Here is a 57,671-nt window from a genome sequence, read left to right on the forward strand (position 1 = left end):
CGGCTACGGCCACGCCGTGCTGACCCCGAGTGGCGTCGCCGCCTCGGGCCGCGCCAGCGAGCTCGCCATCCGCCCACTGACCGAGCCCGCCCCGACCAGCGTGCTGTGCTTCGTCACCTCGGCGCACAAGCGCCCGACGCCGCTGGCGCAGCAGACCATCAAGCTGGCGACCGCGCTGATCCGGAAGCTGCCGCGGTGAATCGCGGGTGATCTCGGCTCGGGCAGTGCCACCCTCCCCTGGAGGGGGAGGGTCGCTCGCACGCGAAGCGGGCGAGCGGGGTGGGGTGAAGCCATGGGCACCGGTGCATCTGGAGAGATCACCCCACCCCGCCTCACGGCTCGCTTCGCTCCCCGTGAGCCGACCCTCCCCCTCCAGGGGAGGGTGGAGCCCGCGGTGTCTGAGTCGTGCGAAAGCCAACAGCGGAGTTGTTCAGACCCATTCTAAAATCAGCATGGCTCATCTGATATCTTATGCCGTTTCAGAATAGCTGATAGAAGCCCCCGGGCGCTGGCGCGGGCCGGCGCGCTCGGTCACATACCCGGTCAAGCCGCCGAAGCAGCAGGGCCGATCCCGTCAGGGATGGCGCGCCCTGCGGACCTCGGCCAACGCGCCAGAACAGCACCCAAGGAAGCAGAAGCGATGCCAACGACCGCCCGCGTCGACGTCCAGGCCTTTCTCGACGACCACAAGTTCTCCGCCTTCCAATGGCTGATCTTCGCGCTCGGCTTCGTCATCGTGCTGCTCGACGGCTTCGACACCGCGGCGATCGGCTTCATCGCGCCGTCGCTCCTGAAGGAGTGGGGCATCGAGAAATCGGCGCTTGGACCGGTGCTGAGCGCGGCGCTGTTCGGTCTTGCCGGCGGGGCGCTGTTCGCGGGGCCGATCGCCGATCGTCTCGGCCGCAAGCTGGTGCTGGTCGGCTCCGTGCTGATCTTCGGCATCGCCTGTCTGGCCTCGGCGTTCGCGACCAACCTGACCGAGCTCACCGTGCTCCGCTGCGTCACCGGCATCGGCCTCGGTGCCGCCATGCCGAATGCCGTGACCCTGCTCAGCGAGTACTGTCCGGGCCGGCTGCGTGCGACCATGACCAACCTGATGTTCTGCGGCTTTCCGCTCGGCGCGGCCTGCGGCGGCTTCCTCGCGGCGTGGATGATCCCGCAATGGGGCTGGCGCAGCGTGCTGGTGCTCGGCGGCGTCACGCCGCTGGTGCTGACCGTGCTGCTGATCGCGATCCTGCCCGAGTCGGTGCACTACCTGCTGTCGCGCGGCGCGAGCGTCGAGCGCGTCCGCAAGGTGATGCGCCGGATATCGGCTGCAGCCTCCGATGTCGGCCAGTTCGTGATGCTGGAGCCGGAGCACGCCGAGACCACCCGGCGCGTCAACGCGACCGGCATCGGCATGGTGCTGTCGCCGGTGCTGCGCGTCGGCTCGGTGATGCTGTGGGTCACCTATTTCATGGGGCTCGTGATCTTCTACTCGCTGATCAACTGGATGCCGGTCCTGTTCAAGGATGTCGGGCTCAATCCGCAGACCGCGACCCTGATCTCGGCGCTGTTCCCGCTCGGCGGCGTCGGCGCGGTGTTCTTTGGCCTGCTGATGGACCGCTTCAATGCCAACCGCATCGTGGCGGTCGGCTACGCCCTGACCGCGGTGGCGATCTTCCTGATCGGCCAGGCCGTCGGCAACATCGGCTTCCTGGTGGTGATCGTGTTCGTCGCCGGCGTCGTGATGAACACGGCCCAGTCGTCGCTGCCGGCGCTGGCCGCCGCGTTCTATCCGACCCAGGGCCGCGCCACCGGCGTTGCCTGGATGATGGGCATCGGCCGCTTCGGCGGTATTGCCGGCTCGTTCCTGGTCGCCGAGCTGACCGCGCGCCACCTGACCTTCAGCGAGATTTTCACCGTGATCGCGGTTCCCGGCTTGATCGCGGCGCTCGCCCTTGTGGTAAAGCAGGTCGTGGGACCGGGAGGCCGCGGCAGCGGCAAGGATGTCTGCAGCCCCGTGGTGGCGCATTGAACGGTTCGCAGCGGCCGGAACGAGAGCAATTTTCGAGGGAGAGACTGACGTGATCATCGACGTGCACGGCCATTACACGACGGCCCCGAAGGCGCTGGAAGAGTGGCGCAACCGGCAGATCGCGGGCATCAAGGACGCTTCCGTGATGCCGAAGGCCTCCGAGCTCAAGATCAGCGACGACGAGCTGCGCGAGAGCATCGAGAGCAACCAGCTCAAGAAGATGAAGGAGCGCGGCAGCGACCTCACGGTGTTCTCGCCGCGCGCGAGCTTCATGGCTCACCACATCGGCGACTTCCAGGTGTCCTCGACCTGGGCCGCGATCTGCAACGAGCTGTGCTACCGCGTCAGCAAGCTGTTCCCGGACAATTTCATCGGCGTCGCGATGCTGCCGCAGTCGCCGGGCGTCGACCCCAAGACCTGCATTCCCGAACTGGAGAAGTGCATCAAGGAGTACGGCTTCGTCGGCATCAACCTCAACCCGGATCCCTCGGGCGGCCACTGGACCTCGCCGCCGCTGTCGGACCGGCACTGGTATCCGATCTACGAGAAGATGGTCGAGCTCGACATCCCCGCGATGATCCACGTCTCCACCAGCTGCAACGCCTGCTTCCACACCACGGGCGCGCACTACCTCAACGCCGACACCACGGCGTTCATGCAGTGCCTGACGTCGGACCTGTTCAAGGACTTCCCGACGTTGAAGTTCCTAATCCCGCATGGCGGCGGCGCGGTGCCGTATCACTGGGGCCGGTTCCGCGGCCTCGCCCAGGAGCTGAAGAAGCCGCTGTTGAAGGATCACCTGCTCAACAACATCTTCTTCGATACCTGTGTCTATCACCAGCCGGGCATCGACCTGCTCACCGGCGTGATCCCGATCGACAACATCCTGTTCGCGTCGGAAATGATCGGCGCCGTCCGTGGCATCGACCCGGAGACCGGCTTCTACTACGACGACACCAAGCGCTATATCGAGGCCGCCAAGCTGACCCCCGAGCAGCGCCACCAGATCTATGAAGGCAATGCACGGCGCGTGTTCCCGCGGCTCGACGCCGCGTTGAAGGCCAAGGGCAAGTAATCTAAAGGGCAGGCGATATGAGCACCCCCATGAACAATCTCGGCATCGTCAAGACGAAGATCACCCGCGCCGACAAGGCGGCGGTGGAGAAGCTGTCCAAGTTCGGCGTCGCCACCATCCACGAGGCGATGGGCCGCGTCGGCCTGATGCAGTGCTACATGCGCCCGATCTATCCGACGGCGAAAATGTGCGGCACGGCCGTCACCGTGCTGCTGCAGCCCGGCGACAACTGGATGCTGCATGTTGCGGCCGAGCAGATCCAGCCCGGCGACGTCGTCGTCGCCGCCTGCACGGTGGAGAACACCGACGGCTTCTTCGGCGATTTGCTGGCGACCAGCTTCCGCGCCCGCGGCGCCCAGGGCCTCGTGATCGACGGCGGCGTGCGCGACGTTGCTGATCTGACTGAGATGCAGTTCCCGGTGTTCTCGCGCGCCATCTCGGCTCGCGGCACCGTCAAGGCCACGCTCGGCTCGGTCAACATCCCGATCGTCTGCGCCGGAGCTGCCGTCAATCCGGGTGACGTGATCGTCGCCGATGTCGACGGCATCGTCGTGGTGCCGGCCGCGGTCGCCCACCAGGCAGCCGACGCCGCTGCTGCGCGCGAGGCCAACGAGGCCGACAAGCGCGAGAAGCTCGCGTCCGGCGTGCTCGGCCTCGACATGTACAAGATGCGCGAGCCGCTGGCGAAGGCCGGGCTCAAATACATCGATTGAGCATGACCGCGGCGTCCAACCCAAATCCTTCGAACCGATGGCATGTCGGGCTGATCGGCTACGGCGAGGTCGGCAAGATCCTCGCCGAGGATCTGCGCAAGGACGGCGTGCGCGTCTCGGCCTATGACGTCAAGCTGGCCGACTCGCGCGGCGACGCGATGCGTGACCACGCCGACAGCATCGGCGTGACGCTGGCCGCATCGCATGCGGAGCTGGCGGCGGAGGCCGACTTCATCGTCTCCGCGGTGACCGCCAGCCAGGACGTGGCCGTCGCCGAGGCCTGCGCTGCAGCCATCAAGCCTGGCGCGTGGTTCCTCGACTTCAACTCGGCCTCGCCCGGCGCCAAGCAGCGCGCCGCCGCGCTGATCGACGGCGCCGGCGGCCGCTATGTCGAGGGCGCGGTCATGACCTCGGTGCCGCCGTATCGCATCAAGGTGCCGCTGCTGCTCGGCGGCGCCGGCGCGCGCGAGTTGGCGCCGCTGCTCAACGATCTTGGCTTCGCCGCCAAGCCCGCCAGCGACAAGCTCGGCGTCGCCTCGGCGACCAAGATGTGCCGCAGCATCATGATCAAGGGCCTCGAGGCGATGGTGATCGAGAGCTTCACCACCGCGCGCGCCTATGGCGTCGAGGACGCGGTGCTGGCTTCGCTGCAGGAGACGTTCCCCGGCATCGACTGGGAGAAGCAGGGCGCCTATTTCTTTCAGCGCGTGATCGAGCATGGCCGCCGCCGCGCCGAGGAGGTGAGGGAGGTTGCCGAGACCGTGCGCGACATCGGGCTGACGCCGTGGTCGGCGGAAGGCACCGCCGAGCGCCAGGCCTGGGTCGCCGATCTCGCCGATGGCGGCCTGTTCGGCACCCGCGGCACCAAGGAATTCGCGCGCAGCCCGGACTGGCGCACCGAGGCCGATCGCATTCTCAACAAGATCAAGTCCAAGGAGTAGGGAACCTCATGGAGTTCCAGAAGACCCCGGGATGGCTCGACTGGTATGACGGCCCGTCGAAGCCGCGCTTCAAGGTGCCGGCCGGCAGTGTCGACGCGCATTGTCACGTGTTCGGCCCCGGCGCCGAATTCCCCTATGCGCCCGAGCGCAAGTACACCCCCTGCGACGCCTCCAAGCAGCAGCTCTATGCGCTGCGCGACCATCTCGGCTTCGCGCGCAACGTCGTGGTGCAGGCAACCTGCCACGGCGCCGACAACCGCGCCATGGTCAATGCGCTGGTGCATTCCAACGGCAGGGCTCGCGGCGTCGCCACCGTCAAGCGCAGCGTCACCGACGAGGAACTGAAGGCGATGCACGACGCCGGCGTGCGCGGCGTCCGCTTCAATTTCGTCAAGCGCCTGGTTGACTTCACGCCCAAGGACGAGCTGATCGAGATCGCCAACCGCATCAGCAAGCTCGGCTGGCATGTCGTGATCTATTTCGAAGCCGTCGACCTGCCGGAGCTATGGGACTTCTTCACCTCGCTGCCGACCACGGTCGTCGTCGACCACATGGGCCGTCCTGATGTGACCAAGCCGGTCGATGGTCCGGAGTTCGAGCTGTTCGTGAAGTTCATGCGCGAGCACGGCAACGTCTGGTCCAAGGTGAGCTGCCCGGAGCGTCTCTCGGTCAAAGGACCGCCGGCGCTGAACGGCGAGCAGAGCGCCTATCGCGACGTGGTGCCGTTCGCCCGACGCATCGTCGAGACCTTCCCGGATCGCGTGCTGTGGGGCACCGACTGGCCGCATCCGAACCTGAAGGACCACATGCCGGACGACGGCCTGCTGGTCGACTTCATTCCGCATATCGCCGTCACCGCGGAGCTGCAGCACAAGCTCCTGGTCGACAATCCGATGCGGCTGTACTGGCCCGAAGAATCCTGAAGGAGGGAAGCGATGTCGCTCGACAAACCCTATACCGACGTTCCCGGCACGACCATCTTCGACGCGGACATGTCGCGGATGGGCTATCACCTCAACCAGTTCTGCATGTCCCTGATGAAGGCGGAGAACCGCGCCCGCTTCAAGGCCAATGAGCGCGCCTATCTCGACGAATGGCCGATGAGCGAGGAGCAGAAGCAGGCCGTGCTCGACCGCGACCTCAACCGCTGCATTGCGCTCGGCGGCAACATCTACTTCCTCGCCAAGATCGGCGCGACCGACGGCAAGAGCTTTCAGCAGATGGCGGGCAGCATGACCGGCATGACCGAGGACCAGTACCGCGAGATGATGATCAAGGGCGGCCGCTCGGTCGAGGGCAACCGCTACACCGGGGAGAAGAAGTAAATGGCCCATATCTCCGCAAGCGTCTTCACCTCGCACGTCCCGGCGATCGGCGCAGCCCTCGACCTCGGCAAGACCGGCGAGGATTATTGGAAGCCGGTCTTCGCCGGCTACGACTTCGCCAAGCAGTGGGAGAAGGAGCAGAAGCCGGACGTCGTATTCCTGGTCTTCAACGACCATGCGACCGCCTTCAGCCTGGACATGATTCCCACGTTCGCGATCGGCACCGCGGCTGAATATCAGCCGGCCGACGAGGGCTGGGGCCCGCGCCCGGTCCCCAAGGTGATCGGGCATCCGAAGCTCGCCGCGCACATCGCGCAGTCGGTGATCCAGGACGATTTCGACCTCACCATCGTCAACAAGATGGACGTCGATCACGGCCTCACCGTGCCGCTCAGCCTGATCTTCGGCCAGGTCGATGCCTGGCCGTGCCCGGTGATCCCGTTCGCCGTCAACGTCGTGCAATATCCGGTGCCGTCCGGCCGCCGCTGCTTCATGCTCGGCAAGGCGATCCGCAAGGCGATCGAGAGCTATGACGAGCCGCTCAACGTGCAGATCTGGGGCACCGGCGGCATGAGCCACCAGCTGCAGGGGCCGCGCGCCGGCCTGATCAATCGCGAATGGGACAACATGTTCCTGGACAAGCTGATCAACGATCCGGAAGGCCTGTCCAAGGTGCCGCATATCGAGTACGTCCGCGAGGCCGGCAGCGAGGGCATCGAGCTCGTGATGTGGCTGATCGCGCGCGGCGCCATGAGCGACGTCAACGAGACCAAGAAGGGCAACGCGCCGACCGTGCGTCACCGCTTCTATCATGTGCCGGCGAGCAACACGGCCGTCGGCCATCTGATCCTGGAGAACAACTGATATGGCCAAGACCATCAAGGTCGCGCTCGCCGGCGCCGGCGCCTTCGGCATCAAGCATCTCGACGGCATCAAGAACATCGACGGGGTCGAGGTGGTGTCGCTGGTCGGCCGCCGCTTCGACCAGACCAAGGAAGTCGCCGACAAATACGGCATCAAGCACGTCTCGACCGAGCTCGCCAACAGCCTCAAGCTGCCGGAGGTCGATGCCGTCATCCTCTGCACGCCGACCCAGATGCATGCGGCGCAGGCGATCGACTGCCTCAAGGCCGGCAAGCATGTCCAGGTCGAGATTCCGCTCGCCGACTCGCTGAAGGACGCGCAGCAGGTGGTGGAGCTGCAGAAGGAGACCAAGCTGGTCGCTATGTGCGGCCACACCCGCCGCTTCAATCCCAGCCACCAGTTCGTGCACAAGAAGATCAAGGCCGGCGAATTCCACATCCAGCAGATGGACGTGCAGACCTACTTCTTCCGCCGCACCAACATGAACGCGCTGGGCCAGCCGCGCAGCTGGACCGACCATCTGCTGTGGCACCACGCCGCCCACACCGTCGACCTGTTCGCCTATCAGGCGGGCTCGCCGATCGTGAAGGCCAATGCGATCCAGGGTCCGATCCACCCGACCCTGGGCATCGCCATGGACATGTCGATCCAGCTCAAGGCCGCCAATGGCGCGATCTGCACGCTGTCGCTGTCGTTCAACAATGACGGCCCGCTCGGCACCTTCTTCCGCTACATCGGCGACACCGGCACCTATATCGCCCGCTACGACGATCTGGTGAACGGCAAGGAAGAGAAGATCGACGTCTCCAAGGTCGACGTCTCCATGAACGGCATCGAGCTGCAGGACCGCGAGTTCTTCGCCGCGATCCGCGAGGGCCGCGAGCCCAACGCCTCCGTTGCCCAGGTGCTGCCCTGCTACCAGGTGCTGCACGATCTCGACGTGCAGCTCGCCAAGGGCTGATACTTCTTCCCTCCTCGCGCGCGTTGCGCGTGAGGAGGTTTCTACGATGGCGCAGATCTACGGCGCCTTGGACGGCTTCAGCTTCGGCAGCGTCGCGACGATCTTCTGCTTGCCGTCGACGATCTCGGCCAGGAAGCTCTCACGGTCGATGTCGCCGTTCTGGTCCCAGCTTGCCTCCATCAGCATGCCCGGCGCCTTGTCCGGCGTCAGCGTCAATCCCTTCATGGTGGCGCCGAAAGCGTGGCCGTCGAACTTGCCGATCATCTCGGTCACGTATTTGACGAGATAGACCGCGGTATAGCCCTTGATGCCGTTATGGTCGGGCCAATAGCGGTAGCGCTCGTTGAACTTCTTCGCAAAGGCCTGGATGGCTGGGACCGGCGCATCCGCGCTCAGGCCGACATGGCCGCGCACGCCGTTGGCGGCGGGGCCTGCGAGCTCCACGACCTTCTGGCTGAGCAGCGTCGTCTCTCCGAACAGCGGCACCGACAATCCCTGACGTTTGGCCTCGATCAGGAAACGCGCGCTTTCTTCCTCGTTGGTGTAGACGAAGATCGCGTCGGCCTTGACGTTCTTCAGCTTGATGACGTCGGAGCCGAAATCGACCTGGCCCTGCTCGGTCGACAGGTCGGACACGACGTCGATGCCGCGGGCCTTCACCTCCTTGACGAAGCTGTCGCGGCCGCCTTTGCCGAAATCGTTGTTCACCCAGACCACCGCGACGGACTTCACGTTCAGCTGGTCATGCAGATAGTTGGCGATCTTCGGCATGCTGAACTGCTGGCCGAAGGCGGTGCGGAAGATCCAGGGATTGCCCTGCGTCGTGATATCGGCGGCCTCGGCGCCGACGATCTGCGGCACCTCGGCCTGCTGCGTCAGCGCCATGTTGACCTTGACCGAGCCCGAATAGATCGGCCCCAACACCACATAGGGCTCGCGGTCGAGCACCTTCTGCACCTGGGCCCGGGAGACGCCGGGATTGCTCTGGGTGTCGAGGTGCTCGGTCGCAATCTTGCGGCCGAGAATGCCTCCGGCATTGTTGATCTCGTCGACCGCCAGGGCGACGCCATCGCGCCAGTTCGTGCCCGACACGGCTCCGGGGCCGGACAGCTCGACGACATCGGGAATGTAGACGGTGTTCTCTGCCCAGGCCAAACCCGTCCACAATGACATGGCGGCCGCCAAGCCGCTCAATCTTCCCAGATGCCTCATGACGTCCTCCCGATTGTTTTTTGCTTATGATGATGAACTTGCGGGTGCCTCTGCAAAACCCAGTAGTCGCGACGGCGTTCGCCATAGCAGCCGGTGCTGATCGTCCGGGTCCGGAAAGATCTCGGTAATGCCGGCCAGCAGCGGCCCGTAGTCGAGGCGTTCGGGCGCGCGCAGGAACGGCCAATCGGAGCCCCACACGCAGCGGTCGAGCGTGAAGGCCTCGACCAGCGCGGCGATGAACGGCCATGTGTCGGCGTACGGATAGGGCTGGCGCGCGAATTTGTAGTAGCCGGACAGCTTCACATGCGCGTCGCGGTCGCGGCCGAGCGCGAGCAGGGCCTGGAAGGATGGGCGTTGCAGCCCATGCTCCACGGCAGGCCGGCCGCAGTGATCGAACACGAGGCGGACCGTCGACCGCTCGATGAGGGGCAGCAGGTCGAGCAACTGATCCTGCTCGACCTGGACCTGCAGAAACAGATCGAGGTCGGTCAGCTTGTCCAGCAGCGGCGCGGCGTCACGGTAATAGTCGGTGCCATGAAACGGCACGTTGAAGGCGACGCCGATGACGCCTGCGGCCTTCAACCGCTCCAGTTCTCCGATGTCGACGTCCTTCTCGACGACCGCGACGCCCTTGAACCTGCCATCTCCGAGCCTGAGTGTGTCGAGCAGGATGCGGCTGTCGGAGCCATAGCCGGAATTGGTTGCGACGATCAGCGCGTGCCGGACGTCGAAGACGTCGAGCACGCGAATGAGATGCGCGGCGGGCGCGATTTCCTGGCCGGTCGGACGATAGGGCGTATCCGGCGCGTAGGGGAAGCGCGCGGGATCGATGGCGTGGATGTGGCAATCGATCCTGGGGCCTGCCGGAAGTGCCATGGTCGAGCCCTCTCTGACCGACGTTCAGAACGTCGCCTGAATCGCCTTGATCAGTTCGGGCGTGACGTCGGGCAGAACCCCGAACCAGGCCTCGAAGGCGAGGCGGGCCTGGTTGAGCAGCAGGCCGAGCCCGTTCACCGTCGTGCAGCCGCGCCCGCGCGCGTCCACCAGGAAGGGCGTTTCGAGCGGTGTGTAGATCAGGTCCGCGACGAGCGTCTTCGCGGACAGTCGTCCCAGATCGATCTCCAGTGCGGGCCTTCCGATCATGCCGCGATCGGTGCTGTTGATGAGCAGCGCGACATCGGCGACTGCCGCCGAACGATCATCCCACGCCACCGTGCTGATGGCCGTCCCGAATTCGGCTGCGATGGACTGCGCCTTCTCGGTGGTGCGGTTGCTGATGCGGATGTCGCGGGCGCCATTCTCCAGCAGCGCCACAACGACCGCGCGCGCTGCACCGCCGGCCCCGAGCAAGAGAACAGGGCCTTCGTCGGCGCGCCAGTTCGGCCTGGCATCGCGCAGGCTCTGGACAAAGCCGTTGCCGTCATTGTTGAAGCCGCTCAGCGTGCCATCCGCTTCGACCACGATCGTGTTCACGGCGCCGATGCGTCGTGCGGTGTCGTTGACCCGGTGCAGCAGCGGCATCGCCGTCTGCTTGTGCGGCATGGTCACGTTGCAGCCGCGGAATCCGAGCGCCACCAGCCCAGCCAGCGCATCCTTCAGCCGCTCCGGCTGAACCGCGAGCGGGACGTAGGCGCCGCGCAGGCCGTGCGCGTTGAGCCAGAAATTGTGGATCGTGGGCGAGCGGGAATGAGCGACGGGCATGCCGATGACGCCAGCCAATCCGAATCCATTCGCTTGCGACATGCTGCGCGATGACCTCCCTTTTCAGATATCGACCTGTTCCGGCCAATGTGAAACCGTCTTATGAGCAATGACGCGCACAGGCAATTGAAACATTCGGCCACAAATCCTTGTCGCAATGCAGCGCATCATGGCTCAACGTCCAGTTCATGGGCGTCGTCGCGTGACCCGCCCCCCTGGGCAAAGCCAGGGGTGATTTCTATGATTGCGCAAGTCTGCCTCGACGACCGTCCGCCGGATACAAAGGATCGCCATTGACTGTCCAATCTCCGCCCCCCGTGGCAACAGAAACCTTCACCGACGCGGCCGCCGCGGTGGCCCGGCTCGAGGAGATCTACGAGCGCAATACCGCTTTCCTGCGCGGTCATTTCGAGGCCTATGCCAACGGCGTCGTGCCGGCGACACGGATCCGCGCGACCTATCCCTTCGTGCGGCTGACCACCGCAAGTCACGCCCGGCTCGACTCGCGTCTCGCCTATGGCTTCGTCGCGGGGCCCGGCGTGCACGAGACCAGCGTCACGCGGCCGGACCTGTTCCGCTCGTACCTGACCGAGCAGATCCGTCTGTTGATCGAGAATCATGGCGTGCCGGTCGAGATCGGCGAGTCGGCCGAGCCGATCCCGGTGCATTTCGCCTACCGCCGCGACATCAACATCGAGACGGCGCTTCCGCACCACGAGAGCCCGCTGGTGACGCGCTCGCTGCGCGACGTGTTCGACGCTCCGGATCTTGCGACCATGGACGATGCGATCGCCGACGGCACGCTCGGACTGAAGCCCGGCATGCCCGAGCCGCTGTCGCTGTTTCGCGCCGCGCGCGTCGACTACTCGCTGCGCCGGCTCTATCACTACACCGGGACCGATCCCGACCATTTCCAGAACTTCGTGATCTTCACGAACTACCAGTTCTATGTCGACGCCTTCGCGGATTGGGGCCGCCAGCAACTGGCGGCCGGGCAGGGCGCAGCCGAGGCCTTCGTCGAGCCGGGCAACGTCATCACCCGCAATGCCCGTCTCGGCGGCGGCACCACCGGCTCCGCGCCGGCGCGCACGCCGCAGATGCCGGCGCTTCATCTCGTCGAGCCGGGGCACCAGGGCATCACGCTGATCAACATCGGTACTGGTCCGTCGAACGCGCGTAACGTCACCGACCACATCGCGGTGCTGCGGCCGCATGCCTGGCTGATGGTCGGCCACTGCGCGGGCCTGCGCAATACGCAGCGGCTCGGCGATTACGTGCTGGCGCACGGCTATGTCCGCGAGGACCATGTGCTCGACCAGGAGCTGCCACCCTGGGTGCCGATCCCGGCGCTCGCCGAGGTGCAGGTCGCGCTCGAGGAGGCCGTGGAGACGGTCACCGGCTATTCCGGGTTCGAGCTGAAGCGGGTGATGCGCACGGGCACCGTGGCCAGCGTCGACAACCGCAATTGGGAGATCTCCGGCCCGGCCGTCATCCATCGCCTCTCGCAGTCGCGCGCCATCGCGCTCGACATGGAGTCGGCCACAATCGCCGCCAACGGCTATCGTTTCCGCGTGCCCTACGGCACCTTGCTCTGCGTCTCCGACAAGCCGCTGCATGGCGAGATCAAGCTCGCCGGCATGGCGAGCGACTTCTATCGCCAGCGTGTCGGCCAGCATCTCCAGATCGGGCTGAAGGCGCTGGAGCTCTTGAAGCATCAGGAGTCGGAGCGGCTGCATTCGCGCAAGCTGCGCAGCTTCGCGGAGGTGGCCTTCCAGTAGCGGCCTTTGGCCGCCTGGGATCAGCGACTCCGGCGCTCGTCGAAGGCCTGCCGGGCCTGCTCGACCTCCGGCATCTTGGCGATGGTCCAGGCATAGAGCGCGCGGAACGGGGGCTGCAGGGTACGGCCGAGCGGCGTGATCTCGTACTGAACCGCGACCGGCGAGTCCGCGATCACCTCGCGGGCGACGAGGCCGTTGCGCTCGAGCCGGCGCAGGCATTGCGTCAGCGCCTTCTGGGTGACGCCCTCGAGCTGCTTCTTGATCGCGTTGAAGCGCAGTGGACCGGAGTCCAGCACGGCCAGCACCATCATCGACCATTTGTCGGCGATCTGGTCGATCAGCACCCGGCTCGGACATTCCGACGAGAAGTGCTGCGGCTTGCAGCGGAGCGGGGCGGTCTGTGATGTCGATGCGGCGGTCACGACAGCAGTTTCCTCCGATATACCTGAGCGACTTCGGGTGCCTGATTGACTTCAGGTTTACGAAGTATACTGGAGCGGTTCCGAACGCAATGGAGCCCCCTGAATGTCCGACCTCGATACCAGCGTGCTGTTTCGTCCGTTTCGCCTGAAGTCGCTGGAGCTGAAGAACCGCATCGTCATGGCGCCGATGACCCGCAACGCCGCGCCGAACGGCGTTCCCGGCGAGGCCAACGCCGCCTATTACCGCCGCCGCGCCGAAGGTGGCGTGGGGCTGATCCTCACCGAGGGCACGGTCGTCAACCGCCCGGCCTCGCGCAACGAGCCCAATATTCCCTTCTTCCACGGCGATGCCGCGCTGGCGGGCTGGCAGAACGTGGCAAGCGCCGTGCACACCGCCGGCGGCCGCATCGCGCCACAGATCTGGCACACCGGCTCGACCAAGGGCATGAGCCGCTGGGAGCCCGATGCGCCGGTCGAGAGCCCATCCGGGCTGGTTGCGCCCGGCAAGCCGCGCGGCAACGCGATGACCGAGAACGACATCGCCGACACCGTTGCCGCATTCGCGCAAGCCGCGGCCGACGCCAAGCGCACGGGCTTCGACGCCGTCGAGATCCATGGTGCGCACGGCTATCTGGTCGACGAGTTCTTCTGGTCCGGCACCAACCAGCGCGAGGACCGCTATGGCGGCGCCACCATCAAGGAGCGCTCCCGCTTTGCCGGCGAGGTCGTCGCCGCGATCCGCAAGGCGGTGGGTCCCGATTTCCCGATCATCCTGCGCGTCAGCCAGTGGAAGCAGCAGGACTATGCGGCGCGCCTCGCCGAGACGCCGGCGCTGATGGCCGACTGGCTGCAGCCGCTGGTCGCGGCCGGCGTCGACATCCTGCACTGCTCGCAGCGCCGTTTCTGGGAGCCGGAATTCCCGGACGTGGACGGCGAGAAGGGCCTGAACTTCGCCGGCTGGGCCAAGAAGATCACGGGCGCTGCGACCATCAGCGTCGGCTCGGTCGGCTTGTCCGATGAATTCTTCTCGGCCTTCGCCGGCAAGCCGTCGACGACGGCCGATCTCGATGCGCTGCTGGAGCGCATGGCCAAGGAGGAGTTCGACCTCATTGCGGTCGGCCGCGCGCTGATCAGCGATGCCGAATGGGTCGCCAAGATCAAGGCCGGCGACAAGGCGGGCCTGAAGGGCTTCAGCGCAGCGGATCTCGGCGCGCTGGTTTGAGCTCTTGTAGACCCGTTGGTGCCCCTCGTCCGGCGTAAGCGGGGCGAGGGGGCGTACCGTCAGCGAGGCGCGAGCTCGAGCCTGCCATTAGTCCTCGCGATGACTAATGCACCGTCAGCTCGAGATACATCGGGCTGCGGAAGGTCGAAGACGGCATCCAGGGCAGTTGCTCCTGGGTGCGGCGATAGTCCGGCACGACCTTGTGCAGCTCGTCGAACGCGATCTTGATCGCCATGCGCGCGATCGCCGATCCCAGACAGGCGTGCACGCCGCCGCCGAAGCCGAGATGGCCGCGTGGCTTGCGCCTGATGTCATAGACATCCGGATTGGGAAACTGCCGCTCGTCGCGGTTGGCGGAGCCGTAGGCGAGGCAGACGAAATCGCCCTCGCGCATGGTCTGGCCGTGCAGGGTGACGTCCTTCTGCAGGCAGCGGCGGAAGCGCTGCGCCGAGGTGTTGAAGCGCAGCGACTCTTCCACGGCGTCCGCCATCAGGTCGGGATTGGCGACGACGGCCCGGCGCGCCTCCGCGTGATCGGCGAGATTGTAAGCCAACATCGTCATGAAACCGCCGAGCGACTCGATGCCGGCCATGATCAGCGTGGTCGTCGTCAGCAGCACCTCGCGCTCGTCGAGCTTGTCGCCGTCGATCTCGGCCATGCTGAAATGCGAGATCAGGTCGTTCTGCGGCCGCGCGCGGCGCTCCGCGATGATGCCGGCCGCATAGTCCTGCATCCAGTTGTAGGCTGCGATGTGCTGCGGTCCCTTGGCGCGGCTCACCGGATCGCTCTGCACCATCAGCACCGCCTTGTCGCGCACCGTCTGCTCGTCGCCGAGCGGCAGGCCGAGGGCGGCGAACAGCACGCGCACGGTGAATTTCGAGGAGAACGCCTCGATGAAGTCGAACCGGTCCTGGCCGCGCAGCGCCTCGGCGCAGTCGCGCGCGATGTCGCGGATCGGGCCTGACAGGCTCTCCAGATTGCGCTTCATGAAGGCATGCTGGACGAGGCCGCGCAGCCGGTCGTGGCGCGGCGGGTCGGTGGTGCCGAGCGTCGCGCCGGCACGGTTCGGCAGCTCGGTCATCAGGTTGCCCTTGGCCGACGAATAGGTCTGCCAGTTCGTTCCGGCCGCCGCCACATCGGCATAGCGCGACAGGATCCACACCTGGGCCTGCGGGCTCCAGAAGCAGGGGTGCTCGTCGCGCAGCGTCTTGTAGAATGGGAACGGGTCGGCATCGACCGCAGGCGAATATGGGTCGAACGCGAACATGTTGGGCCTCCTCTCCATTGAGTGTGGTCGTTGTTGTTCTTTTCACTGATCTAGCCGAGCCGTGGCCGCGGCGTGAGACACGATAGCCGGCCAAGACTTGTACTTTTCCGACATTCGGGGTTAGCTCTCGCTCATGCCCCGCTTTCGCACCAAGCCGTCGATCCCCGCGTTCGCGCTGTACGGCGAAGCGTCGGCCGCGCAGCCGGACATGCTGCATGTCGAGCCGATCCAGGTGCGCAGCAAGCTGTATCGCTGGGAGATCGAGGCGCACACCCATCAGGGCCTGCACCAGATCCTCTGGGTCGCTGCCGGTCCGGCCGAGATCGCCCTGGACGAAAGCCGCGAGCGCTGTACCGGCCCGGTCGCCGTGATCATTCCCCCCGGCGTCGTCCATGCCTTCCGCTTCTCGCGCGACACTGACGGCTATGTGCTGACGTTCAATCCGCGGGCGGTGGTGGAGGGCGACGTGCCGGCGACCGGCGAGGCGTTGCGCGACTTGTTCGCAACCGCGCAGATCCTGCATCTCGACGCACAGGCGGTCGCGACGCGGCGCATCGCCGCGCTGTTCGTCGACCTCGCCGACGAGTTCGCCGCCGCCGATTCCGCGGCCTCGCCGGTTCCGCACTGGCTCGGTCGCTCGATCGTGTGGCGGCTGGCGCAGCAGAGCGCGCGGCAGTCGCAAGGCGCGCGGCGCGGCAGCGGGCATGCCGCGCTGTTCACCCGCTTCATCGTGCTGGTCGAGGCGCATCACCGCGATCACTGGTCGGTGGCGCGCTACGCCGACGAACTCGGCATGACGCCGGAGCGGCTCAATCGGTTGACGCGGGCCGAGACCGGTCAGTCCGCGCTCGACATCGTGCATGCGCGGCTCGCGCGCGAGGCGTGCCGGCGGCTCACCTATATTGCGGCGCCGGTGTCGAAGCTGGCGTTCGAGCTCGGTTTCAAGGACCCGGCCTATTTCTGCCGCTTCTTCAAGCGGCACACCGGGGCGAGCCCGCGCGACTATCGCCGTGCGATGGGCGTCGGAGACGACGCGGCGCCGCCGGCAGGCTGATCGGCGCCGCCGATACCATGCGGCGGTCGTTGTGCATCGCGGCATGGTGTCGGAAAAGTGCAAGAGAATGCCGCGTCCATCCAAGTGATCCCTGCGCATTCCTTGCTAAAATCCGCGACTGAAAAGCATACCCAACAAGCCTGCGTCTGCGAATCCGGGAGAACACGCCCATGAAAGTCCAAGTCTGCATCATCGGCGGAGGCCCGTCGGGCCTGATGCTGTCGCAGCTCCTGCATCTGCAGGGCATCGATACGATCATCCTGGAGAAATCCAGCCGCGACTACGTGCTGTCGCGCATCCGTGCCGGCGTGCTCGAGCACGGCTTTGCCGAGCTGATGCGCGAGGCGCAGTGCGGCGAGCGCATGGACCGCGAGGGCGAGATCCATCACGGTTTCTACATCGCCCATGACGGCAAGCTCGATCGCGTCGACCTGCACAAATATTCCGGCGGCAACTCGGTGATGGTCTATGGCCAGACCGAGTTGACGCGCGATCTCTACGAGGCCCGCGACAAGCTCGGCGGCAAGGTCGTGCACAACGCGGCCGACGTGACGCCGCACGACATCGCTTCCGACAAGCCCTTCGTCACCTACCGTCAGGACGAGGAGGTCGTCCGCATCGACTGCGACTACATCATCGGCGCCGACGGCTTTCATGGCGTCAGCCGCAAGTCGATCCCGCACGACAAGCTGACGGAATACGAGCGGGTGTACCCATTCGGCTGGCTCGGCGTGCTGTCGCGCACCAAGCCGGTGTCGCCGGAGCTGATCTATGCCAAGCACGAGCGCGGCTTCGCGCTGTGCTCGCTGCGCTCGCAGGTGCTGAGCCGGTACTATGTCCAGGTGCCGCTCACCGACAAGGTAGAGGACTGGAGCGACGACGCGTTCTGGGAGGAGCTGAAGCGCCGGCTGCCGGCGGAGATCGCTGGCCGTCTGATCACCGGGCCCTCGATCGAGAAGAGCATCGCGCCGCTGCGCAGCTTCGTCGCCGAGCCGATGCGCTACGGCAGGCTGTTCCTGGCCGGCGACGCCGCCCATATCGTGCCGCCGACCGGCGCGCGCGGGCTGAACTCGGCTGCGTCCGACATCTACTATCTCTATCATGCGCTGCTCGACCACTACAAGAAAGGCGACGATCGCGGCATCGACGGCTACTCGCAGCGGGCGCTGGCGCGGATCTGGAAGGCGCAGCGCTTCTCCTGGTGGATGACGACGCTCTTGCATCGTTTCCCCGACCGGCTGTCCTACGACGACAGACTGCAGGACACCGAGCTCGCCTATCTGTTCTCGTCCGAAGCCGCGCAGCGGTCGCTGGCGGAGAACTATGTCGGGCTGCCGTTCTGAGCGGGGTTATCGCGACGCGTTTCGCCTGCGCTGCCTGATCTCATCACGCATCAGCAGCCTCGCTGTCGTCCCGGCGAACGCCGGGACCCATACCCAGGGAGCGGTTTGAGGCAGGCTGGCGATTGGCTTTGTGCCCATCCGCCTGCGGCTGCTTCGGCTGGTGCAACTTCGCTCAGCTCGAGATGGAGGGGGCAGACGATCGGGGACGCGCTGTCGGGATTGGCGCCGGCTGCCTCAGTCTGTCGGCTTCCCCGCCCGCCCTCAAAAATGAGTTGCGTACCTCAAAAACCGCGCTATGGTCCTCAACCCAAAGGGGAGGAGCATGAACGCGCCGCTGACATTGCGGGATATTGCGCGGCAGGCGGGCGTGAGCCTCGCCACTGTGGATCGCGTGCTGCACAACCGGCCCGGCGTGCGCCCGGATACGGTGCGACGCGTCAAGGACGCGATGGAGCGCAGCGCGTTCCAGCCGCATGCGGCGGCCTCCGAACTCGCCCGTGCCCGCGCGCGGCGCTTTGCCTTCGTGATGCCGTCCGGCGCCAATCCCTTCATGCAGCAGATTCAGGCGCATCTCGGCGATCTGACGAGCTGGATGGCCGCGCGCCGGCTCACGGTCGATGTGGTCACGACGGACGTGTTCGATGCGGCCGTGCTGGCCGCGAAGCTCGAGCAGCTCGTCGGTCAGGTCGACGGCGTCGCGGTGGTGGCGCTCGATCATCCGAGCGTGCGCGCGGCGATCAACGATCTCGTCGAGTCCGGCGCCAAGGTGGTGACGCTGGTGTCGGACGTGCCGTCGTCGCGACGGCATCATTATGTCGGCATCGACAACATCGCCGCCGGCCGCACCGCGGGCGCGCTGGTCGGACGCTTCGCCGGCGGCAAGGCGGGGCGGGTCGCGATCATGGCCGGCTCGCAAAGCCTGCGCGATCATGCCGAGCGCATCTTCGGCTTCGGCCAGGTCCTCGCGGCGGAGTTTCGGCAACTTGAGGTTTTGCCGGTCGCTGAGGGGCATGACGTGGACGATCGCTCAGAGCACCTCATGCGCAAGCTGCTGACCGAGCATCGTGACATCGTCGGGCTCTACAATGTCGGCGCTGGCACGGCCGGCGTCGCCAAGGCGCTGACCGAGTCGGGGCGCGCCGACGACATCGTGTTCGTCGGCCACGACGTGACGGCACTGACGCGCAAGCTGCTGTTGAACGGCGTGATGGACGCGGCGATTTCGCAGAACCCGGGACACGAGGCGCGCTCCGCGGTGCGCGTGCTCCTGGCGCTGGCGCGCGGCGAGCCGATCCTGAGCGAACAGGAGACGATCCGCATCGACATCGTGATGCGGGACAATCTGCCGTGAGCGGATGGCCGCGATGACGCGGTCGGCCTGAGCACGGAATGAGAAGAGACCGAGGTGCTGGTTTCGAGGCGACAGCAGATCGCCGAAGCGCCTTGCGGTCGGTGGGAGGAGTGGAGACGTGTTTCTCGGACTGGATGTCGGCACATCCGGCGTGAAGGCCGTGCTGGAGGACGAGACGGGCGCGCTGATCGCGAGCGCCGCGCGGCCGCTGGCGCTGTCGCATCCGCAGCCGCTGTGGTCCGAGCAGAATCCGGATCACTGGGTCGAGGCCGTTATCGGCGCGGTCGATGATCTCGCGCGGGAGCGTCCGCGCGAGACCGCTGCCGTCAGCGGCATCGGCCTGTCCGGCCAGATGCACGGCGCGACCTTGCTGAACCGCACCGGTCGGCCGCTGCGGCCGGCGATCCTGTGGAATGACGGCCGCTCGCAAGCCGAATGCGCCGAGCTCGAACGCCGCTGTCCCGAACTGCATGCCATCGCCGGCAACCTCGCGATGCCCGGCTTCACCGCGCCGAAGCTCGTCTGGGTGGCGAAGCACGAGCCGAAGATATTTGCCGAGGTCGCGAAGGTGCTGCTGCCGAAGGCCTATGTGCGCTATCGGCTGTCCGGCGAGATGGTCGAGGACATGTCGGATGCGGCCGGCACCCTGTGGCTCGATGTCGGCGCGCGGCGCTGGTCGGAGAAACTGCTGGCGGCGACCGGGCTCGGTCTCGATCACATGCCGCGCCTCGTCGAGGGCAATGAGCGCAGTGCCGCGTTGTCGCCCGAGCTGGCGCGGCGCTGGGGCATGGGCGCTGACGTCGTGATCGCGGGCGGCGCCGGCGACAACGCGGCGAGCGCAATCGGGCTCGGCGCCATCACGCCCGGCGATGCCTTCCTGTCGCTCGGCACATCAGGCGTGCTGTTCCGGGTGACCGACCGCTTCGCGCCGGCGCCGGAAGCGGCCGTGCATGCGTTCTGCCATGCGCTCGGCGGTCTCTGGCATCAGATGGGCGTGATGCTGTCGGCCGCGGCCTCGCTGGCGTGGCTGGCGCGCCTTCTCGAGACGCCGGAAGCCGCACTGCTGGCGCCGCTCGGTATCAGCGTCGAACGTCCGAGCCCGGTGCAGTTCCTGCCTTATCTCGACGGCGAGCGCACGCCGCACAACGATGCCCATGCCGCCGGCGCCTTGGTCGGCCTGCGCAGCGCCGCCGGCCGCGGTGATCTCGTGCAGGCGGTGCTGGAGGGCGTGGCGTTTGCCTCACGCGACATGTTCGCCGCGCTCGCGCGCAGCGCGCAGCCGATCACAGAGCTCGATCTCGTCGGCGGCGGCTCGCGCTCTTTGTTGTGGGCGCAGATCATGGCCGACGTGCTTGGCGTCACCGTGCACCGGGTCGAGGAGGGCGAGGTCGGCGCCGCCATCGGCGCCGCGCGGCTCGGCCGTCTTGCCGCGACCGGCGCAGCACCGGCCGATGTCTGCCGCAAGCCGCAGCGGCTGCAGAGTTTCGAACCCCGCGCGCCGCAGCGCGCGGCATATGACGCCGCCTACGCGCAATGGCGCAAGCTCTATCCTGCTCTCAAGGAGTAACGTCGTGAACGTCCAGGCCCCCTTCTTCCAGACCGGCGCGACCGTCAGCTATGGCGGGCCCGAGTCACGCAGCCCGCTGTCGTTCCGTTGGTACGACAAGGATCGCGTCATCCGGGGCAAGCGGATGGAGGATCATCTGCGCTTCGCGGTCTGCTACTGGCATTCGTTCTGCTGGCCGGGCAGCGATCCGTTCGGCGGCGAGACCTTCCTGCGGCCGTGGCAGCATGGCGACGACGCGATGGCGATGGCGCGGGCCAAGGCCGACGTGGCGTTCGAATTGTTCCGGCTGCTCGACGTGCCGTTCTTCACCTTCCACGACGTCGATGCGGCGCCGGAAGGCGCGACGCTGAAGGAGTCGGTTGCCAATCTCAATGCGATCGGCGATCTGTTCGAGCACAAGATGGCGTCTGCCAAGGTGCGGCTGCTGTGGGGCACCGCCAATCTGTTCTCGCATCGCCGCTACATGGCGGGCGCCGCGACCAATCCGGATCCGGACGTGTTCACCTACGCGGCGGGACAGGTGCGTGCCGCACTCGAGGTGACGCATCGTCTCGGCGGCGCCAACTACGTGCTGTGGGGCGGCCGCGAGGGCTACGAGACGCTGCTCAACACCGACATGAAGCGCGAGCTCGACCAGCTCGGCCGCTTCGTCGCGCTGGTCGTCGAGCACAAGCACAAGATCGGCTTCAAGGGCCCGCTGCTGATCGAGCCGAAGCCGAAGGAGCCGACCAAGCATCAGTATGATTTCGACGTCGCCACCTGCTACGGCTTCCTGCAGCGCTATGACCTTTTGAACGACGTCAAGCTCAACATCGAGCAGAACCACGCCATCCTCGCCGGTCATTCGTTCCAGCACGAGATCGCGCTGGCGCAGGCGCTCGGCGTGTTCGGCTCCCTCGATATCAACCGCGGCGACGATCTGCTCGGCTGGGACACCGACCAGTTCGCGATGAACGTGCCGGAGCTGGCGCTGGTGTTCCACGACATGCTCAAGGGCGGCGGCTTCACCACGGGCGGGCTGAATTTCGACGCCAAGATCCGCCGGCAGTCGATCGATCCGGATGACCTGCTGCACGCCCATGTCGGCTCGATGGATGCCTGCGCGCGGGCGCTGATCGCCGCCGACGAGATGCTGACCGACAGTGCGCTGACCGCGCCGCTGGCGCGGCGCTACGCCGGCTGGGACGGCGACGAGGGGCAGGCGATCCTCGCCGGCCGCCGCTCGCTCGCCGAGCTCGCCGACCGCGCCGTCAACACCGGCCTCGATCCGCAGCCGCGGTCCGGCCGGCAGGAATATCTCGAAAGCGTGGTGAACCGCTATGTCTGACGACAGCAGCCTGCGCACGATGACGAATGACGCTGAGCGCGCCGTGATGAGCACCGCCGCGCAGCCGGTCCTTGAGCTGAAGGGCATCGGCAAGCAGTTCGGCGCGATCCGCGCGCTGCAGGGCGTGGATCTTTCGATCGGCTCCGGCGAGGTCGTCGGCCTGATGGGCGATAACGGCGCCGGCAAGTCCACGCTGGTGCGGATCATCGCCGGCAATTTTCCGCCGAGCCAGGGCACGATCCATTTCGGCGGCCGCGAGGTGCATTTCCATCGCCCGATGGATTCGCGCAGCGTCGGCATCGAGGTCGTGTACCAGGACCTGGCGCTCGCCAACAACCTCACGGCAGCGGCCAACGTGTTTCTCGGCCGCGAGCTGAAGCGCAATTTCGGCCCGCTGGCGCTGCTCGACCACAAGGGCATGGAGGCGCGCGCGCTGGAGCTGTTTCGCGAGCTGCGCTCCGAGACGCGGCCGCACGATCTCGTCAAGGACATGTCGGGCGGCCAGCGCCAGGCGGTGGCGATCGCGCGGACGCGGCTGTCCAACGCCAGACTGGTGATGATGGACGAGCCGACCGCGGCGATCTCGGTGCGCCAGGTCGAGCAGGTGCTGAGCCTGATCCATCGCCTGAAGGAACAGGGTATAGCCGTCATCCTGATCTCGCACCGCATGCCTGACATCTTCGCGGTGTGCGATCGCGTCGTGGTGATGCGCCGCGGCGAAAAGAAGGCCGACAAGCCGGTCGGCGAGACCAGCCCCGAGGAAGTGACCGCGCTGATCACTGGCGCCAAGGAGGCGGCGTGATGTCCGTTCCATCCGAGACCAGCTCCGCCGGCACCGACGTCACCTTCACCAATGTCGGCGTCATCAGATGGTGGCACCGCGGCGTGTTCGCCTCGCAGACGGCCTACGTCACGCTGGCGCTCATCGCCCTCATCATCGTGATGAGCTTCGCCAGTCCCTATTTTCTGACCGAAGGCAATCTGCAGAACGTCGCCAAGAACTTCTCCTTCATCGCCATCGCGACGCTCGGCATCACCTTCGTCATCATTACCGGCGGCATCGACCTGTCGGTCGGCTCGATGATGTGTTTCGCGGCGATGATCACCTCGATGGTGATGACGACGCTATCGACGCCGGGGATGCCGCAGTCGTCGCTGTTCGTGCATCTCGCCGCGGACGGCAAGACCGTGGTCGCGAACGTGCCCGGCCTGATCCTGATCGTCTCGGTGCTGGCAGGCCTGGCGGTTTCGCTGGTCGTCGGCCTGATCAACGGCGTCTGCATCGCCTTGCTCGGGCTGTCGCCGTTCGTGACCACGCTCGGCATGCTGTCGATCGTGCGCGGTCTCAGCTACGTGATCTCGAACGGCAAGGGCAGCTTCCCCGGCGGCCCCGACGCCGATTATTTCTATGCGCTGACGCAGGGCGATGTGTACGGCGTGCCGGCGCCCTTCATCTATCTCATCGTGCTGGCGCTGGTGATGGCGCTGGTGCTGCACCACACCGCGTTCGGCCGCCACGTGTTCGCGATCGGCGGCAACGAGAAGGCCGCGGAGCTCACCGGCGTCTCCGTGCCCCGGGTGAAGATCGAGGTCTATGTGATCGGCGCGCTTGCCGCCGGCCTGCAGGGCATCATCATCTCGGGCTGGCTCGGATCGGCGCCCGCGAACATGGCGACGTCCTACGAGCTCAACGTGATCGCCGCGGCCGTGATCGGCGGCGCCAACCTCGCCGGTGGTCTCGGTGGTCCGCTCGGCGCCATCGTCGGCTGCGTCCTGCTTGAGGTGATCCGTAACGGGCTGGTGCTGGCGCAGGTCAACTCCTACTGGCAGCAGACCCTGGTCGGCGTGATCATCATCGCCGCCGTGCTTGTGGATCGTATCCGCGCGCGCCTGCTGTGACGAATACTGGCCGGGGTGACAATCGCGTCTATCCTCACCCGGAACAGACAATGATCAGGGATAGACATGGAGGAGGGAAACCCATGAAGAAGCTGCTCTATGCGGTCGCATCGCTCGCGATTTTGATGGCCCCGGCGCAGGCCGAGACCAAATACCGCTTCGCCATCGTGCCGAAGGCGATGAACAATCCGTTCTTCGACGTCGCGCGCGACGGCTGTCTGAAGCGCGCCAAGGAGCTCGGCAATGTCGAGTGCATCTACAAGGGCCCGGTCGAGCACGAGCCGGCCACGCAGGCGCAGATCATCCAGGACTTCATCACCCAGAAGGTCGACGGCCTCGCCATCTCGGTCGCCGACGTTCCATCGATGACGAAATCGATCGAGGCGGCGACGGCGGCCGGCATTCCCGTCATCACCTTCGACGCCGATGCGCCGGGCTCGAAGCGCATTGCCTATATCGGTACCAACAACAAGGACTTCGGCCTCGCGCTCGGCAAGCAGCTCCGCGAGCTCCGGCCTGAGGGCGGCAAGTACGCCGTCGTCTCCGGCGGTCCCGGCGCCAAGAACCTTGCCGAGCGCGTCGACGGCGTGCGCGAGGCGCTGAAGGGCTCGAAGTGGACGGAAGTGGCGGGCTCGCCGACCTTCTGCAACGACGATCCCGCGCTCGCCGTGCAGCAGATGGCCGATCTGCGCACCGCGACGCCGGATCTCGGCGCCATCGTGCCGATCGGCGGCTGGCCGATGTTCGCGCCCGAGGGCTACAAGGCCTTCGTCAACAAGAACCGCAAGGACATCGACGCTGGCAAGCTGACGCTGGTCGTTGCCGATACGCTGAAGATGCAGCTCGAGCTGCTGCGCGACGGCTATTCCAACGCGCTGACCGGCCAGCGTCCGTTCGAGATGGGCGAGAAGGCGATGGACACGCTGCTCGCGATCAAGAAGGGCGAGAAGGTGCCGGAGGTGATCTACACCGGCCTCGACCTCGTCACCAAGGACAACGTCGCCAAGCTTTTGAACTGAGTTCCTCCCGGGGAAAACCTGGCGGTCCGGCAACCGGCTTCGGCCGGCGGCTGGGCCGCCCTTTTTTGCTTGGGGATGCTTTTGGTACCCGCGGACCGGACATGACGGTTGTGATCAATCGAAACGCTGCGGCGTACTGGATGCCCTGCTTGCGCAGGCAATGACGACAGAGGCTGGAGCGGCCGCCTGCACTCGACTACGGGCACAATTGACAGACGGAAATATCTGACTTAAGTCAGATATTATGCTCGACCCCATCTCCCGCGTCCGCCGCTTCAACCGCGCCGTCACCTCGGAGGTCGGCGCGCTCGACACCTCGTTCCTCGGGCGCGGTCGGCCGCTCGGGGCGGCCCGCGTGCTCAATGCAATCGGCCATGGCCGCAGCGACGTGGCCGAGCTGCGCGACTATCTCGCACTCGATTCCGGGCTGATGAGCCGGCTGCTGCGCAGCCTGGAGGAGGAGGGGCTGGTGATGACCAGGCCGCATCCCGACGACGCGCGCCGCCGCATCGCCAGGCTCACAGCCGCCGGGCGGCGCGAATTCGAGGCCTATGAGACGCTCTCCAACGCTCAGGCCGAATCGATGCTGGCGCGTCACGGGCAGCCCGAAGCGCTCTTGGCGGCGATGGACCTGGTCGCGGCCGCGCTGGGACGCAGCCGCATCGCCATCGACGAGGTTGATCCGCGCGGCGAGCAGTCGCGCTACTGCCTCGGCGAGTACTACGCCGAGCTGTCGCGGCGCTTCGAACGCGGCTTCGATGTGTCGCTGTCGCGCGATCCCGATGCCTTGGACATGATGGCGCCGCGCGGGGCTTTCTTCGTGGCGTTGTCCGACGGCCTGCCGCTCGGCTGTGTCGGGCTGAAGGGCAGCGGCGGCGATGTCGCCGAGATCAAGCGGCTCTGGGTCGCGCCCGCCGCGCGCGGCCTCGGCCTCGGCCGCCGCCTGATGGACGCGGCCGAAGAGGCTGCCCGCACGCTCTCGATCAGCATTCTTCGCCTCGACACCAACAGCGCGCTCGCCGAGGCCGTCCAGCTCTATCGCCGCGCCGGCTGGACGGAGATCGACCGCTTCAACGACGATCCCTATCCGGACCTGTTCTTCGAGAAGCAGCTCTAAGATTGATCTCGCGCGGCGCCTGCGCCCCGCCGTTCTCCAGTCCAGCCACGGACCAGATCGCCCTGTTCGGCGTTAAGCGATGAGCAACTGGTAGGGTGGTGGAATGCGGGCCTTCGGGGGAGCTTGCGACGGAAGGGCGCGCCTTGAGTCCGATTCGTTGCCCGATCCTGCCCCAATTGCGGCGAGGGGGGCCCGATGACATGAGGACGCGCCTTCGCCTCACTTCACCCCAAGACATGATCGAGCGTATAGATCGTCCTGCGCCGATCGCGCCGGCGGAACAGCAATAACGAATTGGGATAGGGCATGGTGACACGATCCACGGCGGCTCAGAACCTTGCAGCGATGCGGCGTCGGGGAGCGGTCCTGATGACTGTCGCGGCCGCCACCGTGCTGGCTCTGCAAGGTTCCGAGGCCCGCGCGCGACAGGCACGTCCGGCGCCGGTGATCGAGGCGACGGCGCCGCGTGCGCATGGCGATCCGATCATGGCGATCGTGTCGATCAAGACCCAGAAGGTGACGTTCTACGACGCCGATGGCTGGATATGGCGCGCACCGGTGTCGACCGGCGTCTCCGGCCGCGAGACGCCGGCCGGCGTGTTCGCCATCATCGAGAAGGACAAGGACCACCACTCGACTCTTTACGACGATGCCTGGATGCCGAACATGCAGCGCATCACCTGGAACGGGGTGGCGCTGCATGGCGGGCCGCTGCCCGGCTATGCCGCCTCGCATGGCTGCGTCCGCATGCCCTACGGCTTTGCCGAGAAGCTGTTCGACCGGACCTGGATCGGCATGCGGGTGATCATCGCGCCGGGTGACCCGGCGCCCGTCGAGTTCTCCCATCCCGCCCTGTTCGCGCCGAATGCGCAGGCGCTCGCCGCGGTGCCCTCGCGGGCCGCGACGCTCGGCCGCGAGGCCGAGGACGCCGCCAGGAGCGCCGACGAGGCCAAGGCGGCGGCTGCCGCGGCCGATCGCGAGGCCAAGGCTCTGAAGGCGTCCTTGCGCAAGCTGGAGCAGGCCAAGGCGCGCGCCGAGGCCGAGCTCAAATTCACCGACAGGAAGCTGGCCGCCGCCAAGACCGATCAGGCCAGGACGCTGGCCGAGGATGCGAAGCAGAAGGCCGCCGCCAAGGCGACCGACGCGGCAGCGCAGCTCGAGGCCGCGAAGTCGGACGCGACCGCGAAGCTCGCTGCGGCGACCTCGACCAAGGATGCCGCCAAGGCGGCGGCGGCCAGGAAGGCCGATGCGAGCAAGGCTGCGACGGACGCCAGGCTCGCGACCGAGCCGGTCTCGGTCTATATCAGCCGTTCGACGCAGATGCTCTATGTCAGGCGCAACACGCACAAGCCGGCCCCCGATGGCGGCGGCGAGGTGTTCGACACCTCGATCGAGGCGCCGGTGACCATCCGCGATCCCGACCGGCCGATCGGAACGCATGTGTTCACCGCGGTGGCGCAGAACGGCGCGGAGCTGCGCTGGACGGCGGTGACCATCGACGACGGCGACACCGCCAAGGACGCGCTCGACCGCATCACCATTCCGAAGGACGTGCTCGACCGGATCGCGCCGACGGCCGTGCCGCGCTCCTCGATCATCGTCTCGGACGAGCCGCTGTCGAGCGAGACCAATTATCGGACTGAGTTCGTCGCGGTGCTGAGCAACCAGCCGCAGGGCGGCTTCATCACGCGCCGGCCGACGACCAATGTCGACGTCGTCGCCAGCGGGGACGAATATGACGACGGCTTCGGCAGCTTCTTCCAGCGCAGCTGGGATGGCCAGCCCGTCGCGGCGCCGCGCCGCCGCGGTCCGCCTCCGACCTACTACCGGCCGGTGCAGCCGGGCTGGTGGTGACCAGCCGGGCTGATGCCTGACCGCGATTCGCGGGTCAGGCCGGATGGCCCTTCAAATCAGTTGCGACCTGCGGGGATGATGCCGGGCCACTGCATCAAGAAAGGCTGCGGCTCGTGCTGCGCCTCGGTCGCGCGCGCCACGCGCCTGACACGGTGAGGCCTGCGGGAGATCGAGCTGGTCGCCTCGCGAGCGGTCTCGATGCGCGTCAACTGCTGACGCATCTCGCCGGTGGAGGTCCGGAGCTGCTCGATGGTCATGTCGCTGTTCGCGGCCGCGGTGCGCAGCCCGCTCAGCTCGGTTGCCGCATCTTCCTGGGCGCCGCGGAGGCGGATCGTCTGGCGCTTCAGCAGCGCGAGATCGGATTCGATCTTGTCGGCCGTATCGCGGCGGCGCGCCTCGGTCTCGTCGGCGGCGGTGCGCAAGACGGCCAGGCCCGTTTCGGCCGTGGTGAGGCTGGCGCGCAATTGCAGAAGCTCGCCGGAGGTGTCGCTCTGGCGGTCGCGCAGCTGGGCGGTCTCGGCCTTGAGCTGCGCCAGCTCCGAGGTCAGCGTGGCGACGCGGCTCTCGAGCGAAGGCGCTCCGGTGCCGAAGGAGAAGCTGTTGGCGCCGCCGCTGCTCCACCACATCGCACCGGCGCTGGCTACGAGCGCCAGGCTCAGGACAATTCGTAGAGAGGCCGTGCCGCTGCTCGGCGGGGCGTCCGGCGTCTTGGTGGATCTGCGCATCGACGGGTCTCCGGGATTTGATGGAGACAATTATGATCATATTAAGGTTGCCAATGTTCTAAGCGCGCGGCTCCGGCGGAACATTTCATCCACGTAGTTTTGCGGGAATGGGCTCTCGCAGCCTCGAGTTGTGAGCATGACCGGCGGCGCTCAGGAGTGCCGATGCAGGGACGGCGATGATCCGGCCCGGATCGCTGGCATGCAAATCGGATCCGTCGGAAAAGGCTTCGTGCGTCTTCGGGATCGTGATCTAAATCGCGCATGTCCGACATTCCGCCCACCGCCGCACCGCCGGCATTTGACGTGCTCGCCGAGGCCATCGGGCAGCGCCGCTCGGTCTATGGCCATATCAGCGGGCTCAGGATGGATCGCTTCGCGCCCGGCGAAGCCTGGTCGACCCTGCCTTATCGTCCCGTGTTCGTCGGCGACAGCGAGACCGGGGTGATCCATGGCGGCGTCGTCACCGCGATGCTCGACGAGAGCTGCGGCATGGCGGTGCAGCTTGCGCTCGACGGCAGCCGGGCGATCGCCACGCTCGATCTGCGCATCGACTATCAGAAGCCGGCGACCCCCGGTCTCGACATCAAGGCCCATGCGGTCTGCTTCCGCGTCACGCGCTCGATCGCGTTCGTGCGCGCCACCGCCTATCAGGAGGAGGAGACCGCACCGGTCGCCACCGCGACCGCCTGCTTCATGATTGGCGCCAACCGCACCAACATGCTGACCGACCGGGCGGCCTTCGACGGCGTGCCACCGCCGCTCGACGCCCCGGACGATCCGGCGGGGCCGTTTCCCACCAGTCCGTTCGCGCGCTGCCTCGGCATCCGCTTTGCCGAGAACGACACGCTGGTGATGCCGTTCTCGCGCCGGATCATCGGCAATCCCGTGCTGCCTGCGATCCATGGCGGCATGACCGGTGCGTTTCTCGAGACCGCAGCGATCGTCACCGTGATGCGCGAACTCGGCGCCACGGCGCCGCCGAAGCCGGTCGGCCTCACCATCAACTATCTGAGGTCGGGCCGCGCGCTCGACACCGTCGCATCGGCGTCGATCGTCAAGCAGGGACGCCGCGTCGTCGCCTTCGAGGCCCGCGCCTGGCAGGACGATGCGACGAAGCCGATCGCCACCGCCTTCGGCCATTTCATGCTACGACCCGCGCCAGGGCAGGAGCAGGATTGAGGGAGACCGGGTCGCGAGACACGATCAGGCCTTGCGCAGGATCTTGTCCATTGCCTTTCCCCGCGCCAGCTCATCGACCAGCTTGTCCAGGTAGCGGATCTCCCGCATCGTCGGTTCCTCGACATCCTCCACGCGGACGCTGCAGACCATGCCCTTGATCAGGGTCCGCGCCGGATTCATCGCTGGCGCCTGTGCGAAGAAGGTCTCGAAGTCCGTCTGACGCTCCAACCGGATCTCAAGCTCGCTTTGGCCATAGCCCGTCAGCCAGCAGATCACCTGATCGACCTCTGCCTTGGTGCGTCCCTTCTTCTCGGCCTTCGCGACGTACAATCGGTACACGCTCGCGAAGCTCGTCGTGTAGATGCGGTGTTTGGCCATGCTGACTCCATCGGATCGGCGGCGAGGCATGTCGGGTCTGCGAGGGGCGACGGCGCGGCAAAAGCGCGTGCTTCATGTCCGTGTTTCGGATCGTCGGACAGCACGTTCGTTCGCACATGCCGGAAACGGACGCTAGCCCGGCAGGAACATCGGAAACGACACCCCGAGCGACCACGCCAGGATCAGGCCGAGACCGAGGCCTTCGGCCATCGGCGAGCAGGTCCTGCGGCCGACACAGCCGCCGATCAGTCCGAACACGATGAAGAACAGCACGATCACGGGGATGATGATGAGCAGGAAGAACAGCCGCTTGAGGTCGAGCGCGACTGCCCCGCCCAACGAGGCCAGGAAGGCGGTGCGGATCCACACGGTGCGCCACAGCGCGGCGTGGCCGCCCCTGTTGGCGATGCAGTCCGCCAGCATGTAGGGCACCGCGCCCATTGCGATCGCTGCGATGATCGGCAGGCGCGCCGCGATCGGCATGAACGAGGCGACGTAGCGGTCGAGCGCGCCACCGAAGCCGCAGATGCCGTAGGCGGCCAGCGCCAGCGCCGCGAGCCAGGCCACGCGGCCGAAGTGAACGCCCTGCGCGCGTAGCAGTATGAGCGACAGCGTGCCGTACACGAAGAGATGTACGGCGAGGTAGTCGGCGATCAGAACGGGCAGGAAGCGAGTCTCGACGAACCTCAGGACGATCGGTGTCGTCACCGCCGGCACCAGCGTGGCGATCGCAAGACTGCGCAGCGGAATTGTCGGCGGCGGCGCATCACCCTTCGGCAGCAGCTCGGCCAAGGGCCACGCCAGCAGCACGATGCCGGCGAGCAGCAGCGCGATCGCACCGCCAGTCGAAGCGACCGGGCCGCTGCTGGCGCGGCCGAACGCCCGATCGAGCCAGTCGCGCGCCTCGCGCAGTGCGGTCGTCGAATACAGCACGCTGACGTGTTCAACTCCGGGCGCGACGACGGCGCGGCGTCCGCCATTTGCGGCGGGATCGCCCACGGTGTCGCCCTCGCGCGCGGCGGGATCGGCGAGCCGGAGGTTGCGCAGCGCATCCCGGCGCAGGGCCGCCTCCCATTCGCCTGTGATGATCAGCAGATTGCGCGGCGCGCTCGCCGTGACGGCCTCGGAAAACATCGAGATCGCCACCGTCGCCCTGATACGCGGATCGGCCAGCGCCTGGCGGACGATGATGTCGGAAGCCATCGAGTGTCCGAGCAGGGCGACCTGGCCGTCGTTCCCCGGCAGGGACAGCGCGGCGTCGGTGACGCGGCCGATCTGGCTCATCAGCTTCTTCGTCGTGCCGTCGACGCGCGTGACGTCGCCCGACATCGGCGTCGGATTGCGGCCATGCCCCTCGAAGTCGAACGAGACCGCGACATAGCCCGCGCGCGCCAATGTCAGCGCATAGGCCTCCATGAACTGGCGTGAGCCCGCAAAGCCGTGGGCAATGACGACCACGGGCGACGCAGCCGCGTCGTCGCGCCGATAGACGGTGATGGGGGTGGTGCCTGCCTGCAGCGGGGCGATCGTGATGCCCGCGCGCTCGGCTTCGAGGCGCCAGATCCCGGCGACGCAGAGCGCGAGGCCGGCAAGCGCTGCAGCCAGCAGGGCTGCCCCGCGCAAACCGATGGCGTCTCGTCTGCGCGGCGCAGCGTCCATGATCGGCTCCGTTTGCAGCCGAAACTAGCGCAGGAATTGGTGCGGTAACAGCGACGGCGCAGGCGAGCGGCACCGGCGCAATCGAACGAAACGCACGCCGCTTCGTTGACAACGCCGCCGGAGCGATATTCGGTGACCCCCGTTCAGCGGCGACAAGGAGGATGCATGAAACCGGAAGTCATCTGCCTGATGGCGTCGAGCGTCGACGGCCGGACCCTGCCGAGCCGCTGGCGTCCGAAGGGATCGGGCGATTTGTTCGAGCAGGTGCATGACCGGCTCGGCGGCGACGCCTGGCTGATCGGCCGCGTCACCGGCCAGGAATTCGCCAAGGGCTCGGCCTATCCGGCCGAGACGACGGAGAAATTCCCGCGCACCCATTGGATCGCGCGCCGCGATGCCAAGGCCTACGGCATCGTGCTCGATCCCCATGGCAAGATCTGCTGGGGTCGCTCCGACATCGGCGGCGATCCGATCGTCGTCGTGCTGACCGAGGCCGTGTCGGATGCGCATCTTTCGGGACTGCGCGGCGAGGGCGTCTCCTACGTCTTCGCCGGCCAGGCGAAGCTCGATCTTTCGCGCGTGCTCGAGATCGTCGCGCAGGAGCTCGGCGTGAAGCGCCTGCTGCTCGAAGGCGGCGGCGGCGCCAACGGCGCGTTCCTTCGCGCGGGCCTGGTCGACGAGTTCAACCTCGTTCTGTGTCCGGCGGTGGATGGCGCCAAGGGGGCGCCGAGCGTGTTCGATTCGACGGAAGCCGAGTCCGGCGAGCGTGCCCCGATCACGGCCATGACGCTCGAAAGCAGCACGGCGCTGGAGGGCGGCGCGCTGTGGCTGCGCTACAAGATCACCAACGGCTCGGCCTTGCCGGCCCAGGCAAGTCATGGCTGAGCGGCGAATGCACATCATCATCGTCGGGGCCGGTGCCGCGGGCCTGATGGCGGCGCGCGAACTGGCCCGCGCAGGCCAGCAGGTGACACTGCTGGAGGCGCGCGACCGCTGCGGCGGGCGCATCCATCCGCTGCCTGCGAGCAGGTTCGGATATCGCGCGGATGCCGGTGCGGAATTCATCCATGGCGAGGCGCCCGTCACCCACGCGCTGATGGCCGAGGCGGGGCTCACCTCGACGCCGGTCGATGGCGCGCGCTGGTACGTGACGGATGGCGCGTTCTCGCGCGAGGATCCCGCTGAACGGCAGATGCGCCAGTTGCACCGCGTGGCGCGGCAGCTCGACGAGGATATGACCGTGACGGCGCTGCTCGATCGGCATTTCGCCGGCGCGGAGTTTGCCGCCCTGCGCAAGTCGGTCTTGGGGATGGTGCAGGGCTATGACGCGGCCGATCCCGGTCGTGCCAGCGTGTTCGCGCTGCGCGACGAATGGATGGGCGGCGACCGCGGCGCTCAGGCGCGCATCGTCGGCGGCTACGCGGCGCTGCTCGATCATCTCCTGGCGGACTGCCGGGCGCATGGCGTGGCGATGCTGCTCGAGGCGGTGGCCCGTGCGGTGGAGAGCTCCGATGATGGTGTCGTCGTGCGCTTGGCTGACGGCCGTGCGCAGCGCGGTGATCTCGTCATCCTGACCGTGCCGCTGCCGCTGCTGCGAACCATCGCGCTGCCGCCGGCCATGCGCCCGCAATTGGCCGCAGCCGAAACCATCGGCTTCGGCAACGTCATCAAGCTGCTGCTTCGCTTCGAGCGTCGCTGGTGGCGAGAGGCCCGGACCGAGGACCTTTCCGACATGCTGTTCGTGCTGTCCGATGCCGACGTGCCGGTGTGGTGGACGCAGCATCCGAACGATGACGCGGTGCTGACCGGCTGGCTCGCCGGGCCGCCGGCCGGCGCCTTCGCCGCGTGCGACGAGGCCGCGCTGATCGAAAACGGGCTTTCGGCGCTCGCAGACGTCTTCGTACAGCCGGCGGGCTTGCTGAAGCAGCAGCTCGTCGCGTCGCATGTCACGGATTGGGCGAAGGATCCGTTCGCGCGCGGAGCCTATTCCTATGCGACGCTGACATCCCACGAGGCGCAGGATACGCTTTCGCGTCGGGATGGCGGACGGGTGCTGATCTCCGGCGAAGCGCTGTATCGCGGACGCGACATGGGAACGGTCGAGGCGGCGCTGGCGAGTGGGCAACAAACGGCGCGGCGCATCCTTGCGATGTGATCGAGCCGTGTTCGACACGTTGCGCCCGTGCGCCCACGGCGCTAGCATTCGCCGGTCACCATGGAGAGGATCACCATGCTCGACCACGTCGGCTTCCCTGTCTCCGACTTCGCCCGCGCCAAGGCGTTCTATGCGGCCGCCCTGGCGCCGCTCGGCTATGTCCTGATGATGGAGATCACCGACGCGCAGACCGGCGGCCATGGTGATCACGCCGGCTTCGGCGACGGCCGTCCGGATTTCTGGATCGGCACCGGCGGGACGGCCGCGACCTCGACGCATGTCGCGTTCCACGCCAAGGATCGCGCCACGGTCGATGCGTTCTATCAAGCGGCGATCGCCGCAGGCGGAATGGACAACGGCGCGCCTGGACTGCGGCCGCATTATCACGAGAACTATTACGGCGCGTTCGTGCGCGACGCCGACGGCAACAACATCGAGGCGGTGTGCCACGCGCCGGCGTGAGGGCCGCTCACCCCTCGGGATGAGTCAGGCCATCACCGGCATGTGCTCGGCGGCCGCGGCCAAGCTCGGCGCGACCACGATCTCAAGCTGCTGGCGCAGCCAGCGGTGCATCGGATCTTCGTGGTGGCGCAGGTGCCAGACCATGTACATCGGCATCGCCGGGCAGGGGACCGGCACCGGCGCCACCGCCAGGCCGCGCAGCATGTAGGCGCGCAGCAGGCTCGGCAGGGTCGCGATCATGCGGCTGCCGCGCAGGAACGGGCCGATGCCGCCGAAGCCCGGCACCTGCGCCGCGAACCGCCTGACGAGGCCGCGCTCGGCCAGGACCTCGTCGATGTCGAGCCGGCGCCGCGGCTCGTACAGTACCGTGACATGGTCGCTGGCGAGATAGTCCTCCAGGCTCTGCGGCGGCTCGCGCTGGCTCGCATCGTAGAACACGCGATAGCTGTCCTCGAACAGCCGCTTCTGCAGGATGTCGCTGCCCTCGGGCGGTCGCGGCGTGATGATGAGCTGACAGTGCTCCTCGCGCAGCATTTCCGGCGTCGGTGCGCCGGAAGGGATCACGCGCAGGCTGAGGCCCGGCGCCTGCGCGCGGGCATAGCGCAGCAGCGACGGCAGCAGCAGGTCGCGCTGCAGATCATTGGCCGCGATCGTCACCTGCGCGGAGATTTTCGCCGGCTCGAACGCAGCGGTGTGCGAGAAGCTCCGGAGATCGTCGAGCAGCGCGCGGGCGCGCAGCGCCAGGAGCTGCGCATGCGCAGTCGGCACGATGCCGCGGCCGGACTTCACGAACAGCGGATCTCCGGTGATCGCGCGCAGCTTGTCGAGCAGATGGCTGACGGCCGACTGCGTGACTCCGAGCCGCTGCGCCGCGCGGGTGACCGAGCCTTCCTCGATGACGGCGAGCAGGAGCTGCAGCAGGTGGCCGTCGAGGTCCAAATGATCGAATTGGCTCATGGATCAGATCGGTCGCGCGGCCTTTATTGACGGTGTCTGTCGGCGATATTGGCGGGCACGAACGGCGCCGCGTTTGATCCAGATCAAGCGCGGCCGTCCGAAACACGCCCAGGGGAGGCTCAGATGTCCACCACGTCAGCCCGGCAGCCCGTGCCCGGCACCACCATCTTCGACGGCGAGCAGGCCCGCAAAGGCTACGCCCTCAACAAGATGTGCTACTCGTTCAACGATGCCGCCAACCGCAAGGCGTTCGTCGCCGACGAGGACGGCTATTGCGCCAAATATGGCCTCAATGCACAGCAGCGCGCGGCGATCAGGAACCGCAACGTGCTGGAGCTGATCGAGGCCGGCGGCAACGCCTACTACCTCGCCAAGTTCGCCGGCATCTTCGGGCTCGACATGCAGGACATCGGCGCGCAGCAGACCGGGCTGACGAAAGAGCAGTTCAAGGCCAAGCTTCTGGCGGCGAGGGGGTAATCGTCATGGCAAAGATCGTCGGTTGCATCACCACCTCGCACGTTCCGGCCATTGGCGGCGCGATCGCCAAGGGCCTGCAGCAGGATCCGTATTGGAAACCGTTCTTCGACGGCTTCCCGCATGTCCGCGAGTGGCTCGCCAAGGTCAAACCGGATGTGGTCGTGCTCGTCTATAACGACCATGGCCTCAACTTCTTCCTCGACAAGATGCCGACCTTCGCGGTCGGCGCGGCCGACAGCTACAGCAATGCCGACGAGGGCTGGGGCATTCCGCAGACCGCGCCGTTCAAGGGTGACAGCGAATTGTCCTGGCATTTGATCGAGCATCTGGTGAAGGAGGATTTCGACCTCACCACCTGCCAGGAGATGGTGGTCGATCACGCCTTCACGCTGCCGATGGCGCTGTGCTGGCCCGATCAGAAATGGCCGGTGCGGGTGGTGCCCGTGGTCGTCAACACGGTGCAGGCGCCGCTGCCGTCGGCCGCGCGATGCTACAAGCTCGGCCAGGCGCTGGCGCGGGCGATTCAATCCTGGCCGAAGGACGAGCGCGTCGTCGTGATGGGCACCGGCGGCCTGTCGCATCAGCTCGACGGCGAGCGCGCCGGCTTCATCAACAAGGATTTCGACGAGAAGTTCATGGCCAGCATGGTCGACGATCCCGCCTGGGCGACGAAGTATTCGACCACCGAGCTGGTCGAGCTGTCGGGCACCCAGGGCGTCGAATTGCTGAACTGGATGGTGGCGCGCGGCACGCTGCCGGAGAAGGTCCGCAAGGAGCACGCCAACTATCATATCCCGATCTCCAACACGGCGACGGGACTGATGGTGCTGGAGCCGGTGTAGGGCCCCTGCGAGAGTCTTTTTCGGAAGGCGACGACTGAGAGTCGTCTGCCAACGACGATCACGCGGTATGGGTCTCGGCTCAAGGCCGGGACGACACGGGTGGGCTTGGATAGGCCGCGCCCCACCACTGCTGTCGTCCCGGCGAACGCCGGACCCATACCGCGGATGCTATCGAGGGATGTGGCTGTCAGTGGCTCCCTTCGACCGACTTCCGTGCGGTTGCCCTTACCCCGACCCTCTCGCCGTGAAGAACGGTTGAGAGGGAACGCAGCGTCTGGGCGGCGCGAACACGGATATCAATTCCGGCTGCCACGGCTCCGCTCCTGGCTGATGTTGATGTCAGCTCGCGGTGCCCTCGTCGCCCTGGATATCGGCGATGGCGCGGGTGAGGATGTCGCTGACACGCTTCGCTTCCGCGTCGCTCCAGCCCTGCCGGTGCATCTTGAGCGCCATCTTTAGCGTCTGCACGCTCTGCAGCACCGGCTCCGGCGGGCGCATGCCGCCCATGGTGCGGGCCATGATGCGCAGCCGGCTCAGCAGGCCATCGATGGCGGCTTCATCCTCTTTCAGTGCCTGACGGCCGGCGTCGGTGATCGCGAACAGCTTCTTGCCGCCCTCGGCCGATGCCGCTTCGATCTGGCCCATGTCCTCGAGCAGATTGAGGATCGGATAGACCGAGCCCGGGCTCGGCGAGTACGCCCCGCCGACCAACTGTTCGACCGCCTTGATCAGCTCATAGCCATGGCGCGGCTTCTCACCGATCAGCCACAGCAGCAGGCTGCGCAGATCGCCGGGACCGAAGAAGCGGCCGCCGCCGCCACGCCCGAACTCCTCGCGACCGCCGCGGCGGCCACGCTCGAACAGGCCGGCCGCCCGCGGGCCGAACCCGCCGCCGCGCCCGCCCATGCGCATCTCCTCGCAGGCTTCGTCGAAGCCACGCCGTCCATGACGTCCGCGATGTCCCCAGCCGCGCTCTTGGTTGTCGTCGTCTCTGCGGGAGGGGCCAAACGTCCAATGATGATGTCTCATACGATATGATCTCCGTTTCGTGCGAACGATATATCGTTTATAGGTTTCGTTTGTCAACCGTGACCGATGCAGGTTTCCGAATCTGCAAATAACGCGTTGATTTCACGCGATTTATGGGATTGCCTCGGTCACGCGACCCGCGACCTCGTGCGCCGTGCCGCGATGCGCAATCAGCGCATAGGCGACGGGGACCACGAACAGCGTGAACAGGGTGCCGATCGCGAGTCCGGTCGCGATCACGAGCCCCATGTTGAAGCGGGACACCGCGCCGGCGCCGCTCGCGGTGATCAGCGGGATCACGCCGAGCACCATCGCCGCCGTGGTCATCAGGATCGGCCGCAGGCGGACGGTGGCCGCCGCGATGATCGCCTCGGTGCGGTCCTTGCCCTGTTCGCGCAGCTCGTTCGCGACCTCGACCATCAGGATGCCGTGCTTGCTGACGAGGCCCATCAGGGTGACCAAGCCGACCTGGGTGTAGATGTTGATGCTGGCGCCGCCGACGCCGAGGCTGATGAAGATCAGCGCGCCCGCCAGCGACATCGGCACCGACACGAGGATGATGATCGGATCGACGAAGCTGTTGAACAAGGCGGCGAGCGCCAGGAAGATGATGATCAGCGCGAACACGAAGGTGGTGACGAAGCCGCCGGATTCCTGCTCGAGCTGTCGCGACGCGCCGCCATAGTCGATCGAGTAACCCGATGGCAGCGACTTCGCGATCTCCTTCAAGGTGGCGAGCGCGTCGCCCATCGCGATACCCGGCATCGCCACGCCGGAGATGGTCGCCGCGTTGATCTGCTGGAAGTGATTGAGCGACTCAGGGATTGTCTTGTGCTCGAGCCGGGCCACGGTCGACAGCGGCACCATGGCATTGCCGCTGGTGCGGATCGAATAGTCGAGCAACTGACTGTCGGTGAGGCGGTCGTTCTGCCGGACCTGGGGGATCACCTTGTAGGAGCGGCCCTCCAGGCTGAAATAGTCGAGATAATTGCCGCCCAGCATGGTCGCGAGCGCGCCGCCGAGATCGCTCATCTTGAGGCCGAGATCGGCAGCCTTGTCGCGGTCGAACACCACGGTGGTCTGCGGCTTGTCGATCTTCAGGTCGCTGTCGAGGAAGATGAAGCGGCCGCTCGCCAGCGCCTTGGCCATGAAATCGCGCGACACGTCGTTGAGCTCGCCGAATGCGCCGGTGGTGCCGATCACGAACTGGACCGGCAGGCCGTTGCTGCCCGGCAGGGGCGAGGGCTGGAACGCGACGGAACGCGCGCCGGCGATGCCGTTCAGGAGCTGTTGGAATTCCGGCTGCAAGGTGCTGGTCGTCGCCTTGCGCTGATCCCAGGGCTTGAGCACCCAGCCGCCGATCACCTGCGTCGAGGTGTCGATCTGGAACACGGTGCGCGTCTCCCGCCGCTGGGCAATCAGGCCGTACAGTTGCTGGCCGTAGAACTGGCGCTGCTCGAGCGTGGCCGAGGGCGCGGAATTCGTCAGCGACAGCACGATGCCCTGGTCCTCGTCCGGCGCGAGCTCGCTGGTGGAGCTGACATAGAGCCAGGGGATCATCGCCAGCAGCAGCAGCGCGAACACCACGACCACCGGCTTGGTCGCGAACACGCTTTCGAGCCCGCGGCGATAGCCCTGTGCGAGCCGTTCGAGCACGTGGTCGATCGCACGCACCAGCCGCGCCTCGACCGTGGTGGCGTCGCGCTCGGTCCGGCGCAGCAGCCAGGCGCAGTTCATCGGCGAAAGCGTCAGCGCGATCACCGCCGAGACGGTGACGGCGCCGGCGAGCGTGAAGGCGAATTCGGTGAACAGGGCGCCGGTGAGGCCGCCCTGGAAGCCGACGGGCACGTAGACCGCGATCAGCACCACGGTCATCGCGATGATCGGGCTCGCCAGCGCGCGCGCCGACTGGATGGCAGCCTCGACCGGCGGCACACCCTCGTCGATCAGGCGGTGCACGCTCTCGACGACGATGATGGCGTCGTCGACGACCAGGCCGATCGCGAGCACCAGCGCCAGCAAGGTCAGCAGGTTGATGGAGAAGCCCATCAGCAGCATCAGGCCGAAGGTGCCGATCAGCGACAGCGGAATGGCGATCACCGGGATCAGCACCGAGCGCCACGATCCCAGGAACATGAAGACGACGACAATTACGATCCCGATCGCCTCCACCAGCGTATGGATCACCTCGTCGATGGACGAGTTCACGAAATCGGTGGAGTCGTACAGGATCTCGCTGGTGATGCCGTTCGGCAGCTGTCGCTGCAGCTCCGGATAAACGACCTTCACGCCGTTGATGACGTCGAGCAGGTTCGCCGTTGGCGCCACCTGGATGCCGATGTAGACCGCGGTCTTGCCGTTGAAGCGCGTCGCGCTGTCGTAGTCGTCATTGCCGAGCGTGACATTGGCGACATCGCGCAGGCGGATGATGGCGCCATTGACCTGCTTGACGACGAGATTGCGGTATTGCTCCAGCGAATGCAGGTTGGTCGCGGCGGCGAGATCGACCTGCACGAGGCGGCCCTTGGTGGTACCGAGCCCGGAGATGTAGTCGTTGCCCGACAGTGCCGTCGACACGTCGGTTGCCGTCAGGCCATAGGCCGCAAGCTTGTCGGGGTCGAGCCAGGCGCGCAGCGCGAATTTCTTGGCGCCGAGCAGTTCGGCGGTCTGCACCCCGGAGACCGCCTGCAGCTTCGGCTGTACCACGCGGGTGAGGTAGTCGGTGATCTGGTTCGGCGCCAGCACGTCGCTGGCGAAGCCGATATACATCGAGTCGATGGTCTGCCCGACCTTCAAGGTCAGGGTCGGCTGCTGCGTGCCTGTCGGCAGCTGGTTCAGCACCGAGTTCACCTTGGCGTTGATCTCGGTCATCGCCTTGCCGGAATCGTAGTTGAGCCGCAGGTTCACGGTGATGGTGCTGCTGCCGGTGACGCTGGTCGACGTCATGTAGTCGATGCCGTTGGCCTGGGCGATCGCATTTTCCAGCGGCGTGGTGATGAAGCCGGCGATGATGTCGCTATCGGCGCCGGCATAGGCCGTGCTCACCGTGACGATGGCGTTCTGCGTGCGCGGATATTGCAGGATGGCGAGCGTCGTCATCGAACGCAGGCCGAGCACGAGAATAAGGGCGCTGACCACGAGCGCCAGCACCGGCCGGCGGATGAAGATGTCTGTGAAACGCATGGTGATGACTCTGATGGGTACGGGCTGGCCGGATTATTGGTCGACGACATCCGGCGCGGCTTCCGCGACCGGCACGTGCGAATTGTCGATTCTCACCGGGCTGCCGTTGCGCAGCTTGATCTGTCCCGCGATCACCACCGTCTCGCCCGGCTTGATGCCGTCGGTGATCGCGATCCGGTCGCCCTTGGCCGGCTTGCTCTTCACGAACGTCTGCCGCGCCTTGCCCTCGCCGTCCTTCAGATCGTCGACCACGTAGACAAGATCGCCATAGGGATTGCTGACGATCGCTGTCAGCGGCAGCGTGACGAGCTGTTCGGGCTTGCCGGTCGCGATCTCGACCTTGGCGAACATGCCCGGCAGCAACCGCGTCGCATCGTTGTGCAGGGTGGCGCGAATCTGGACGTTGCGGCTCGTCGAATCGACCTTGGCGTTGATCGCGGAGATCTGACCGGTGAAGCGTTCGCCGGGATAGGCGTCGACGGCGATTCCGACGTCCTGGCCGATCCGAATGTCGGCGAGCGACTGCTGCGGCAGATAGAAATCGACGAAGATCGGATCGAGGCTCTGCAGGGTGACAATGGTGGTGCCGGCGCCGAGATACTGCCCGAGATCGACGGCGCGGATGCCGAGCCGGCCGGCGAACGGCGCCTTCAGGGTCTTCTGCTCGACGATCGCCTTCTGCTGCGTCACCAGGGCCTGCGCGTTCTTCAGGTTGGCGCGATCGCTGTCGAGCGTGGCCTGGCTGACCGCGTTGAACTTGATCTGCTCCTCGTCACGCTTGACGACGATGGCATAGTTCTCGGCAGTCGCCTGCAGCGACTGCAGCTTGGCGACGTCATCGGTCGCGACCAGCTGCAGCAATTGCTGGCCGGCTTCGACGGTGTCGCCCGAATTGAACTGGATGCCCTGCACGATGCCTGCGGCCTGCAGCGCCAGATCGGCGCCGTTGACGGCGCGCAGCGAGCCGACCGCGGTGAGGTTGGAGCGCCATGGTGCGGTCGCCGCAACGACCGTCGAGATCGTCTGCGGCGGGTTGGCCATGGCGCCGATCGCCTTGGCGATCATGATGCCCTTGAATGTCTGAAAGCCGTAGAGGCCGCCGAACAGCACCGCCATGGCGGCCAGCATGATCGTCATGCGTTTCTTCATTACATTGCTTCCTGGGTCGTACGATTGGGACCGGCGAAGTAGCCGGGATTGGCGCGGGGCAGCGCCGCCGGGGTCTCGTCCTGGCGATTCCACCAGCCGCCGCCGAGCGCCTGGAACAGCGCCGCGGTGTCGCTGAAGCGCGTGGCCTGCGACTTGATGCGGGAGACGCGTGCGTTGAGATAGGATTGCTGCGCGTTGATGACGTTGGCGTAGGGCACCGCGCCGCTCCTGAACTGCTCGACCGCCATGGCGAGACTGTCGGCGGTGGCCTTCTCGGCGGCGGCCTGGGCCTTCAGCGCCTCGGCGTCGTACTGGATGGCGCGCAGCGAATCCGCGACATTCTGGAACGCCGTGATGACGGTGCTCTTGTAGAGCGACAGATCCTGCTCGAAGGTGGCGACGTCCGCCTCCTTGGTGTGATACAGCGTGCCGCCGTCGAGCAGCTTCTGGCTGACGCTCGAGGCCGCATCCCACACGATGGTCGTCGGCGAGAACAGCCGGCCCGGTCCGCTTGCGCCGTAGCTGCCCGACAGCGTCACCTGCGGCAGCAGATTGGCGACGCCGACGCCGACCGTCGCTGTGGCCTGGTGCAGCGTGGCCTCGGCCTGCCGGATGTCGGGACGCTGCCGGACGAGCGAGGAGGGCAGTGACATCGGCAGTTTGCGCGGCAGCCGCAGCTCCGCGAGGGTCACATGCTCGCCGCGATCCTGGCTCGGCAGCCGGCCGAGATAGGCCATCAGTTGATTGCGCTGCTGTGCGAGTTGCTTCTGCAGCGGCGCCAAGGTCGCCTTGGCCTGCGCCAGCGTTGCTTCCTGCGCCAGCACGTCGGATTTGGAGATGGCGCCGACGTCAAACTGGTGTTGGATCCGGCCAAGCTGGTCGGTCTCCGCCTTGATGATCTCCTCGGTCGCGGCAATCTGATCGCGCAACGAGGCGTCGCTGATCGCGGCGGTGACGACATTGGCGGTCAGCGACAGATACGTCGCTTCCATCTTGAAGGCCTGGTAGTCGGCCTGCGCCTGCAGCGCCTCCACCTGGCGACGCGTGCCGCCCCATAGGTCGAGCGCGTAGCTGACGCTCACCGACGTGCCATAGAGCGTGTACAGCGAGGTCTGACCAGGCCATTGTCCCTGCTGCGTGCTGGAGGCCTGCGTACGCTCGGCCGAGCCGCTCGCGCTCAGCTGCGGAAACAGCGCGCCCTGCTGCGATAGCGCGTTCTCGCGCGCAGCACGCAGCGCCAATTGTGCGGCTTCGATGTCCGGGTGGTTGCGAATCGCCTCCTCGACGAAGGCGTTGATCTGCCGGGAATGAAACAGCGCCCACCAAGTGCCGGGCAGATCGCCTCCGGGCGCGAAGCTCTGCACATTGCCGCCCGGTGTCGAGGCGCTGGCGGTCGCGGCGAGCCGACGTTCGGCCACATAACCGGTTGCGGCCGGCGCGTCGGGAGACATGAAGTCCGGACCGACGGCGCAGGACGCGAGCAGCATGCTGCAGCCGAGGAGGCCGAGCCGCAAGGGCAGCGCGCTGCATCTCGGGACCAGCCCCAAACAGGCATGAAACATTTTGACATCATCGGACATAAAACTAAACCGTTTCGTTTTCTGTCGCCGACGATGCGTGGCGGTTCCGGCCTAGTCAAGTCACGTTGATGACAAAGCGAGCTTGCTCACAGCTTCACGTCTCGCGCACCGCTGCGTGGCGCCGGCGCTCGTCTGCATCGGGACGCGGGCATGACAGCTCCGAGACGAACGCCGAGAACGCGCCGCTGCCCTTCCCGCGGTGGCGGGCAGCTACGTCGTTTCTCACAATGATCGAAAAAGCGCCGTCGCGCCCACATTGTCCAGGGCAGGCCCGAGCGAAGCAGCGCGTGCAGATCGCGCTGGAAGCCGGCCCGCGGTGCGAGCCGGCGTCTGCAACGTAGCGCTGGTCAGGATGGCATCGAGGATGCGACCACCGGCTTCGCCGGCACGTCGCGCACGCGGCTCGGGCGCCGCAGCCGGCGTTGCGTCCAGATCAGCAGGCCAGTGACCAGCAGCGCGAACAGCGCGACCGAGATCAGAACGTTGGCCGCGCTGCCGATCAGAGACCAGTTGCCTTCATGCAGCAGGCGCGGCCAGTTGCGCGGCAACGCGGAGAGCCCGTCGGACGTGACGGCATAGGCCCTGAGCTCATCGCCCTCGATGATGCGCGCCATCATCCGTCCGCCGCGATTGCCGATCGAGTTCACCGACGACAGGTCGTGGTCCTTGGCGACGATGCTGACGGCGTCAGGCAGCGAGACGCGCTTGGCTGCGGCAGGAGGAGTCCCGCCTGCGAAGGTCAGGCCGAGCTCGAGGCAGAGTCCAGTGAGCGGGCTGAGCAAAATCAGCGGCAGCGTGAACCAGGCCGTGCCCTTGTGCCAGCCGGACAGCGTGTTGCGCAGCCGCGGCAGTCCCATCAGAATGCCGATGATCATGATGCTGATCATGGCGATGGTCGAGATCAGGGTGAGGCCGGGGATTCCGATCAGATGCTCGTGGGTCCTGCGCGCCCACGAGAAGACGCTGGGCATCGCCAGCTTTTCGACGGCGGCACCGGTTGTCATGTCGACCTCGGCGCCCGGCGCCCCCTGCAAGGTCAGATGCTGCGTGGAGGCGTCGATCGACAGACCGCGTGCCTTGCCGTCGGGATCGTATTGCTTGATCAGCGCGACCACGCGCGCCGGATCGACGCTTTGCGGCTTGACGGCGGCGACCTGCGCCATCGGCTCGAAGGAGAGGATCAGCCCGGTCACGATGATGGCAAGCAATGGCAGCGCAAAGACGAGGCTGATCCAACGGTGAAGTTTGAGCAGAAGCTGCTTGTTCATGATCGTCTCCGATTGATCGTCTCGCACGCGGTATCATGCGGGACCGTTGTCCGCAGGCGTCTGCTCCGTGAACGTTTCTGATCGTTCTCGCTGGACGACGCCGGGATATCAACCTGTCGTCCGCCGCGCTTCATTAGCTGAGCGCAGCAGCGAGACGAAGGAGATAACTATTAATTTTAGGTCATGCGCCGTTTGATCGGCATCAATGCGGCAGAGGTCGTTTCAGGACTGCTGGGATGATGTCAATTTGTATCAGATGCCGTCTTGCGGCCATCGAGCACCTCGCGCAGGCATGTCGCGTCCAAGCCGTTCTCCCACTTCGCGATGACGATGGTGGCGACTGCATTGCCTATCAGGTTGGTCGGCGTCAGCCCCTGCGACATCAGGCGATGGATGCCGAGCACCAGCGCGACGCTGGCGACCGGAATCGTACCGGTCGCGGCGAGCGTGGCGGCCAGCACGACGAAGGCGGCGCCCGCGATGCCGGCCGCGCCCTTCGACGTCACCAGCAGGATCAGCAGCAGCCCGATCTGGTGGCTGATGTCGAGATGCGTGTTGGTCGCCTGCGCCAGAAACACCGCGGCGGTCGCGAGGTAGAGGCAGGTGCCGTCGAGATTGAACGAATAGCCGGTGGGGATGACGAGACCGACGATGCTGCGTTCGCAGCCAGCGGCTTCGAGTTTCGCCAGCATGCGCGGCAGCACGGTCTCCGATGACGTGGTGGCGATGCAGACCAGCACCTCGTCCCTGATGTAGCGGATCAGCTTCCACAGGCTGAAGCCGGTGAAGGCGGCAATCGGACCGAGCACGGCGGCGATGAAGATCAGGCAGGTGAGATAGAAGCTGCCGAGCAGCAGGCCGAGCTTCGCCAGCGAGCCCAGGCCGAACTTGCCGACGGTGAAGGCGATGGCGCCGAATGCGCCCAGCGGCGCTGCCCACATCACGATCCGAACGACACCGAAGATCATCCGGCCGGCGACATCGATCACGTCCGTCACCGGCTTGGCGCGGTCGCCGAGCCAGATCAGTGCAAAGCCGCACATGACCGAGATGAACAGCACCTGCAGGATATTGCCCTCGGCAAAGGCGCCAACGAAGGTCTGCGGAATGATGTTGAGCAGGAACGGCACGAAGCCGACCGCAGCGGTCTGCTTGACATAGGGCTCGATCGTCGCGGAGTTGATCGTCGCCGGGTCGACGTTCATGCCGACGCCGGGCTGAAACAGGTTCACCGCGGTCAAGCCGATGATCAGCGCCAGCGTCGTGATCGCCTCGAAATAGATCAGCGCCTTGATCGCGACGCGGCCGACCTTGGCCATGTCGGCCATGTGGGCGATGCCGTTGACCACGGTGCAGAAGATGATCGGCGCGATCAGCATCCGGATCGCCTTGATGAAGGCATCGCCGAGCGGCTGCATCTGGGCGCCCAGATCCGGCTTGACGGCGCCGAGCAGGATGCCCGCTGCCATCGCGATCATGACCTGGACCCAAAGCTCCTTCCACCAGCCGCGGCGGGCGCCTGCCTTGCTGTCGGCGGTGAGGGTCGTGGCGGTCATGATCGGTCCTGTCGCTGAACGGGCGAATTCGCAGCTGGCGGTGACTCAGCTCTTGGGCTCGAACTTGAACAGCCGTTCGGGATTGCTGACAAGCAGCTTTCGCTGCATGGCCGGATCCGGGGCGTAGAGTGGGATCAGATCGACCAGATCGCCGTCATTGGGCATGATCTTGACGTTCGGATGCGGCCAGTCGGTGCCCCAGATGACGCGATCCGGCGCGTTGTCGATCAGCTTGCGGGCGAACGGGACCGCGTCGTGGAACGGGGGGCCGGAGGCCGAAGCGCGCTCGGGACCGGTGATCTTGATCCAGCACTTGTCGTCGCTCGCCTGCAGGTCGAGCAGCGCCTTGAACCCGGCATCGTCGATCCCCTTGGCAGCGCTGATCGTGCCCATGTGGTCGATCACATAGGTGACCGGCAGCGCCTTCAGGATCGGCACGAATTCCTGGATCGTCCCGGCCTCGAGATAAACGTCGACGTGCCAGCCGATCGCCGCGACGCGGTCCACCAGGGTGCGGAAGACGTTCATGTCGCCGACGCCGCCGAGGCGGCGGAGGAAGGCGAACCGGCAGGCGCAAATGCCGGCCTTGCCGAGCGCCGCGAGGTCGGCATCGGACATCGCCGCGTTGATGTTGGCGACGCCCTTGTAGTTGCCGTTGCTCTGCGCGATCGCATCGGTCACGACCCGATTGTCGGTGCCGTGGACGGTGGCGTTGACGATGACGGCGCGCTCGACGCCGATCTTGGCGTGCAGCGCCCGGAACATCTCCAGCGATGCGTCCGGCGGCGTGTAGGGGCGGGTGGGCGAGAATGGATAGGTCGCGGCCGGCCCGAAGATGTGGGTGTGGGTATCGACGCTGCCCGGTGGCGCCCTGAAGCTCGGGGTCTTCGGTGCCGGATCCGGGCCGGCGATGCTGGGGATCTTGGCCTCGTCGGCGGAGAGGGCAGGGCCTCCGAGCACGCTCGCCGCTCCCAGTCCGGCCATGGTGGCCAGCAGGTCTCGTCTCAACATCAGAGCGTCCTCCTCGGGATGGCCGCGGTCACAGGCAGGCGCTGCCCGCCAGGCTCCGGCATCGTTCGTGTTTGCTATCGTCACACCACGATGGAGAGGTCGGGCGACCTCTCAACGTGGCGTCGTGATCATGGGGGCTCCGGCTCCGGAGCCGGCGGATCGCTGTGATCCCAGTTGTTCCTGATCGAGGATCTTGCAGCCTCTGCAGCATGACAAGAAGCATTGGGTGAACGGTCAGTTCGCTTGGTTGGACAATGCTCTGCAGTCCAACTGCCAACGTTGCCGAGACCCTCCGTTCGAGCTGCGTTGCAGCGCGCCTGGGCGAGATGGGCTGCTCTTCAACCAGTCTGCGAGAAGGCAGCCCGAGCGCGCCGATCCGCGGAATTGTTCGTGCGACGGAAAGGTGAGTTGTGTCAAAGCCATGGCGTGCGTTCTGGTCATGCGCCGGCAGCTTCAAGCGCCGTTGTGACGACCGCATGCGCAATGCTATGCGACAGCAAAGAGAGGCGTGCGGCCGCCGAGACGCCGCGCGCGGTCAGCGCACAACAACATCGGGCAAAGGAAACACCATGGTCGACGCGCTCATCATCGATGCCTGCAGAACGCCGCGCGGTATTGGCAAGGCCGGCAAGGGCGCGCTCGCCGGGCTGCACCCGCAGCATCTCGGCGCCACCGTGCTGCGTGCGCTGGCCGACCGCACCGGCATCAATACCGGCGATGTCGATGACATCATCTGGGGCTGCTCGTCGCAGCGCGGGCCGCAGAGCGGAGACCTCGGCCGCATGTCGGCGCTCGATGCCGGCTACGACATCCGTGCCTCCGGCGTCACACTCGATCGCTTCTGCGGTTCCGGCATCACCAGCGTCAACATCGCCGCGGCCTCGATCATGGCCGGGCAGGAGGACCTCGTCATCGCCGGCGGCTGCGAGATGATGTCGATGGACGGTCGGCGCGGCGAGGGGCCGCTGATGATGGATGCCGGCAACCTGCATCTGCGCGCGCTGCATCCGCAGTCGCACCAGGGCGTCTGCGCCGACGCCATCGCCACCATGGAAGGCATCACCCGCGCCGACGTCGACGCGCTCGGGCTGGAGAGCCAGAAGCGCGCGGCGGCTGCGATCGCTGCCGGCCATTTCAAGAAGAGCCTGGTGCCGGTGCATCGCGAGGACGGCAGCCTCGCGCTCGACCACGAGGAATACCCCCGGCCGCAGACCACGGCCGAGGCGCTGGCCGGGCTGAAGCCGGCGTTTCCGGCGATCGCCGACTACGCGCTGGACGAGAAGGGCACGACGTATCGCAACCTGATCCTGCAGCGCTATCCCGGCCTCGAGATCGAATTCGTGCATCACGCCGGCAACTCCTCGGGCGTGGTCGACGGTGCGGCGGCGATCCTGCTGGCGTCGCCGTCCTATGCCAAGGCCCATGGCCTGAAGCCGCGGGCACGCGTCGTGGCGATGGCCAATATGGGCGACGACCCGACCCTGATGCTGAACGCCCCGGTGCCGGCGACGCGCAAGGTGCTGGCCAAGGCCGGGCTCAAGCTTGATGACATCGACCTGTTCGAGATCAACGAGGCGTTCGCCGTCGTCGCCGAGAAGTATATCCGCGACCTCGAGCTCGACCGCGCCAAGGTCAATGTGAACGGCGGCTCGATCGCGCTGGGACATCCGATCGGCGCCACCGGTTCCATCCTGATCGGGACGCTGCTCGACGAGCTCGAGCGGCGCGATCTCAAGCGCGGCCTGGTCACGATGTGCGCGGCCGGTGGCATGGCACCCGCGATCATCATCGAGCGGGTCTGAACGGGACATCTCCTCGATTTGAGTTGCGCGCGCCCGTTGCGGAGTCTCCCGTGATGGGCGCCGTCGTTTTGCACCTGGGCCGCTTGTGACCTCGGCGGTGCCGCGCAGTTGAGGCGCAGGATCGCGCGAGCCGCGGCGGTTCCACTTTCCGGACCAGTCAACCACGTTTCGATCGGACAGGAATTCGCGCTTGTTCCGCTAGTTGCGACAGGTTATTGCCACGGCGAGGCCTCATCGTAGAAGAAATGGCTCTCCGTGCTGTCGACGCTGTCGCATATCATCGATCGCAAGGCTTCGAACCGGGTGGTCACGCGGCTGCGGGCCCTGCTGCGCAGCAACGAGTTCTACCTGATACCGCTGGCGCTGGTGATCGGCGTTGCGACGGGTGCGATCGTGACGGTGATGAGCCTGATCGCGCAGGTCGCGCATGTGGTCATCTACGGCATTCCGATCGATGTCCGGCTCAGCGCTCATACCTCGGTCAACCCGGCCGTCGCCCTGATCGCGCCCGCCTGCGGCGGCCTTGCGCTCGGCATCATGGAATGGCTGCGGCGGCGCTGGAAGATTGCGGCCGCGGTCGACCCTGTCGAGGCCAATGCGCTGCGCGGCGGACGGCTGTCGATGCGCGACAGCATCGTGGTGAGCGGCCAGACCCTGGTCTCCAACGGCTCCGGCGCGTCGGTCGGGCTCGAGGCCGGCTACACCCAGATCGGTGCCGGCGTCGCCTCGCTGCTTGGGCAGTATCTCACGCTCCGCCGCAACGATATGCGCCTCATCCTCGGCTGCGGTGCGGCCGCCGCCATTGCGGCCGCTTTCGGCGCGCCGATCACGGGGGCGTTCTATGCCTATGAGCTGATCGTCGGCGTCTACTCCGTCGGCAGCGCGGCGCCGATCCTGGCGGCCTCGCTGGCGGGTGCGCTGACCTCGCAATATCTCGCCGGCGCGCCGTATTCGCTGGAGGTCGCCAAGGTCGGCGCGGTCGGCTTCGAGCAATACATCGCGCTGTTCGTGCTGGCGCTCCTCGTCGCCGGCATCGGCATCGTGGTGATGCGTGCCTCGCCGGCGGTCGAGCGGCTGTTCGTCCGCATTCCGGTGTGGCTGCGCCCGGTGATCGGCGGGGTCTGTGTCGGCGCCATGGCGATCGTGACGCCGCAGGTGCTGGCGGCAGGCCACGGCGCAATGCTGCTCGACCTGCATCGCGAGATGGCGGTCGGCATGATCGCCACCATCATCGTGCTCAAGCTCGCCGCCTGCCTGATCTCGCTGGCCTCGGGCTTCCGCGGCGGTCTGTTCTTCGCCTCGCTGTTCGTCGGCAGCCTGCTCGGCAAGCTGTTTGCGGGACTGCTCGCGCTGGCCGGCCTCGGGCTCGCGATCGACCCGCTGGTGGCGATGCTCACGGGCATGGCGACGCTCGGTGTCGCCATCGTCGGCGGGCCGCTGACGATGTCGTTCCTGGTGCTGGAGATGACCCGCAGCGTCGACGTCACGGCCGTCGTGCTGGGCGCTTGCATCGTGACGTCGGTGTGCGTCCGCGTCCTGTTCGGCCACTCGTTCTCGACCTGGCGCCTGCATCTGCGCGGCGAGACCATCCGCAGCGCCAATGACGTCGGCTGGCTGCGCAACCTCACGGTCGAGCGGCTGATGCGCTCCGACGTCGCCAAGGTGCCGACCACGACCAGCATCGCGGCCTGCCGGCGCGAGTTCGCGCTGGGCACGCGCCAGGCCGTGGTGGTGGTGAACAACAGCGACGATTATTGCGGGCTGGTCTCCTTGCCCGATCTGTTCTCGGGCGAATTGGACTCCATCGCCGACGAGATCCAGGTGGTCGAGCTCGCCAAATATTTCGACGTCGCGCTGTTGCCCGAAATGAACGTCAAGACGGCGATGAAGATCTTCGACGATTCCGGCGCCGAAGAGCTGGCGGTGCTGGAATCGGAGAACAGCCGCAAGGTGATCGGCTTCCTGACCGAGTCCTTCGCGCGCCGCCGCTATGTCGAGGAGATCGACCAGGCGACGCGCGGCGTGCTCGGGGCGCTGTCGTGATCGCGTCCCGTCGCCGCGACACGTGATCGCCGGTCCTCGACCGGGGTAGACTGCCGGCCGTTCGAGACGCGCGAGGACCGCATGACGAGACTGATCAGCACGGCTGTCGTGGCGACCTTGAGCGCGCTGGCGGCGACCGCCGCCGCAGCCGAACCTGTTGTGCTGAAAGGCAAGGACGCGTTCGGCAGTTGGCAGGGTGATGCACCTGGCACAATCAGGCTGATCCGTCCCGAAGACCTGCCCAAACCGGGGGCGACGGCGTCCGCAGCCAACGTCTCCCGCGTGATGCACCGACCGGCCTCCGCCGTGCCGAAGGTCATCGACGGTTTCAAGATCGCGCTGTTTGCCGAGGGGCTGAGCGGGCCGCGCATCCTCCGCACCGCGCCGAATGGCGACATCTTCGTTGCCGAGACCCGGGCAGGGCGCGTCCGCGTGCTGCGTCCGAGCGAGGACGGCAGCAAGGTCGCGTCGAGCGAGATCTTCGCCGACCGTCTCGGCCATCCCTTCGGCATCGCCTTCTACCCGAGCAGCGATCCGCAATGGATCTATGTCGCGAGCACCGAGCGCGTCATGCGCTTTCCCTATCGTGCCGGCGACATGAAGGCGCAGGGGCCGCTGCAGGTCGTCGTGCCCGATCTGCCGGCCGGCTACGGCCATTCGACGCGCGATATCGTCTTCACCAGGGACGACAAGCGCATGCTGGTGTCGGTCGGCTCCACCGGCAATGTCGGCGAAGCGCTGGGAGAGCCAACCGGCGGAGTCAGTGCCTGGATCAAGGCGCACCCGCTCGGCGCGGCCTGGGGCGGGGAGGCCGACCGTGCCAGCGTGCTGGCGTTCGATCCCGACGGCAAGAACCGCAGCCTGTTCGCCACCGGCATCCGCAACTGCGTCGGCCTCGCCATCCAGCCCGCGACCGGAACGCCGTGGTGCTCGACCAACGAACGCGACGGGCTCGGCGACGATCTGGTGCCGGATTATGTCACGCGGGTGAAGGAGGGCGGCTTCTATGGCTGGCCCTGGTACTACATCGGCGACAACCCCGACCCGCGCCATGCCGGCGAGCGCCCCGACCTGAAGGGCAGGATCACCGTGCCCGACGTGCTGCTGCAGCCGCATTCGGCCTCGCTCGGTCTGACATTCTACGACGGCAATCTGTTTCCGCCGGAGTATCGCGGCGATGCCTTCGCTGCCGAGCACGGCTCGTGGAACCGGTCCAAGCGCACCGGCTACAAGGTGATCCGGGTCAGGCTCAAGGACGGCGTGCCCACCGGCGAATACGAGGATTTCGTCACCGGATTCGTCGTCAACGATCGCGAGGTCTGGGGCCGGCCGGTCGGCGTCACCGTGGCGCGCGACGGCAGCCTGCTCATCTCCGAAGACGGCAACAGCACGATTTGGCGCGTGAGCCGCTGAGCGGATCTTTGCGGCGCAGGAACCTCTCGACCCGGTGTGGGTTGGGAGCGCGGATGAATGCCGGATGAGCGTATGAACATCTTCGATCCGCAAGGGCCGATCGCCGCCGCCGAGCAGACGATCCTGATCGATTCCGTCATCATCATGCTGGCGATCATCGTGCCGACATCGATCGCGGTGCTCGCTTTCGCGTTCTGGTTCCGGAGCTCCAACACCAGGGCGCGCTACCGGCCGGAGTTCGCCTATTCGGGCGCGGTCGAGCTCGTGGTGTGGTCGATCCCCGCGCTCACCGTCATCCTGCTCGGCGGCGTCGCCTGGATCGGCTCGCACCAGCTCGACCCGGGCAAGCCCGTCGACGGCACTGGGCTTCCGATCCGCATCCAGGCGGTGTCGCTCGACTGGAAGTGGCTGTTCATCTATCCCGACCAGCGCATCGCCACCGTCAACAGCCTGACCGTCCCGATCGGCGCGCCACTGCGCTTCGAGCTGACATCCGGCAGCGTCATGACGGCCTTCTTCATCCCGCAGCTCGGCGGCATGATCTACACCATGAACGGCATGGTCACGCGGCTGAACCTGCGCGGAGATCATGTCGGGACCTACAAGGGCTTGGCCTCGCATTTCAGCGGCGACGGTTTTCCCGACATGATGTTCGACACCAACGTCGTCTCGCAGCCCGACTTCGCCAACTGGGTGACGAATGCTGCCAGGAGCGGCCAGCTGCTCGACGAGGCGGGCTACAAGGAGCTCGCGGCGCAGTCCGTCGAGACCCGTCCGAAGACCTACCGGCTCGCGGATCCCGAGTTGTTCGGCAACATCGCCAGCCAGAAGATCCCTCCGGCGCCGGGACCGCAGCTCAGCGAGAACCAGTCGCGGCCGGAAGGCGGAACGGCGCATGCCCACTGAAGTCGTCGCAAAGGGAGTGGGCCGATGTCGGTGACCACCGTCGCTCAGGCGCCTGCCTATGCCGATCCGCATCAACTGCGTGCCGCCGAGCATCCCGGGCCGGCGCCGAAACGGATCGTGACCGGATTCGGCTTCTGGATATTCCTGCTCTCCGACATCGTGATGTTCTCGTGCTTCTTCGCGAGCTTCGCGGTGCTGTCGGGTGCGACCGCCGGCGGTCCGGGCGGCACCGAACTGTTCGACGTCCGCAACGTCGCGGTCGAGACCGCTTTGCTGCTGCTGTCGAGCTTCACCTGCGGCATGGCGAGCATTGCCGCCGAGCGCCACAACCAGCTCTGGTTCCAGGTCGCGATGGCCGTCACCGGCCTGCTCGGCGCCGGCTTCCTGCTGCTCGAGGTCCGAGAGTTCGTCGACCTCGTCGGCCGCGGCGACGGGCCGAGCCGCAGCGCCTTCCTGTCGGCGTTCTTCACTCTGGTCGGCTGCCATGGCCTGCACGTCGCGGCTGGCATCCTGTGGCTGCTGACCATGATGGCGCAGGTGGTCGCCAAGGGCTTCCGCGCCGACATCGAGCGTCGCATCCTGTGCTTCGCGCTGTTCTGGCACGCGCTCGACATCATCTGGGTCGCGGTGTTCTCCGTGGTCTATCTGCTCGGGAGTGCGACATGACCGATCAAGCCCCCGCGGAATTCGATCTCGCACCCGGCGAGCAGCAGCATGGCAGCCTGCGTTCCCGCGTCCTGTTCTATGTCGCCGGCCTCGGTCTCGCGATCCTGCTGACGGCGACATCGTTCTTCATCGCCGGCACCGACCTCGTCTGGCAGCCGTCGATCCCGGTCGCGATCATCGTCCTGGCGATCGCCCAGATGGGGGTGCACCTGGTGTTCTTCCTGCACATCACCACCGGGCCCGACAACACCAACAACGTGCTGGCGCTGGCCTTCGGGCTGCTGATCGTGTTTCTCGTCGTCGGCGGCTCGCTGTGGATCATGGCGAACCTCAACCACAACATGATGCCGATGGATCAGCTGCTGCAGATGCAGCACTGAGCATCGCTGCGGATATCACCGGGTCTTTGCCGAGCCCCTGGATCGCTTCGCTCGCGATGGGCCGCGCGACAGCTCTCGATTGCTTTGTCGTGCCGGCTCGTCGACCGTCCGATCTCACTTCTTCGGCGCGCGGCAGTTGAATGCACGCCGGAAGCCGGCGGCGCGTGCATCGTCCTCCGAGCAGAACCAGCGGTCGGGCTCGGTGGTCGCCGGATAGCTCGGGCAGCCCTGCAGATGGTAGATGCCGATGTTGCCGGTGACGCGGGCGCGCACCGCGAACTTCCCCTTGATGCTGCAGCCCGGCGGCGCGCTCGGCGCGTCCGGGAAGAGCACCGCACGGATCTCGCGGTCGCGGTCGGCGCGGCAGGCCGCGCCGAGCAGGGCGCCGTCCTTCTTGTCGGCGCGGAACTCGGCTGGGGCGACGAAACATCCCTTCCACAGCCCGCGCACCGCCTCCTTGGCCGCGGCGACATCGTCCTTGGCGCGATACTTGATCGCCGGATCCGCGCTCATGGCGTAGCCCGCGCGCGCGACCTGTTGGTTCAGGCTGACCCTGTCGCCGTCGATGATGCAGAGGCCGATCCTGCGCGTCTTGAGCGGCTTGTCGGGGCCGAGATCGTCGCAGCGCACCGAGCGGCCGCCGATCAGCTTGCCGAGCTGCTCGCGGGCCTCGACGCCGCAGCTCCAGGAATCGGCGTGATCGTCGATGCAGAGCTGGTCGACCTCCGGCGCATCGATGCCGTCGAGCCGGAACACCGTGTCGCCGAGCTGGATCGTGTCGCCGCTGCGTACCGTGGCGCTCGCCGCCAGCGATGCGCCGGTCATGTCGGCTCCCAGCACCATGGCCCCACACAACGACAACAGCCGGTCTCGCAGCCGCATGCTTCCTCCCGCAATCAGATTCATCAAATACCCAGCCGTAGTCCTATCACAGCGCGCGTGAGTCTCGCCAAGGACGGCGCGGAACGGCGCCGCCGGATCGCCACCTTGCGCGGGGGGCGGCTGCTACCCATCTGACCGGGCGAAGGAAATCTTGCCATGTTGGACTTTACCTCCGATCTCGCCGGCGATGCGCTGTCGCCGGCGCGCGCGTCTGATGCTGCGCCGGCCGACGACCGCGCGCTGCTGGACGCCTATTCCAATGCCGTCATCGACGTCACCGAGCGGGTCGGCCCTGCGGTCGTGCGCGTCGAAACCGGCCCCAGGGCTGGGTCGACCGCCGGCTCCCGCGCCGAGCGCGGCGGGCTCGGCTCGGGCATCGTGATCTCGCCCGACGGTCTCGTGCTGACCAACAGCCATGTCGTCGGCTCCTCCAAGAGCATCCGGCTGCGCGACGTCGAGGGCGTCGTCGCCGACGCTCAGGTGCTCGGCGTCGATCCCGACACCGATCTCGCCTTGCTGCGCGCCAATCACGCGCGCGACCTGCGCTACGCCGCGCTCGGCAACTCCAAGAGCCTGCGCCGCGGCCAGCTCGTGGTCGCGATCGGCAATCCGCTCGGCTTCGAATCCACGGTGACGGCTGGCGTGGTCTCGGCGCTCGGCCGCTCGATCCGCTCGGTCTCGGGCCGCATGATCGAGGACGTCATCCAGACCGATGCGGCGCTCAACCCGGGCAATTCCGGCGGGGCGCTGGTGTCGTCGGCCGCCGAGGTGATCGGCATCAACACCGCCATCATCCAGGGCGCGCAGGGCATCTGCTTTGCCGTCGCCAGCAACACCGCGCAGTTCGTGCTGTCGGAGATCATCCGCCACGGCTACGTCCGCCGCGCCTATATCGGCGTGTCCGGGCAGACCGCGCCGGTGCCGCGGCGACATGCGTTGCTGGCCGGCGTCGAGAACAAGATGGGCGCGCTGTTGATGCAGATCGAGCCGGACGGGCCCGCGGCCCGCGCCGGCCTGTTTCCTGGCGACGTCGTGATCAAGCTCGACGGTGTCGACATCAACGGCGTCGACGACCTGATCCGCGTGCTCGACCGCGACCGCATCGGCCGTACCGTCGCGATGGACGTGCTGCGGCTGGGACGGCTGCGCGGCATCGACATCCACCCGGTCGAGCGCAAGCCGGCGGCGCGGCAGGCGTCGTGATCGTCGTGGGACGCTGAGCTCACGCCACAACCACCGCCGTCGTCCCGGCGAACGCCCATGGGGTCAAGCCCGGGACGACACCGTGCGGTTTGGCGCGATCGGTGGGCAAGCTCGCGCAGTTGAGACTCTCCTCAATTCACTGGCTTCCCTTGGCGCACGGGGATGCAGCAGGGTGATCGTTGCATGCAATGGCCGCTCATGAAATGAGCTGCGATCGCTGCAAACAAACCTGCTCAGCGACCGGGCATTGCCCGCGCGCTTCTCAACCCCTTGAATTAGTTCGTCCTTCGCCAGGGCCGTCGCGCTCCGCTGGATTGTACACAATGGCATAGCGCTTGCTTCGTCTGTTGCGAGGCATTCTCGTGGAGAGGCAAGCGGCTGGTATGGCGAACTCATCTGCATCGGCAACCGCTACGATCACGGCCGAGCCGGAGCCGATCACGCTCGATCTCTTCAAGACCGCGCTGGTCATCATCGACATGCAGCGCGACTTCATGGAGCCGGGCGGGTTCGGCGAGACGCTGGGCAACGACGTCTCGCAGCTTGCACGCGCCGTCGCGCCGATCGCCAACGTGCTGGCGGCGGCGCGCAAGAGCGGCATGCTGGTGATCCATACGCGCGAGGGGCACGCGCCTGATCTCTCCGACGCGCCGCCGGCCAAGGTCGAGCGCGGCGCGCCGTCGCTTCGCATCGGCGATCCCGGTCCGATGGGGCGCATCCTCATCCGCGGCGAGGCC

At 66.6% G+C, this 57,671-nt stretch carries 52 protein-coding genes (2 of these 52 running past the window's edge); 35 read left to right on the forward strand and 17 right to left on the reverse strand.

Going from position 1 to position 57,671, the window contains the following annotated elements:
- From QX041_RS01070 to QX041_RS01110, 9 genes are all read left to right on the forward strand, one after another.
- On the forward strand, positions 1–199 hold the 3' end of the coding sequence (locus QX041_RS01070; RefSeq protein WP_316164305.1) for a LysR substrate-binding domain-containing protein. The gene continues 701 nt to the left of window position 1, outside the view; the window shows 199 of its 900 coding nt (coding positions 702–900); its start codon lies beyond the left edge, outside the window; the stop codon is at positions 197–199.
- 441 nt (positions 200–640) lie between these two features.
- Positions 641–2,017: an MFS transporter gene (locus QX041_RS01075; RefSeq protein WP_316164306.1), complete on the forward strand. Its 1,377-nt coding sequence runs from the start codon at positions 641–643 to the stop codon at positions 2,015–2,017.
- Positions 2,018–2,066: 49 nt separating this feature from the next.
- The gene (locus QX041_RS01080; protein ID WP_316164307.1) at positions 2,067–3,092 is read left to right on the forward strand and encodes an amidohydrolase family protein; all 1,026 of its coding nucleotides are present in this window, start codon (positions 2,067–2,069) and stop codon (positions 3,090–3,092) included.
- 17 nt (positions 3,093–3,109) lie between these two features.
- Positions 3,110–3,805, forward strand: coding sequence for a 4-carboxy-4-hydroxy-2-oxoadipate aldolase/oxaloacetate decarboxylase (gene ligK / locus QX041_RS01085; protein WP_011925385.1), 696 nt, complete (start codon positions 3,110–3,112; stop codon positions 3,803–3,805).
- A 2-nt stretch (positions 3,806–3,807) separates the two neighbouring features.
- Positions 3,808–4,746, forward strand: a complete 939-nt coding sequence (locus QX041_RS01090) for an NAD(P)-dependent oxidoreductase (protein ID WP_315715630.1) — start codon at positions 3,808–3,810, stop codon at positions 4,744–4,746.
- Between the two features lie 8 nt (positions 4,747–4,754).
- A complete protein-coding gene (locus QX041_RS01095) occupies positions 4,755–5,669 on the forward strand; it encodes an amidohydrolase family protein (protein ID WP_315715631.1) in 915 nt (304 codons plus the stop codon).
- Positions 5,670–5,681: 12 nt separating this feature from the next.
- Positions 5,682–6,071: a protocatechuate 4,5-dioxygenase subunit alpha gene (gene ligA / locus QX041_RS01100; RefSeq protein ID WP_257168873.1), complete on the forward strand. Its 390-nt coding sequence runs from the start codon at positions 5,682–5,684 to the stop codon at positions 6,069–6,071.
- Complete coding sequence (locus QX041_RS01105; protein WP_315715633.1) at positions 6,072–6,935, forward strand: class III extradiol dioxygenase subunit beta; 864 nt, start codon at positions 6,072–6,074, stop codon at positions 6,933–6,935.
- A 1-nt stretch (position 6,936) separates the two neighbouring features.
- Complete coding sequence (locus QX041_RS01110) at positions 6,937–7,896, forward strand: Gfo/Idh/MocA family oxidoreductase (protein WP_315715634.1); 960 nt, start codon at positions 6,937–6,939, stop codon at positions 7,894–7,896.
- A gap of 57 nt (positions 7,897–7,953) precedes the next feature.
- Here the strand turns inward: QX041_RS01110 and QX041_RS01115 are convergent, their stop codons facing one another.
- Genes QX041_RS01115 through QX041_RS01125 form a run of 3 tightly spaced genes read right to left on the reverse strand, consistent with a single transcriptional unit; the run spans position 7,954 to position 10,851 of the window.
- The gene (locus QX041_RS01115; RefSeq protein ID WP_315715635.1) at positions 7,954–9,108 is read right to left on the reverse strand and encodes an ABC transporter substrate-binding protein; all 1,155 of its coding nucleotides are present in this window, start codon (positions 9,106–9,108) and stop codon (positions 7,954–7,956) included.
- Between the two features lie 24 nt (positions 9,109–9,132).
- Positions 9,133–9,984 (reverse strand): amidohydrolase family protein, encoded by an 852-nt coding sequence (locus QX041_RS01120; RefSeq protein WP_315715636.1) that lies wholly within the window; start codon positions 9,982–9,984, stop codon positions 9,133–9,135.
- A 24-nt stretch (positions 9,985–10,008) separates the two neighbouring features.
- Entirely contained in the window at positions 10,009–10,851 is an 843-nt protein-coding gene (locus QX041_RS01125; protein WP_315715637.1) for a shikimate dehydrogenase, read from the reverse strand.
- A gap of 251 nt (positions 10,852–11,102) precedes the next feature.
- Here QX041_RS01125 and QX041_RS01130 point away from each other — a divergent pair, with 251 nt between their 5' ends.
- Positions 11,103–12,587 carry an AMP nucleosidase gene (locus tag QX041_RS01130; RefSeq protein ID WP_315715638.1) on the forward strand — a complete coding sequence of 495 codons (1,485 nt, stop codon included), beginning with the start codon at positions 11,103–11,105 and terminating at the stop codon, positions 12,585–12,587.
- A gap of 20 nt (positions 12,588–12,607) precedes the next feature.
- Here QX041_RS01130 and QX041_RS01135 read toward each other — a convergent pair whose 3' ends face one another.
- On the reverse strand, positions 12,608–12,931 hold the full coding sequence (locus QX041_RS01135) for a winged helix-turn-helix transcriptional regulator (RefSeq protein ID WP_409977936.1): 324 nt from the start codon (positions 12,929–12,931) through the stop codon (positions 12,608–12,610).
- 181 nt (positions 12,932–13,112) lie between these two features.
- On the opposite strand from QX041_RS01135, the gene QX041_RS01140 reads away from it, so the two are divergent.
- The gene (locus QX041_RS01140) at positions 13,113–14,231 is read left to right on the forward strand and encodes an NADH:flavin oxidoreductase (protein ID WP_316164308.1); all 1,119 of its coding nucleotides are present in this window, start codon (positions 13,113–13,115) and stop codon (positions 14,229–14,231) included.
- Positions 14,232–14,334: 103 nt separating this feature from the next.
- On the opposite strand, the gene QX041_RS01145 is transcribed toward QX041_RS01140, so the two are convergent.
- Positions 14,335–15,498 (reverse strand): cytochrome P450, encoded by a 1,164-nt coding sequence (locus QX041_RS01145; protein ID WP_315715641.1) that lies wholly within the window; start codon positions 15,496–15,498, stop codon positions 14,335–14,337.
- Between the two features lie 133 nt (positions 15,499–15,631).
- Between QX041_RS01145 and QX041_RS01150 the strand changes: the two genes are divergently transcribed.
- From QX041_RS01150 to QX041_RS01195, 10 genes are all read left to right on the forward strand, one after another.
- On the forward strand, positions 15,632–16,552 hold the full coding sequence (locus QX041_RS01150; protein ID WP_315715642.1) for a helix-turn-helix domain-containing protein: 921 nt from the start codon (positions 15,632–15,634) through the stop codon (positions 16,550–16,552).
- A gap of 170 nt (positions 16,553–16,722) precedes the next feature.
- A complete protein-coding gene (gene pobA, locus QX041_RS01155) occupies positions 16,723–17,895 on the forward strand; it encodes a 4-hydroxybenzoate 3-monooxygenase (RefSeq protein WP_315715643.1) in 1,173 nt (390 codons plus the stop codon).
- A 322-nt stretch (positions 17,896–18,217) separates the two neighbouring features.
- Positions 18,218–19,246: a LacI family DNA-binding transcriptional regulator gene (locus QX041_RS01160; RefSeq protein WP_315826457.1), complete on the forward strand. Its 1,029-nt coding sequence runs from the start codon at positions 18,218–18,220 to the stop codon at positions 19,244–19,246.
- A gap of 118 nt (positions 19,247–19,364) precedes the next feature.
- Positions 19,365–20,813 carry a xylulokinase gene (gene xylB / locus QX041_RS01165; protein ID WP_315715645.1) on the forward strand — a complete coding sequence of 483 codons (1,449 nt, stop codon included), beginning with the start codon at positions 19,365–19,367 and terminating at the stop codon, positions 20,811–20,813.
- 4 nt (positions 20,814–20,817) lie between these two features.
- Complete coding sequence (gene xylA, locus QX041_RS01170; protein ID WP_315715646.1) at positions 20,818–22,140, forward strand: xylose isomerase; 1,323 nt, start codon at positions 20,818–20,820, stop codon at positions 22,138–22,140.
- 46 nt (positions 22,141–22,186) lie between these two features.
- The gene (locus tag QX041_RS01175) at positions 22,187–22,942 is read left to right on the forward strand and encodes an ATP-binding cassette domain-containing protein (RefSeq protein ID WP_315715808.1); all 756 of its coding nucleotides are present in this window, start codon (positions 22,187–22,189) and stop codon (positions 22,940–22,942) included.
- The gene (locus tag QX041_RS01180; RefSeq protein ID WP_315715647.1) at positions 22,942–24,039 is read left to right on the forward strand and encodes an ABC transporter permease; all 1,098 of its coding nucleotides are present in this window, start codon (positions 22,942–22,944) and stop codon (positions 24,037–24,039) included. Before QX041_RS01175 ends, QX041_RS01180 begins: the two co-directional genes overlap by 1 nt.
- 83 nt (positions 24,040–24,122) lie before the next feature.
- A complete protein-coding gene (locus QX041_RS01185) occupies positions 24,123–25,058 on the forward strand; it encodes a sugar-binding protein (protein ID WP_315715648.1) in 936 nt (311 codons plus the stop codon).
- Between the two features lie 244 nt (positions 25,059–25,302).
- A complete protein-coding gene (locus QX041_RS01190) occupies positions 25,303–26,175 on the forward strand; it encodes a helix-turn-helix domain-containing GNAT family N-acetyltransferase (protein WP_315715649.1) in 873 nt (290 codons plus the stop codon).
- Positions 26,176–26,481: 306 nt separating this feature from the next.
- Positions 26,482–28,029: a L,D-transpeptidase gene (locus QX041_RS01195; protein ID WP_316164309.1), complete on the forward strand. Its 1,548-nt coding sequence runs from the start codon at positions 26,482–26,484 to the stop codon at positions 28,027–28,029.
- 56 nt (positions 28,030–28,085) lie between these two features.
- On the opposite strand, the gene QX041_RS01200 is transcribed toward QX041_RS01195, so the two are convergent.
- A complete protein-coding gene (locus tag QX041_RS01200; RefSeq protein WP_316164310.1) occupies positions 28,086–28,754 on the reverse strand; it encodes a hypothetical protein in 669 nt (222 codons plus the stop codon).
- 261 nt (positions 28,755–29,015) lie between these two features.
- Between QX041_RS01200 and QX041_RS01205 the strand changes: the two genes are divergently transcribed.
- Positions 29,016–29,933: a PaaI family thioesterase gene (locus QX041_RS01205; protein WP_316164311.1), complete on the forward strand. Its 918-nt coding sequence runs from the start codon at positions 29,016–29,018 to the stop codon at positions 29,931–29,933.
- Positions 29,934–29,957: 24 nt separating this feature from the next.
- Here QX041_RS01205 and QX041_RS01210 read toward each other — a convergent pair whose 3' ends face one another.
- Entirely contained in the window at positions 29,958–30,311 is a 354-nt protein-coding gene (locus QX041_RS01210) for a DUF2200 domain-containing protein (protein ID WP_316164312.1), read from the reverse strand.
- A gap of 132 nt (positions 30,312–30,443) precedes the next feature.
- Positions 30,444–31,970, reverse strand: coding sequence for an alpha/beta hydrolase (locus QX041_RS01215; RefSeq protein ID WP_315826447.1), 1,527 nt, complete (start codon positions 31,968–31,970; stop codon positions 30,444–30,446).
- A 165-nt stretch (positions 31,971–32,135) separates the two neighbouring features.
- Between QX041_RS01215 and QX041_RS01220 the strand changes: the two genes are divergently transcribed.
- From QX041_RS01220 to QX041_RS01230, 3 genes are all read left to right on the forward strand, one after another.
- Complete coding sequence (locus QX041_RS01220) at positions 32,136–32,855, forward strand: RibD family protein (protein ID WP_315826446.1); 720 nt, start codon at positions 32,136–32,138, stop codon at positions 32,853–32,855.
- Positions 32,848–34,125, forward strand: coding sequence for an NAD(P)/FAD-dependent oxidoreductase (locus QX041_RS01225; RefSeq protein ID WP_315826445.1), 1,278 nt, complete (start codon positions 32,848–32,850; stop codon positions 34,123–34,125). Before QX041_RS01220 ends, QX041_RS01225 begins: the two co-directional genes overlap by 8 nt.
- 75 nt (positions 34,126–34,200) lie before the next feature.
- On the forward strand, positions 34,201–34,587 hold the full coding sequence (locus QX041_RS01230) for a VOC family protein (RefSeq protein WP_315715658.1): 387 nt from the start codon (positions 34,201–34,203) through the stop codon (positions 34,585–34,587).
- Between the two features lie 24 nt (positions 34,588–34,611).
- Here the strand turns inward: QX041_RS01230 and QX041_RS01235 are convergent, their stop codons facing one another.
- The gene (locus QX041_RS01235; RefSeq protein ID WP_315826444.1) at positions 34,612–35,544 is read right to left on the reverse strand and encodes a LysR family transcriptional regulator; all 933 of its coding nucleotides are present in this window, start codon (positions 35,542–35,544) and stop codon (positions 34,612–34,614) included.
- Between the two features lie 123 nt (positions 35,545–35,667).
- Here QX041_RS01235 and QX041_RS01240 point away from each other — a divergent pair, with 123 nt between their 5' ends.
- Both QX041_RS01240 and QX041_RS01245 read left to right on the forward strand, forming a co-directional pair.
- On the forward strand, positions 35,668–36,021 hold the full coding sequence (locus tag QX041_RS01240; RefSeq protein WP_315751972.1) for a protocatechuate 4,5-dioxygenase subunit alpha: 354 nt from the start codon (positions 35,668–35,670) through the stop codon (positions 36,019–36,021).
- Positions 36,022–36,026: 5 nt separating this feature from the next.
- On the forward strand, positions 36,027–36,863 hold the full coding sequence (locus tag QX041_RS01245) for a class III extradiol dioxygenase family protein (protein ID WP_315751971.1): 837 nt from the start codon (positions 36,027–36,029) through the stop codon (positions 36,861–36,863).
- A 339-nt stretch (positions 36,864–37,202) separates the two neighbouring features.
- On the opposite strand, the gene QX041_RS01250 is transcribed toward QX041_RS01245, so the two are convergent.
- The 7 genes from QX041_RS01250 to QX041_RS01280 form a co-directional block, all read right to left on the reverse strand.
- On the reverse strand, positions 37,203–37,892 hold the full coding sequence (locus QX041_RS01250; protein ID WP_315715662.1) for a PadR family transcriptional regulator: 690 nt from the start codon (positions 37,890–37,892) through the stop codon (positions 37,203–37,205).
- Between the two features lie 111 nt (positions 37,893–38,003).
- Entirely contained in the window at positions 38,004–41,075 is a 3,072-nt protein-coding gene (locus QX041_RS01255) for an efflux RND transporter permease subunit (RefSeq protein WP_316164313.1), read from the reverse strand.
- A gap of 33 nt (positions 41,076–41,108) precedes the next feature.
- The gene (locus tag QX041_RS01260; protein ID WP_316164314.1) at positions 41,109–42,224 is read right to left on the reverse strand and encodes an efflux RND transporter periplasmic adaptor subunit; all 1,116 of its coding nucleotides are present in this window, start codon (positions 42,222–42,224) and stop codon (positions 41,109–41,111) included.
- On the reverse strand, positions 42,224–43,711 hold the full coding sequence (locus QX041_RS01265; RefSeq protein ID WP_410051854.1) for an efflux transporter outer membrane subunit: 1,488 nt from the start codon (positions 43,709–43,711) through the stop codon (positions 42,224–42,226). Before QX041_RS01265 ends, QX041_RS01260 begins: the two co-directional genes overlap by 1 nt.
- Positions 43,712–44,151: 440 nt before the next feature.
- The gene (locus QX041_RS01270; RefSeq protein ID WP_316164316.1) at positions 44,152–45,072 is read right to left on the reverse strand and encodes a PepSY-associated TM helix domain-containing protein; all 921 of its coding nucleotides are present in this window, start codon (positions 45,070–45,072) and stop codon (positions 44,152–44,154) included.
- Positions 45,073–45,314: 242 nt separating this feature from the next.
- Entirely contained in the window at positions 45,315–46,628 is a 1,314-nt protein-coding gene (gene dctA / locus QX041_RS01275; protein WP_316164317.1) for a C4-dicarboxylate transporter DctA, read from the reverse strand.
- A 45-nt stretch (positions 46,629–46,673) separates the two neighbouring features.
- Positions 46,674–47,639 carry an amidohydrolase family protein gene (locus QX041_RS01280; protein WP_315751965.1) on the reverse strand — a complete coding sequence of 322 codons (966 nt, stop codon included), beginning with the start codon at positions 47,637–47,639 and terminating at the stop codon, positions 46,674–46,676.
- Positions 47,640–48,208: 569 nt separating this feature from the next.
- On the opposite strand from QX041_RS01280, the gene QX041_RS01285 reads away from it, so the two are divergent.
- The 6 genes from QX041_RS01285 to cyoD all read left to right on the forward strand — a co-directional run bounded on the left by QX041_RS01285 (position 48,209) and on the right by cyoD (position 54,849).
- Positions 48,209–49,441, forward strand: coding sequence for an acetyl-CoA C-acetyltransferase (locus QX041_RS01285; protein WP_316164318.1), 1,233 nt, complete (start codon positions 48,209–48,211; stop codon positions 49,439–49,441).
- Positions 49,442–49,696: 255 nt separating this feature from the next.
- Positions 49,697–51,484 carry a chloride channel protein gene (locus QX041_RS01290; RefSeq protein ID WP_315826439.1) on the forward strand — a complete coding sequence of 596 codons (1,788 nt, stop codon included), beginning with the start codon at positions 49,697–49,699 and terminating at the stop codon, positions 51,482–51,484.
- An 81-nt stretch (positions 51,485–51,565) separates the two neighbouring features.
- Positions 51,566–52,897, forward strand: coding sequence for a sorbosone dehydrogenase family protein (locus tag QX041_RS01295; protein ID WP_316164319.1), 1,332 nt, complete (start codon positions 51,566–51,568; stop codon positions 52,895–52,897).
- Positions 52,898–52,969: 72 nt separating this feature from the next.
- Positions 52,970–53,803 (forward strand): COX aromatic rich motif-containing protein, encoded by an 834-nt coding sequence (locus QX041_RS01300; RefSeq protein ID WP_316164825.1) that lies wholly within the window; start codon positions 52,970–52,972, stop codon positions 53,801–53,803.
- 24 nt (positions 53,804–53,827) lie between these two features.
- Entirely contained in the window at positions 53,828–54,469 is a 642-nt protein-coding gene (gene cyoC, locus QX041_RS01305; protein ID WP_316164320.1) for a cytochrome o ubiquinol oxidase subunit III, read from the forward strand.
- Entirely contained in the window at positions 54,466–54,849 is a 384-nt protein-coding gene (gene cyoD / locus QX041_RS01310; protein ID WP_315715673.1) for a cytochrome o ubiquinol oxidase subunit IV, read from the forward strand. Before cyoC ends, cyoD begins: the two co-directional genes overlap by 4 nt.
- Positions 54,850–54,963: 114 nt before the next feature.
- Here cyoD and QX041_RS01315 read toward each other — a convergent pair whose 3' ends face one another.
- Entirely contained in the window at positions 54,964–55,731 is a 768-nt protein-coding gene (locus QX041_RS01315; protein WP_410051842.1) for a thermonuclease family protein, read from the reverse strand.
- A 156-nt stretch (positions 55,732–55,887) separates the two neighbouring features.
- Here QX041_RS01315 and QX041_RS01320 point away from each other — a divergent pair, with 156 nt between their 5' ends.
- Together QX041_RS01320 and QX041_RS01325 are read left to right on the forward strand one after the other, a co-directional pair.
- Positions 55,888–56,934 (forward strand): S1C family serine protease, encoded by a 1,047-nt coding sequence (locus QX041_RS01320; RefSeq protein WP_315715674.1) that lies wholly within the window; start codon positions 55,888–55,890, stop codon positions 56,932–56,934.
- 383 nt (positions 56,935–57,317) lie between these two features.
- Positions 57,318–57,671, forward strand: partial view of an isochorismatase family cysteine hydrolase gene (locus QX041_RS01325; protein ID WP_315715675.1) — the 5' portion only. The gene runs 333 nt beyond the window's last position; the window shows 354 of its 687 coding nt (coding positions 1–354); its start codon is at positions 57,318–57,320; the stop codon falls past the right edge of the window.

It is taken from the genome of Bradyrhizobium sp. SZCCHNRI2009 (assembly GCF_032485115.1).
Lineage (GTDB): Bacteria > Pseudomonadota > Alphaproteobacteria > Rhizobiales > Xanthobacteraceae > Bradyrhizobium.

Coding starts and splice junctions, on each gene's coding strand:
- QX041_RS01075 (WP_316164306.1), top strand. CDS start 641: ATGCCAACGACCGCCCGCGTCGACGTCCAGGCCTTTCTCGACGACCAC.
- ligK (WP_011925385.1), top strand. CDS start 3,110: ATGAGCACCCCCATGAACAATCTCGGCATCGTCAAGACGAAGATCACC.
- QX041_RS01090 (WP_315715630.1), top strand. CDS start 3,808: ATGACCGCGGCGTCCAACCCAAATCCTTCGAACCGATGGCATGTCGGG.
- QX041_RS01095 (WP_315715631.1), top strand. CDS start 4,755: ATGGAGTTCCAGAAGACCCCGGGATGGCTCGACTGGTATGACGGCCCG.
- ligA (WP_257168873.1), top strand. CDS start 5,682: ATGTCGCTCGACAAACCCTATACCGACGTTCCCGGCACGACCATCTTC.
- QX041_RS01105 (WP_315715633.1), top strand. CDS start 6,072: ATGGCCCATATCTCCGCAAGCGTCTTCACCTCGCACGTCCCGGCGATC.
- QX041_RS01110 (WP_315715634.1), top strand. CDS start 6,937: ATGGCCAAGACCATCAAGGTCGCGCTCGCCGGCGCCGGCGCCTTCGGC.
- QX041_RS01115 (WP_315715635.1), bottom strand. CDS start 9,108: ATGAGGCATCTGGGAAGATTGAGCGGCTTGGCGGCCGCCATGTCATTG.
- QX041_RS01120 (WP_315715636.1), bottom strand. CDS start 9,984: ATGGCACTTCCGGCAGGCCCCAGGATCGATTGCCACATCCACGCCATC.
- QX041_RS01125 (WP_315715637.1), bottom strand. CDS start 10,851: ATGTCGCAAGCGAATGGATTCGGATTGGCTGGCGTCATCGGCATGCCC.
- QX041_RS01140 (WP_316164308.1), top strand. CDS start 13,113: ATGTCCGACCTCGATACCAGCGTGCTGTTTCGTCCGTTTCGCCTGAAG.
- QX041_RS01145 (WP_315715641.1), bottom strand. CDS start 15,498: ATGTTCGCGTTCGACCCATATTCGCCTGCGGTCGATGCCGACCCGTTC.
- QX041_RS01150 (WP_315715642.1), top strand. CDS start 15,632: ATGCCCCGCTTTCGCACCAAGCCGTCGATCCCCGCGTTCGCGCTGTAC.
- pobA (WP_315715643.1), top strand. CDS start 16,723: ATGAAAGTCCAAGTCTGCATCATCGGCGGAGGCCCGTCGGGCCTGATG.
- QX041_RS01160 (WP_315826457.1), top strand. CDS start 18,218: ATGAACGCGCCGCTGACATTGCGGGATATTGCGCGGCAGGCGGGCGTG.
- QX041_RS01175 (WP_315715808.1), top strand. CDS start 22,187: ATGAGCACCGCCGCGCAGCCGGTCCTTGAGCTGAAGGGCATCGGCAAG.
- QX041_RS01180 (WP_315715647.1), top strand. CDS start 22,942: ATGTCCGTTCCATCCGAGACCAGCTCCGCCGGCACCGACGTCACCTTC.
- QX041_RS01185 (WP_315715648.1), top strand. CDS start 24,123: ATGAAGAAGCTGCTCTATGCGGTCGCATCGCTCGCGATTTTGATGGCC.
- QX041_RS01190 (WP_315715649.1), top strand. CDS start 25,303: ATGCTCGACCCCATCTCCCGCGTCCGCCGCTTCAACCGCGCCGTCACC.
- QX041_RS01195 (WP_316164309.1), top strand. CDS start 26,482: ATGGTGACACGATCCACGGCGGCTCAGAACCTTGCAGCGATGCGGCGT.
- QX041_RS01200 (WP_316164310.1), bottom strand. CDS start 28,754: ATGCGCAGATCCACCAAGACGCCGGACGCCCCGCCGAGCAGCGGCACG.
- QX041_RS01205 (WP_316164311.1), top strand. CDS start 29,016: ATGTCCGACATTCCGCCCACCGCCGCACCGCCGGCATTTGACGTGCTC.
- QX041_RS01210 (WP_316164312.1), bottom strand. CDS start 30,311: ATGGCCAAACACCGCATCTACACGACGAGCTTCGCGAGCGTGTACCGA.
- QX041_RS01215 (WP_315826447.1), bottom strand. CDS start 31,970: ATGGACGCTGCGCCGCGCAGACGAGACGCCATCGGTTTGCGCGGGGCA.
- QX041_RS01220 (WP_315826446.1), top strand. CDS start 32,136: ATGAAACCGGAAGTCATCTGCCTGATGGCGTCGAGCGTCGACGGCCGG.
- QX041_RS01225 (WP_315826445.1), top strand. CDS start 32,848: ATGGCTGAGCGGCGAATGCACATCATCATCGTCGGGGCCGGTGCCGCG.
- QX041_RS01230 (WP_315715658.1), top strand. CDS start 34,201: ATGCTCGACCACGTCGGCTTCCCTGTCTCCGACTTCGCCCGCGCCAAG.
- QX041_RS01235 (WP_315826444.1), bottom strand. CDS start 35,544: ATGAGCCAATTCGATCATTTGGACCTCGACGGCCACCTGCTGCAGCTC.
- QX041_RS01240 (WP_315751972.1), top strand. CDS start 35,668: ATGTCCACCACGTCAGCCCGGCAGCCCGTGCCCGGCACCACCATCTTC.
- QX041_RS01245 (WP_315751971.1), top strand. CDS start 36,027: ATGGCAAAGATCGTCGGTTGCATCACCACCTCGCACGTTCCGGCCATT.
- QX041_RS01250 (WP_315715662.1), bottom strand. CDS start 37,892: ATGAGACATCATCATTGGACGTTTGGCCCCTCCCGCAGAGACGACGAC.
- QX041_RS01255 (WP_316164313.1), bottom strand. CDS start 41,075: ATGCGTTTCACAGACATCTTCATCCGCCGGCCGGTGCTGGCGCTCGTG.
- QX041_RS01260 (WP_316164314.1), bottom strand. CDS start 42,224: ATGAAGAAACGCATGACGATCATGCTGGCCGCCATGGCGGTGCTGTTC.
- QX041_RS01265 (WP_410051854.1), bottom strand. CDS start 43,711: ATGCTGCTCGCGTCCTGCGCCGTCGGTCCGGACTTCATGTCTCCCGAC.
- QX041_RS01270 (WP_316164316.1), bottom strand. CDS start 45,072: ATGAACAAGCAGCTTCTGCTCAAACTTCACCGTTGGATCAGCCTCGTC.
- dctA (WP_316164317.1), bottom strand. CDS start 46,628: ATGACCGCCACGACCCTCACCGCCGACAGCAAGGCAGGCGCCCGCCGC.
- QX041_RS01280 (WP_315751965.1), bottom strand. CDS start 47,639: ATGTTGAGACGAGACCTGCTGGCCACCATGGCCGGACTGGGAGCGGCG.
- QX041_RS01285 (WP_316164318.1), top strand. CDS start 48,209: ATGGTCGACGCGCTCATCATCGATGCCTGCAGAACGCCGCGCGGTATT.
- QX041_RS01295 (WP_316164319.1), top strand. CDS start 51,566: ATGACGAGACTGATCAGCACGGCTGTCGTGGCGACCTTGAGCGCGCTG.
- QX041_RS01300 (WP_316164825.1), top strand. CDS start 52,970: ATGAACATCTTCGATCCGCAAGGGCCGATCGCCGCCGCCGAGCAGACG.
- cyoC (WP_316164320.1), top strand. CDS start 53,828: ATGTCGGTGACCACCGTCGCTCAGGCGCCTGCCTATGCCGATCCGCAT.
- cyoD (WP_315715673.1), top strand. CDS start 54,466: ATGACCGATCAAGCCCCCGCGGAATTCGATCTCGCACCCGGCGAGCAG.
- QX041_RS01315 (WP_410051842.1), bottom strand. CDS start 55,731: ATGCGGCTGCGAGACCGGCTGTTGTCGTTGTGTGGGGCCATGGTGCTG.
- QX041_RS01320 (WP_315715674.1), top strand. CDS start 55,888: ATGTTGGACTTTACCTCCGATCTCGCCGGCGATGCGCTGTCGCCGGCG.